Genomic DNA, 57,671 nt, shown 5'->3' with positions numbered 1-57,671 from the left:
TCCTGATTCGACTGACCACTCGCACGATGTCACGAAAGCCGTAATATTGTTCCTCGGGATTTACGCCCTCGGGTTTCACGACCTCACCAAGTTTGGCTCCGGAGCAGAATACACGACCGGCGCCTGTCAGGACAACAGAAGACACTGACTTGTCGTCCTCTAATGCATCGAGTGCATGCAACAATTCGGTTCCTAGGCTCCAACTTATCGGGTTGCTTTCACTGCTTCGGTTTAAAGTAATCGTGGCGATCCCATCGCTGCGCGTGATCAGCACCTTTGGATCGGAAGCGTTGTCTAGAAGTTTAGTCATCATCATTTCTCAGAATTCAAAATTCGATCTCATCCCATCGCTTGGCGACTTCCTCAAGCATCACTTCAGTAGCTCCGCCGCCGATTGAATAAAGGCGAGCATCCCGGAACATTCTCTCGATGGCTGTGCCTTTCAGAAATCCGGCTCCACCGTGAAATTGGAGGCATGTGTACATGGTTTCGTTAACAAGTTCGCCACAATAGGCCTTCGCCATCGAGACTTCAAGAATTGCCTTTTCTCCCTTTGCTAACAGGATTGCAGCGTGCTGAACCATCCGACGTCCGGCTTCGGCTCGAGCTAAGAGCATCGAAATCTTCTGGCGCAGGACCTGGTGCTTTACCAAGGCCACTCCGAATGCCTTGCGATCCCGCACGTACTGAATAGTGAAACCAAGCGCAGTCATGCACTCGGCAATGTTAAGTGTGCAGAGAATCAGCCGCTCGGTCTGGAAATTCTCCATCACGGCATAAAAGCCACGATGTTCCTCGCCGAGCAAGTTGGAGGTCGGTACTAAGCAATCGTCGAAAATCAGCTCGGCAGTGTCGCTAGCTCGGAACCCCAATTTATCCAGCTTGCGACTCACCTTGAAGCCAGGCGTATTCTTTTCAACGATAAACATGCTGATACCCTTGGCTCCTTTGCCCGCAGCATCGGTTCGCGCGGCAACAAAATACAAGTCCGCGTTAACTCCGTTTGAGATCCAATACTTTGTGCCGTTGAGGAGCCAGCCACCCTCAGTCCGGATTGCTTTGGTCCGCATCGCGCCGACATCAGATCCAGCATCCGCCTCGCTGATTGCAACCGCAGTAAGAAGTTCGCCGCTTACGATGCCAGGCATGTAACGCTCTAGCTGTTCAGCATTGCCCGCATGCATAAGGTGGGGGGCTGCCATCAGCGTGTGAACAGTCGCGACGCCAACCACGCCGGCATACGTGCTTCGACCCAATTCCTCGGCTAAGACCATCCAGCCGATGAAGTCCATGCCACTTCCGCCGTAGGCCTCGGGAAAGCCGATGCCTAGAAAACCAAGGTCTCCCATTCGTTTAATGAACTCACGAGGGACGTTGCCTTCGCGCTCCCACTTTTCTCCGTTAGGAATGATCTCGGTTTCGACAAAACGCCTCACCTGGCGTCTGAGTTGTTCATGCTCTTCGGAATAAATTGTCATTACTTACCTTTCTATTAGAAGACCGACGCGTCGGTTAAAATGAAGTGTAAGCAGCTTTACGCGTTTTTGTCAACAGCTGTTTTTCATGGCTTTGTGTACTAAGGGCGTAAGTGAGCGGAGAAAAAATTCGTCGAGTCAACAATTCATGAGGGAGACTGAAAGAAAACTAGGGATAACCCTATTGATTAAAAATGTTAAAGAAGTTAGCATAACCAACGCGTCGGTTTATTATTCTTCTCGTCTGAATTGATGGTGTTCTCTCAGCCAGATCGAGAATCGCACAGGAGCATGTTGGAAATACAATGGTTTCAAGCAATTCATCATCCGCCCTTCAGGGTCTGGTCGTCACTGGGGTCTCGAAACGTTTTGGGGGCGTACAAGCGACCTCGGATGTTTCGGTATCGTTTGGCGGTGGGGAGATCGTCTCGATCATTGGCCCAAACGGCGCGGGTAAGACATCCTTATTGAATATCATCAGTGGCTTCTATGTGCCCGACTCTGGTCAGATATCGATCGATGGGGTGGACATCACTGCCATTGGGCCTTCGCGCATCGCCTCGTTGGGCATAGCGCGCACCTTTCAGAATATTGCCTTGTTCACCGGATTGACGGTGCTTGAAAACGTGATGCTGGGACGCCACGTCCATATGTCCTGTGGACTGTTGGCGAACGCGATTTTTTGGGGGGCGGCTCGGAAGGAGGAGGAGGTTCACCGGGCGCGTGCCGAGGAGATCATGCATTTTCTTGGCTTAACCCATCTGCGGGAAAAAATGACTGGTGAGCTAGCTTATGGCCTGCGCAAGCGTGTGGAGTTGGCGCGTGCAATGGCGCTAGAGCCCCGCGTGCTGCTGCTCGATGAACCGATGGGCGGCATGAATCAGGATGAAAAAGAAGAAATGGCCAGATTTATCTGCGATGTCAATGACAAGCGCGGAACCACAATCGTGCTGATTGAGCACGACATGGGGATCGTGATGGATATTTCGCAGCGTGTTGTCGTTATAGAACGGGGTAAGAAGATCGCCGAAGGGAGTCCAGCTGAGGTCCAAGGTAATCCTGCGGTGATCCAGGCCTATCTGGGCACCCGCAGGGAGCGCCGCAAATGAATCAGATAGCTGTGTTGAGAAAACCCCGCCCTTTAACGATAGTGAGGTAAAAAATGTCTTCTGATCTAAGTTTTTTTGTGTTGCTCTTGACTGACGGCGTGTTGGTCGGCCTGATGTATTCCTTAATCGCGATGGGGTTTGTGCTTGTGTACAAGGCGACCGATGCGCTCAATTTTGCGCAGGGAGAGTTCGTGATGCTCGCTGGGATCGTCGCCGGCGCTGTATCCGCCTGGGCTGCTAATTTCTGGGTGGCAGCTGGCGTAACGATATTGACAATGGTCGTGTTTAGTTTCGCCCTTGAGCGAGTAGTTCTTCGTCCTTTGGTCGGACGTCCGGTCATTGCCGTAGTTATGGCTACGATCGGTTTGGCGGCCATGATCCGTGGCGTTGCCCCCTTGGTTTTTGGTTCCGGAATGGGGACCATTCCATTACCTTTTGACGACAAACCGATATTTTTGGGTCCCCTGATGATTCCGCCTGTGCAGTTGGCAGGTGCTGTTGTCAGCGTTATTTTCATGGTGGCGTTTAGTTGGCTGTTCGCCCGCACTAGGGTTGGCATCGCGTTGCGTGCGGTCGCGGACTCGCAGATGGTTGCCATGGGTATGGGCATCAATGTACCGCTCTACTTTGCGTATGCTTGGGCGCTTGCCGGCATAGTCTCCGCGGTCGGGGGTGTGTTCTGGGGTAGCTTGCTAGGAGTGGATAACCAGTTAGCTTCGGTAGGCTTGAAGGTATTTCCTGTCGTGATCCTTGGTGGCTTGGACTCGGTGGCCGGAGCGGTGATTGCCGGCGTACTGGTTGGCGTGATTGAAAACTTAACAGCTGGATATCTGGATACGTATCTGGGTGGCGGAACGAAGGATCTGATCCCCTACGTAATGATGATAGCCGTGCTCATGTTCAGGCCTCATGGCCTGTTCGGCAAAAAGACCATTGACCGAATTTGATCTCAAAAATGAAGAACATTTCAGTTTCCGAATTGTTTTTATTGCCGATGGAGGCCTTCTTCGTATGGTCAATGCTCTGGGGACTCATAGAGACTAAGTACACAACGGCCAAAGATCGGGTGAAGTGCGTGCTAAGTATCGCCGCGAATCACGAGCCCACTCACGAGCAAAGCAAGTCTTTGGCGTGGTCAAGGGACTATCGGGGTTTGGAAAGGAGTGCGAGACATGTATACCAAAAGATCCTCACAAGAGCATTTTCCGTGTTGTCTCTGGCCTTCTTTACCTCAGTCGTCAAAGGCTCAGGCATAGGTCGGTCCGTGAAGCGCGAAATCAGACGAATTAGCCACTGACCTTGGGAGCAATTTTCCGCCACGAACCCGTGCCAGAAAATTGACACTATTTTTTACCAAAGATTGCTAGGCTGATGCAGCCATCTCTTGACAGAACTTGTAAACAGTCCTATAAACTACAAAACCGACACGTCGGTCTAATTAATAAGATTTAGCGGAATACACCTCATGCTTCTCAACACCTCTGACACAAAAAAAATCCTACTCCCTGTAGATATGTCTTTGTGTCCCACTACAACGTCACGCGTCACCGTGGCCGCGTTGGCCGTCGTGTTCATCGGTATCGTGCCATTGATTGGACACGAATACTACCTTTCGATCTTTAATCTGATCTTCATTGCAATCATTGGCGCAATAGGATTGAATATTCTTGTGGGTAATACCGGTCAGGTTTCAATCGGCCACGGTGCCTTCATGTCAGTTGGTGCCTACATGGGTGCCAACCTGATCGTTCGTCTGGATGCTCCGTTCTGGCTCGCTATACCAGCCGCGGGCTTGATGGCGGCGCTTATTGGAGTGGTGGTGGGTCTTCCTTCACTCAGGATTCGTGGCATCTACCTCGTGGTCTCAACCCTAGCGGCGCAGTTGATCATCGAGTGGCTCATCAACCATGTTCCGGCGATCTCGGGTGGTGTCGCGACTTCAATCAACGTACCTCGACCAAGTGTGTTTGGGATGACCTTAAAAACGCAGCAAAATTTCTATTACTTCTTAGTTCCCTTCGTGATAATTGCCATCATTGCGGCTTTGAACATCAAGCGGACCCGCATCGGACGCGCTTTTATTGCGATCCGAGATCAGGACATAGCTGCCGAGATCATGGGTATCAACATTAGCCGCTACAAACTTATCGCGTTCCTCATTTCATCGTTTTACGCTGGTGTGGCGGGGATTCTCTACACATACTATCTTGGAGTCGCGAACTACGAGCAATTCCAGATCAATGTCTCAATAGACTACCTGGCCATGATCATCATTGGTGGTCTGGGCTCGGTCAGGGGCTCAATTCTGGGTGCCGTCTTTGTTACCTTGTTGCCGATCGCTAGTCGTTGGGCGCTAGAGGCTGTTGCGAATGTATTCTCTGGCGCTGGAGACTTGGCCTCCTATATTCCTCACTTGAGAATGATCGTTTTCGGTTTTTTAATCATCGTGTTTATCGTGCAGGAACCCGATGGTCTCAACAAGATCTGGCTAAAGGCACGGAGTCGTTTCCGTGGCTCAGATCAGGCTGCTTGACGATAAAAACGCTAATTTCCCCCACCCTCAGAGCTTAAAAACTCTATAAACCTCTAAAAGGAGACAATGATGAAAAGGATTTGGATCAAGAGCGTAATGGCACTCAGTGCCGGGCTCGGAATGAGCATGTACGCGACGCAAGGAGTCGCGCAGGTAAATGAAGTGGTCTTGGGCGTGCTGTGTGACAGAACCGGTCCCACGCAATCTTCCGGGGTCATCATGTGTTCAGCAATTCAGGACTACGTCAAGTTGGTGAACCTCAAAGGCGGTGTTGAAGGTCGGAAGGTCCGGGCACTCGAGATCGATACTGAGTACAAAGTACCGCAAGGTATTGAGGCCTATGAGCGCTTCAAGAAAGATGGTGCAGTGTCAATCATGCTTTACGGCACCCCTCATGTTCAATCGTTACAGCAACGCATGGCGGAGGACCACATTCCGGGTACTTCACCGGGTTTTGGCACTGCCAATGCTGCTGATGGCGTCAAATACCCATATCTGTTCCCAATCGCGGCAACCTTTTATTCGCAAGGCGCTGCAGCGGTCAAGTTCGTAGGCAACAAGCTTGGTGGCTTGAAGGGCAAGAAGATAGGATTTCTGTTCGTCGACAATCCGACCGGACGTGAGCCGATCCCGGTGCTCGAAGCGCTGGCGAAACGTGAAGGGTTCGAATTAAAGTCATTCGCCGTACCGCCTCCAGGGCTTGAAATGGCTGCTCAGGTCATCGACATCAGCCAACGCTTTAAGCCCGACTTCCTTATCGCTAATCTGTTTGGCCGTGCGCCATCGGTAGGCATCAAGGCTCTGAAGCGCGTCGGCTTTCCGCTGGACAAGGTGATTTCGCTGGCTTGGGGCGCCGCAGAGTCGGACCTCGAGGCAGCTGGCGGCGGTGAAATCGCCGACGGCTACTATGGTCTGCAGTTTGCCGGTGTGGGCGACAACTACCAGGTGGTCAAGGATATCAAGGCCATGTACACGGCGGAGGGTAAGCCCATACCCAAGGTCATGGAATCGACCGTCTATTACAACCGATGGTTGTTTCATACGGCCATACAGATCGAGGCCTTGAGGCTGGCACTCAAGAAGAATAAGGGCAGTAAAGTCACCGGCGACGAAATGAAAGTGGCTTTTGAGAGCATTTCGAAAGAGAACCTAGTCAGTCTGGGTGACCTGGTACCTCCGCTGCACATCACAGCCAACGACCACGAGGGAGGTGGCTGGCTTCAGGTGTTCCAAGTGCAAAAGGGTAAGTTCACCAAGGTCACGGAATGGTTCAATGCCTATCCAGAAGTCAAGGCCGAAATCATCAAGCAGGGCAACTGAGCCCCGGTTCGGTAATCGCTAACCAGGCGGATGGGACAGGATATATCCCTTTCCATTCGCCTCATCTACAGGTACACGGATGCTGGTTCTAAACAATGTTGAAGTGGTTTATGACGGGGTTATTCTCGTCCTCAAGGGAATCTCTCTCACAGCAAAACAAGGGATGATAACGACCTTGTTGGGCGCCAACGGCGCCGGAAAAACTACTACTCTTAAGGCTATATCTGGCCTGCTATCGGCCGAGCGCGGTGAATTGACGCGCGGTTCGGTCAGTTTCGATGGTTTGGATATCTCAAAACAAAAGCCCTTTGACATTGTCAAAATGGGCCTTGTTCAGGTGTTCGAGGGGCGGCGCGTGTTCCAAAGTCTGACTGTTGAGGAAAACCTGATCGTTGGCGCCCATGTGGTTAAAAGCAAGGCAAAGCTACGAGAAAGCTTAGACGAAATTTACGAATTTTTTCCCCGCCTACAGGAGCGCCGGATGCAGTTGTCGGGTTATCTGTCTGGTGGTGAGCAGCAGATGCTGGCGATTGGGCGCGCGTTGATGAGCGATCCCCGCGTCATTCTGCTGGATGAGCCGTCTCTGGGACTGGCTCCCATGATTGTTGAGGATATTTTCGAGAAGGTGCGCAAACTCACCGAGGCACGTCAACTCACGGTCCTGCTGGTCGAGCAAAACGCCGAGCTTGCTTTGGAATATTCCAGCTACGGATATTGTTTAGAGAATGGTCGCATCGCCTTGGAGGGCGAGGCATCATCCTTGCGTGATAACGATCAGGTCCAGCAGCTCTATTTGGGTATCCATTAGAGAAACGGCGCCGAGACCATTTTCATCGATTCCTCGCACCTAAGACACATATCCTTTCCCGTAAAAACGAAACTGGATAACCTGTTAAATATTTGGAGATAAACCATGACTCAATCGATCCCGACCAGACCCGCTCATGTTGGCATCTTGGACAACCCCGGGCTTTTCAACACCGATTTTATTGCGCGCAACGCCAAGTATTTTGCAACAAAAGATGCTGTAGTCTGTAATGATCAACGGCGGTCGTGGGCTGAATTCCACCTTCGCACCAACCAGGTAGCTAATGCATTGTTGATGCTGGGACTGAACAAGGGAGACAAGATCTGTATCCTTGGCAAAAATTCGATCGCGATGTTCGAGATGTGCTGGGGCACGATCAAGGCGGGGGGCGTGATAGTGCCCTTGAACGTAATGATGTCCGCTGACACCCTGCCCATGATGATCAATAACAGCGACGCCAGGTTCCTGTTTGTTGATTCGGAGACTCGCCAGCAAGTGGAGGCGGTCCGGCACCAACTGCAGCATATCGAGCCTGGCGGAGCTTTTGCCTTCGATGGGCTCGCCGAAGGTTGGTCCTCGGCTGAACAATTAATCGAAAACGCGCCCAACCACGATCCAGATGTCACACATCAGATGAGTGAACCGATGAATATCATCTACAGCTCGGGGACGACTGGTATTCCAAAAGGCATTGAACATACGCATTTCAGTCGTTTGGCGTTTTCCATTGGATATGGCCAGGAACTTCTGGTAGACAAGTACACCCGGACGCTTTGCTCGACGCCGCTCTACACCAACGGCACCTGGTTGACAATGCTCCCCACAATCTATTCAGGCGGAACCTGTGTGCTGATGTCGGGATTCGACGCCGAAAAGTTCCTTGAAACGGTTGCGCGCGAGCGGTGTACCCACACCTTCATGGTGCCAACCCAGGCGATCAAACTCATAGCTGCCAGTCGGCAGGAAAAATCGCTCGATCTTTCGAGCATGCAGGTAATTCTGTCTGGCGGGCAAGCCTTGCCCGGTCAGACCTTCGATGACCTGTTGGAAACCTTCCCCAATGCCGGCATCTACGAGTGCTATGGAATGACCGAGGGATTCTACTTTTGCATTGGTCCCAAGGATTACGAGAAAGGCAAGCGAGGTTCGGTCGGTGTACCGATCTTTGGTGCTGACATATGTATCATTGATGAAAATGGGAGCGAGGTGCCGCGCGGCGAGTTCGGAGAAATCGCTGGATATGGCGCTGGCCTCATGCGGGGGTATTACAACGACGCAGAACGGACCAAAGATATAGTTTGGATTGGTCCCAAGGGTCGCACCTACATCCGTAGCGGTGACCTCGGTCGGATGGATGAGGATGGTTTCCTGTATGTGACGGGGCGCATCAAGGACATGATCAAGTCGGGCGGGATCAATATCTTTGCGAGTGACATTGAAGATATTTTCATGCGCCATCCGCAGGTCAGGGAAGTCGCTGTTATTGGCGTACCGCATGAGAAGTGGATCGAAACCCCATTGTTGCTGGCGATCATGCACGAAGGCGCGACGATCAGCGAAGCGGAGTTGTGCGCATGGGGTAACGAGCGTCTCGGCAAATTCCAGCGCGTCTCAAGGGTGGAATTCCGGCAGGATTTCCCTCGCGCCAATTACGGCAAGGTATTGAAACGCGAGTTGCGCGATGAGTACCGCAATCAGCAAGCCAAGGCATCCGAGAGCTAACTGTGAAGTGTGGGCTTTGCCATGGCAACGTCCGGGCAAGCCCAACGGAGGGTGTCCCGGATTTTGTGTATACGACGGTTGAGTTAGAGGCGCTGAATGCGTTCGTTTACTTGAAAAGTAAAGCGATACAAGGCGGCCATCAAGTCTCGTATAAGCACCATCCATTTCTGGTGGATCTTTATCCGCCAGCTCCAGATCTTCGGCTCGAAGCTGGGCAACTTCGACGAGTTCCGCGATTTTCTGAGGTTGACAGAGCGTACCGCTCTGCGGCTCGTCATCGAAAGTGAGTGCCCGCTAGACCAGGCGATTCGGCTTTGAGTCGCTTGGAATCGTGTGAGCAATACGAAAAGATCGCCATCCACTTCACTAAAGCCTGACACCCCATGAAAGAAGAAATCATGTCCACCATACGAACCGAACAACTTGGCGATGTCTTGCTGATTGAAATCAACAACCCGCCCATCAATGCCGGATCACTCACGGTACGCCAGGGTCTGACGGAAGCGATACAGCAATTGCAGGCGCAGTCGGACCTGCGCGCCGGCGTCATCATCGGTGGCGGAACCACCTTTGTGGCCGGCTCCGATCTGCGGGAATTCGGCCAACCGCTGCAAGATCCGCAGTTGCCCACCGTCATCGCCCAGATTGAAGCCTGCAGCAAACCGATTGTTGCAGCGCTGCACGGCGCGGCGCTTGGAGGAGGCTTGGAATTGGCGTTGGCCTGTGATGCACGCATTGCCTTGGCCGACACGCTGATGGGACTGCCCGAGGTAACCCTTGGCATGATTCCTGGCGCGGGCGGCACCCAGCGCTTGCCGCGCCGGATCGGTGTGAGTCGCGCTATCCTGATGATCTGCAGCGGCGAACGCATCAAGGCCGATAAGGCGCTTGCGTTGCGGTTGGTCGATGAGGTCGTTCCAGCTGATTTGCAAGCTCATGCCATCGAGTTGGCGCAGCGCCTAGCGGGCCGCAAGTACCGTATTCGCGATGAACACGTTCCCACGGAAGACGCCGCGATCATTGAGCAGGCCGAACAAACCGCCCTCAGTGCTGGCAAGCGTCGGCCCGCCGTGCTTGCGGCCATCTTGGCAGTTAAGAATGCAGCCATTTTGCCAGTGGACGATGGCCTGGTGCAGGAGCGGGCGATGTTCCAGCAACTGCGATTATCTGCCGATGCGTTTGCCCTGCGCTACCAATTTTTTGCCGAGCGCGAAGCCACCAAACTGCCCGCCAGCCTGCAAGCAGCGCCGCGCCCATTGCAAACCGTGGCCATCATTGGCGCCGGCACCATGGGCGCCGGTATTGCCATTTGCGCGCTTGATGCCGGTCTGAACGTCATCCTGCTGGAGCAGGACAGCGCGGCACTGCAGCGCGGCCAACAGCGCGTCACCGACCATTACCAGGGCCGCGTGAGCGCAGGCAAGATGAAAGCCAGTCTGGCTGCCGCCAATGAAGCCCGCTTGAGCCCCACCACGGACTGGGCGCAACTGTCCCGTGCCGACCTGGTGATCGAGGCCGTGTTTGAAGAGTTGGCCGTCAAACAGGAGGTGTTCAAGAAGATCGATCAGTACGCCAGAGCAGGTGCCGTGCTGGCCACCAACACCTCGTACCTGGACGTGGACGCCATTGCCAAGGCCACGACCCGCCCACAAGACGTGCTGGGTCTGCACTTTTTCAGCCCGGCCCATGTCATGAAGCTGCTCGAGGTGGTGCGCGGCGCCCAGAGCAGCCCTGAGGTCCTGGCCACCGGCATGGCGCTGGGCCGGCAACTCAAAAAACTGCCGGTGCTCACCGGCAACGCCTTTGGCTTCATCGGCAACCGCATCTACAACGCCTACCGCCGGCAGTGTGAATTCATGCTCGAAGACGGCGCCTGGCCCGAAGACGTGGACGCCGCCTTGCAAGGTTTCGGTTTTGCCATGGGTCCGTTTGCCGTGGCCGACCTGACCGGGCTCGACATTGCCTGGCGCATGCGCAAATCGCAGGCGGCCAACCGCGACCCGCGCGAGCGTTATGTTGCCATCCTCGACCAGCTGTGTGAACAGGGGCGCCTGGGCCGCAAGACCGATGCAGGTTATTACACCTATGTGGACGGCAAAAAATCCAAGACCACGGATGCCGTGGTGCGCAACATCATCGAGCAGGCTTCGCTACAACGCGGCGTAAGCCGGCAAGCGCTCAGTGCGGCGCAAATTCAGCGCCGCGCCATGCTGGCCATGGTCAACGAAGCGGCGCTGTTGCTGCAGGAAGGCATTGCCAGCCGCGCCAGCGACATCGATGTGGTGCTGGTGCAAGGCTACGGCTTTCCGCGCTGGGAAGGCGGCCCGGTGTTCTGGGCGCGCCAGCAAGAACGTGTGGCGATGGAGCGCGATTTGCAAACCCTGGCGGCTGAGTCCGGTCACGGTTTTGTTGTCGCCGATCTGTCCGTGCTGCTGGCATGACACTGATTTATTGATATTGAAAGAGAGACCATGAACCAAGCCTACATCTGTGACGCCATCCGCACCCCCATTGGCCGCTACGGCGGTGCCTTGAGCAGCGTGCGCACTGACGACCTGGGTGCTATCCCGATCAAGGCGCTCATGGCGCGCAACCCAAACGTAGATTGGGCGGCAGTGACCGATGTGCTGTACGGCTGCGCCAACCAGGCCGGGGAAGACAACCGCAACGTCGCTCGCATGGTCAGTTTGCTGGCCGGTTTGCCGGTGGCAGTGCCCGGTGCCACCATCAACCGCCTGTGCGGCTCCGGTCTGGACGCGGTGGGCACGGCCGCCCGCGCCATCAAGAGCGGCGAAGCCACGCTGATGATCGCCGGTGGCGTCGAGAGCATGAGCCGCGCCCCCTTTGTCATGCCCAAGATGGAAAGCGCCTTTGGCCGCAACAACGCGGTGTATGACAGCACCATTGGCTGGCGCTTCGTCAACAAGCTCATGAAAGCCCAGTACGGCATCGATTCCATGCCCGAAACCGCCGAGAACGTGGCCACCGAATACCGAATTGAGCGCGAGGCGCAGGACCTCATGGCGCTGGCCAGCCAGCAGCGGGCCGTGGCGGCGCAGCAAGCCGGCCACCTGGCGCGTGAAATCACCGGGGTCAGCATTGCGCAGAAAAAGGGCGAAGCGCTGGTGGTTGACCAGGACGAGCATCCGCGTGACACGTCTTTGGAGGTGCTGGCCAAGCTCAAACCCATCGTGCGCCCGGACGGCACGGTCACGGCAGGCAATGCCAGCGGTGTCAACGACGGGTCCTGCGCCTTGCTGCTGGCCGATGAGGCCACGGCCGCCAAGAACGGTTTGACACCGAGGGCGCGCGTGGTCGGCATGGCCTCGGTCGGCGTGGCCCCGCGCATCATGGGTATTGGCCCGGCGCCCGCCACCCAACTGGTGCTGGCCCAGACCGGCTTGAGTCTGGCGCAACTCGATGTGATCGAACTCAACGAGGCCTTTGCCGCCCAGGGTCTGGCGGTGTTGCGCCTGCTGGGCTTGCCGGACGATGACGCGCGCGTCAACGCCTGGGGCGGTGCGATTGCGCTGGGCCATCCGCTGGGCGCCTCGGGTGCGCGCCTGGCCACCACGGCGGTCAATCGCCTGCACGCCACGGGCGGTCGCTACGCGCTGTGCACCATGTGTATTGGCGTCGGCCAGGGCATCGCCCTGATTCTGGAACGTGTTTGAAAGAGCAAACTATGACCCCCCAGGACATCCTGACCCAATACGGCCCCCGTGAAGCCATGGACTACGACGTGGTCGTGGTCGGTGGCGGCCCCGCCGGCCTGTCCACCGCCATCCGGCTCAAACAACTCGCCACCGAGAAAGGCCAGGAGCTGTCGGTCGTCGTGCTGGAAAAAGGCTCCGAGCCCGGTGCCCACATCTTGTCCGGTGCCGTGCTCGACCCGCAGTCGCTGACCGAGCTGTTCCCCGACTGGAAAGCCATGGGCGCCCCCTTGAACCAGCCCGTCACTGACGAGGCCATGATGTTTCTGTCTGAGACCACTGGCTACCGCACGCCCAACATGTTCCTGCCCGAATGCAGCCAGAACCACGGCAACTACATCATCAGCCTGGGCGCCTTGACACGCTGGCTGGCCGAACAGGCTGAAAGTTTGGGCGTGGAAATCTTCCCCGGCTTTGCCGCTGCTGAGGTGCTGTATGACGACGCGGGTTCTGTCCGGGGTGTGGCCACCGGCAACATGGGCATCGAGAAGAATGGCGAGCCCGGCCCCAATTTCCAGGTTGGCATGGAGCTGCTGGGCAAATACACCGTGTTTGCCGAAGGCGCGCGCGGCCACCTTGGCAAACAAGTGATCGCCAAGTTCAATCTGGACGAGGGCTGCGATCCGCAAAGTTATGCCATTGGCATCAAGGAACTGTGGGAGGCCGAGCCCAGCCGCCATGAACCCGGCCTGGTGGTGCACACCGCCGGCTGGCCGATGGAGAACAACACCTATGGCGGCTCCTTCCTGTACCACATGGAGGACAACAAGATCGCCCTGGGTTTTATCACCGGTTTGAACTATTCCAACCCGTATTTGAGCCCCTTCGAGGAATTCCAGCGCTGGAAGACCCATCCGAACATCCGCTGGTACCTGGAGAATGACAAGGGTGAAGTCACCGGCAAACGCCTGGCCTATGGTGCGCGCGCCATCACTGCCGGGGGTTTGTTGTCTTTACCGAAGACCGTGTTCCCGGGCGGTGCGCTGGTGGGTTGTGATGCGGGCTTTTTGAATGTGAGTCGCATCAAGGGCACACACGCGGCCATCAAGTCCGGCATGCTGGCGGCCGAGGCCGCCTTTGAGGCGGTGACAGCGGGACGCCAACATGACGAGTTGACCGCCTACCCGGAAGCGTTTGAGGCCAGCTGGTTGTACACCGAGCTCAACAAGTCGCGCAACTTCAAGGCCTGGTTCAAGTATGGTCTCACCGTGGGTACCTTGATGAACGGTTTTGAGCAGTTTGGTCTGAATGGCAAGATGCCCTGGACCATCCGGCGTGACAAGCCTGACCATGCCTACCTGAAGCCGGCCTCGGAATGCAAACCGATTGATTACCCCAAGCCCGATGGCAAGCTGAGCTTTGACCGCTTGAGCAGTGTCTTCATCAGCAATGTCAACCATGAAGAGAATCAGCCCGCACACCTGACCCTGAAAGACGCCAGCGTGCCGGTGAGCATCAATCTGGCGAAATTCGCCGGCCCGGAGGCGCGTTACTGCCCGGCCGGTGTGTATGAGTTTGTCAAAGGAGACGACAACACCGACCGGCTGCAGATCAACGCGGCCAACTGCGTACACTGCAAGACCTGCGATATCAAGGACCCGACGCAGAACATTGTCTGGGTCACGCCCGAAGGCGGGGGTGGGCCGAATTACGCGGGGATGTGAGCGCTGTCATCTATTTGAAAAAATTTATATGCCACTACCCGCACCGCAACCAAGGGTTCAACGACACACCCGAAACGTCGTTTTCCGGGGTTACCAGCGCGAAGATCGACTTTGGGACATTGAAGGTCAGCTTCTCGACACAAAAACCAAAGTTTTCGACATCCCGGGCGAAGGAGCCTGGTTGCCCGGACAACCCATCCACGACATGACGATCAGGGTGACGATTGACGATGCTTTTGTGGTGCACGAGATTGCAGTGGCGATGGACGGTTCGCCGCACGCTGTATGTCCACAGGCCCAAGCTCCTATGCAGTCGATGATCGGCTGCACTATGGGAAGGGGATGGCGTCAGGCAATTGAGCGAAACCTGGTGGGAATTCAAGGTTGCGCGCATTTGAGAGAGCTATTATTCAACATGGCAACTGTGGCTTTTCAGACCCTCTCGCAAGACTTGGCAAAGAGCGTTTTCAATCATCCGCCAGCGCATTTGGGTAAATGTATTGCTTGGGATTTCAATGGCGATCTGGTTAAACGTGACTACCCAATTTTTTATAGTTTAAATAAAGGAAATAACCCATGACAATCCTTGTCGCCTATGTGCCGCGCCCCGAGGGAGAAGCGGCTTTGGAAAAAGGCATCGAAATTGCGAAGCGCCGGAATGAACATCTGGTCGTGGTCAACGCCTCGCCAGGCGGTGGCAAGACCGATCCGTCGGCGGTTGACGCTGTGGACGCTGAACGTGTCGAAGCCATCCTAAAGAATTCTGGTCTAAGTGCGGATTTTAAACAGCTGGTTCGGGGGAAAAACGCTGTTGAAGAAATCGAATCGTTGATAGATTCGCTGAAGGTGTCCGTGCTCATCATTGGCTTGAGAAAACGCTCTCCAGTTGGCAAACTGATCATGGGCAGTGTTGCCCAGGATCTCCTTCTTTCCGTTTCCTGCCCTGTGCTGGCGGTCAAGGCCGGTGAATAACAAATCGGTACAGTGCTAACGGGTATTATTAAATAACCATCCTCCGGAAAAGCCGGAGGCATTCGAATTGTGAGCTGCTCAAAGTGGCATAAAGGGGTCGCTAACGTGGCACAACCTTTGCCATCGAAACAGTAGCTGTTTATCTCCACAGCCAAGAGTTTTTAATCATTCGTCTTATTTCTCTTGGTGACGGATGTACGTAAGTGTGCGGCAAACATAGCTTCTAATCGACCCAGATCAGCCGTTGCGTGCAAAAGGTCGAAGTGGTCCTTGCCGCTTGGCGTAATCGTTCGCTGGAGGATACACCCTACTTCCTGCTGGATGTGCGCTGCGAGCGTGCGCGCGAAGCCGGCCAAGCGGTGGACTGCGCGGTGTTGGTCACCGTGGACGTCACCGCCAGCGGTCACCGGGTACATGGCGTGTCGGTCGCGTTGTCCGAGGCCGATCTGCACTGACGAGCGTTTCTGGACGGCGTGATTCAGCGCGGCCTGCGCGCGGTCAAGTTCATTGCCAGCGACGATCAAACCGGATTCAAGTTTACGCGCAACGTCATTTATTCTGGCGTGCCCAGCAGCACTGCCAGTTCCATATGCAGCACAAAGCACAGAGTTATGTCACCAAGCTGCCACAGCCGAGTGCCGGTGTCGCGCACGATCCTATCGATTTTCAATGCACCGGATACGAACTAAGCAACCCAGCTACTGGACTTGGTCATCTAGGGCTGGCCTAGGTCGTATCCCAAGCTGGCGGCCTTGGCCGAGACGAATCTGGCCGAGGGTTTTACGGTGTTTAGATTGCCGCCAGAACACCGTGTGCGCATGCGTACAAGCAACGGTTTGCAGCGGTTGAACAAAGAGATCAAGCGAAGAATGCGCGTGGCCCCTTTGTTTCAAAACCGCCAGTTGCCTACGACTGGTCACGGCCAACTTGGACTAACAAGACGAAGAGGGGATGACCGCAAAAAATCTACCTGTCCAAGAAGCCTTGAGGCCGTGTATTCACAATAGACCAAAACCATATTCAGGAAATTCACAGAAAACAAGTTGCTTTTTCACGATGACAGTGCTTGAGCGCGTTTCTGGGCGCAAATTGCGGCCATTTGATCGAATACAGTTGGATCTTCAACGGCACTAAGATCACCCGGCGGCTGTCCAAGCCAGGCTTGTCTGGCAAGTCTACGAACCAGTTTTCCATTCCGGGTCTTTATCAGTGCCTGCAGAGTAACAACCGCTTGAGGGCGGTAGGAAGTCCCCATCTTTTTTCGGATCACGTCGCTGACGTATTGCTCGATCCGGTCCTCCGGGTCTTGACCGGCCTCTGGTCCTGGGACTGCGAATACGATCATCGCTTCGCCGGATTGGGAATTGGGCACCCCAAAGCTGACCGCATCAGAAACGATGCGGCCATCGATTACTATGCCCTCGATTTCGGACGGCCCCACTCTACGCCCGGATATCTTCATGACATCGTCGGAGCGACCAAGTAGCAGAAATTGACCGTCTTCTTCCTGGAGCGCCAAGTCACCATGGACCCATGTATCCGGGATACTGGACCAATAAGTTTCAACATATCGTGTGGGATCTCCCCAGAAGCCTGCTGTCATTCCGTTAAACGGTTTGCGAATTGCCAATTCCCCTGGTTGACCGATAAGTGCATGCCCCCCTTCATCGATCACTTGTGCATCGACACCTGGGGCAGTGCTGTTAAATCGGCAAGGGTAAATCGGGCGCAAAACAACATTTGTGAGTATGGCGCCGGAACATTCGGTTCCCCCGGTGTAATTGATAATCGGAAGCTTTCCCTCACCAAAGCGGTGGAACAACCAAGCGTGTGCGTCCTCGTCCATCACCTCCCCACCGGTCATTAGTACGCGAATACTGGGTGCCGGCCCGGTGAGCACTACTTGTTCAGCAACGGCCATACTGCGAATGGCCGTTGGCGTCGTCCCAAAGTGGGTAACACCCTGGCGAATCGCTGTTGCCCGCAATCGACCGATGTTGGGTACGTCTGGAGCGCCACTGTAAAGGACTAGCGCGCCCTTCAGAATCAGTGAGGCAAACGTCGAGTAGGGACCCACCATCCACCCCATATCACTCGGCCAAAAATACCGCTCACCTTGCTTGAAATCAAAGATGAACGCTGTGTCTTGAGCAACCCTGAGGGGAAATCCTCCATGACGGTGAATGGCGCCCTTAGGCTTGCCAGATGTGCCCGACGTGTAAAGAATCATGCAAGGATCTTCGGCTAAGGTCGCTGCGGGCTCGTGCGTGACTGTCGAATTGGCCAAGTCCTGCCAGCGGTGGTGACTGGCAACTGGCCGTTGATCGTCACTATCGTATGCGACCACAAGTTGGCATGAAGGTAGCTGGGTGACTGCTTCAACCGCAATTTTTTCTAGGGGTACATATCGTCCCTTGCGTTCGAAACCATGGGCCACGATGAGTACCTTGGCCTCACAGTCTGAAAGCCGCCGAGCGACGGCGTCTGCGCCGAAGCCGCTGTATAGGGGCACCGCTACAGCACCAAGATAGCAGACGGCTAACAAGGTGACCACGGCCTCGGAGGTGCTGGGAAAGAGCAAACCAACACGATCACCTTTTTCGACGCCGATGGAAGCTAGTCCGGACGCAAGCGCACGGGTGCGCGCGGAGAGCTCTCCATAGCTGAGCGATTCGCAGTGGCCTTGCTCATCTTCAGCAAGAATGGCAGGTTGACTGTGCCCGTCTTTTCCTGTGGGTGGGCGTAGGCATGACACCGCAATGTTGAAGCCAGCACCTGGGAAGAAGCGCGCCCACATCGGGCCGTTCTGTGTATCGACAAAGGCACGAGCGGGGGGAGAAAACGTAATGTCAAAGTGGCGAAGCGTTTCTTGCCAGTATCGCTCGGGGTGTTCTATGGTTTCACGGAGAAAGGCGTCGTAGTCGTCCAACCCCATCCGATTTATCAATGCCGTCAGGTTGCAACTTTGGCTGAGTTCTTTGGTGGGAAACCAAACGTCTTCGTTCCGAAATTTTGTCATGAATTTGTCCTCGATTTGAAAATTCGCAGGGTGACGGCGTAAGTCTGGATAGCCCAGGTCGAATGTCTAGTTAGGGGAAGCGTGGACACACTTAACACCGGCGGGCCTCTGCGAAGTGCCCGCCGGGTAGTGCACGCAAGTTAGATTACGGTTTGTGCGGAGAATTGCGTCGGTCGCTTTTCCAAGAACGCATTCATTCCTTCGAGCCCCTCGGGACCGGCGAATCCAATAAACTCATAAGCCACGCTCGCGTCGAAGATGGGGCCAGCGTTCTTGATCCAACTGTTTAGCGAGTATTTGGTCCATCGGATTGCGGCCGGCGCACCGTTGGCCAAGGACGTAGCGATGGCCAACGCCTTGGTCTCCACTTCTTCGTCAGGAACAGCCATCGAAACCAGGCCGATGCGCTCGGCTTCTTCACCGGTCAGTCGCTCGCAACACATAAGATAGTATTTAGCCTTGGCCATGCTGACTAACAGAGGCCAGATGATCATGGCGCAGTCGCCTGCCGTGACGCCAATCTTAGTATGTCCATCCATGAAATTGGCATCCTTGGCTGCGACCGATATATCAGCCAGAAGACCAGCCGCCAGCCCGGCGCCTACCGCCCAACCCCGTATGCCGCTCACAATCGGTTTTGAGCAGTGAAGTATGTTGTAGACGAGATCGCGCGTCTCCTTCATTGCTTGCATGCGAAGCTCGTAGTCGACTGCCACCTTGAGTTCATGTTTGAGGTCGCCGCCGGCCGAAAACGTTTTACCCTGCCCAGTAATGATGATCGCCGATACCGTATCGTCGGCATCAACGTCGCGCCAAACCTCGGACAATTCGCGGTGCATTGTGGGGTCCATTACGCCAAGCTTGAGCTGTGAGGTCAATGTGATGCGAATCACTCGAGGGGCAGGACGATCGAAAGTCAGGCTCTTGTAGCGTTCGTAGTTGGGTTGCATGTTTACCTCGTAAAAAAATGGAGTGATATAGGATCAAATTTAAAGAACCAAACGCCTTGACATTGGCAATGCTTAGACTAGGCTTGCGATGCTATCCCTCCAACTTAAGAGAGGTGCAACAATGCTTTTCCGTGCACAATTTCATTAGCCGACGTTTGAGTCGGTTAATAGATTAACGGCATTAGTTTTTCTTGTCAAGCAAAAAACATCGAAAAAACATCGAATTTTCGAGACCTGAAAGCACCTGCTACTACCCAATTGGCTTTCGATGCCGAGATTGCTGCATTGGACTAGCCTAGACGGCATCTGCTACTCAATTTCTCTCCGACAGGTTGCCAAGTTGTTGCTTCGGCCCCATGAATTCTTAAGCTGCGACATATTCGACCTCGAGGTCCTGGAAGTCGCTCATAAAGCGCTCGGAGACTTCTCCGGTAGGGCTATGTGTTCATTGGCTGAGTCACTCAGTGTGGTCTTGGTTCTAACAGGCAGCCATTGCATTTGCTGAAATGAAGGTACATCGCTAAAGACGGGCGGCTTCTATTTGGTGATTGAAATCATTGCTGTAGCGAGCGTTACTGTGGCCACCCACGGGCAATTGAACTTCTGCGATTTATGAGTTAGGAGTTGCATGTGTCGATCTTCTTTACAGTGGACACGATAGTCTAAAAATTCCACTTCACTCTGACATCTTCAAGACCAAAACATCAGAAGGCTAAATTTTTGGAGTGGTTAAAAAAATAAATAGACCGACGTGTTGGTTGTGATATTATTGTGTCAAATTCAGACTGATTCGTTGAAATTTTCACGAGGTTTTCAGGTTCAATTTGTCTGAGAAAGGGACATGCAGTATGGGAACTATTCACTCGATGGTGTCGAGCTCGTCAGAGGTCTTTCGGCAAAACGATAATCACTATCGCGAGCTACTCGAAGAGTTACGGTTGCGTCGACGCGAGGCTGTCGAAAGTGGTACGCCGATGTCGCGCGATCGGCATGTCAGCTCCGGCAAGCTGCTGCCGCGGGACCGCGTGCGAGCTTTACTCGATCTGGGCTCACCTTTTCTTGAGCTTTCGATGCTGGCCGGAGGCGGTGCTTCCGGCGCTGCGCCACTCGGAGCTGGCATCATTACGGGTATTGGGGTTATAAACGGCAAACCGTGCATGATCATTGCCAATGACTCGGTTGTGAAGGGTGGAACCTACCATGGCATGACGTCGAAAAAGCACGTGCGAGCTCAGCAGGTTGCGCTTCAGTACCGGCTGCCGACGATAACGCTGGTGGATTCCGGTGGTGCCTTTCTGCCGGAAATGCACGAGGTCTTTCCGGTTGAAGGGCGTTATGGAACGGTGTTCCATCAGATCGTCCGTCAGTCGGCCCAAGGTCTGGCTCAGATCGCGGTTGTTCATGGCGCGTGCACCGCGGGTGGCGCTTATGTGCCGTCTTTGTGCGACCAGTCGATCATTGTAAGAAATCAGGGCTACATGTTCCTGGGTGGGCCAGAGATAACATTTGCCGCCACTGGTGAAACCGTCGATCGGGAGACGCTTGGGGGAGCCGTCATGCATTCCCGGCAAAGCGGCGTAACGGACTACCTTGCCGAAAACGACAACCATGCGCTCGCGATCGCCCGAAATCTAGTGTCAACCTTGCCTGATTACCCGACCTACCTTCGCCCACCGAGCGCTGTGGTGCCTCCGCGCTACGACCCGCAAGAACTGTACGGAATCGTGAGTGCAGATCCGCGAGTGCCAACGGACAACCGCGAGGTCATCGCGCGTTTGGTCGACGACAGTTGGTTTGATGAATTCAAGCGAGATTATGGGGATACCCTTCTGTGTGGCTTCGCGCGCATTCATGGGTTTGAGGTTGGAATCATTGCCAACAACGGCGTGCTGTTTACCGAAAGTGCGCTGAAGGCGACGCACTTCATTGACCTGTGTTGTAAGAGGCAAATTCCGCTGGTATTTTTGGCCGACATCTCCGGTTTCATGGTGGGAACTGCGGCCGAGCGAAGTGGAATCGCGAAGGCGGGTGCCAAGATGATCACTGCTATGTCTTCGGCCGAAGTGCCCAAGTTCAATGTGGTGATAGGTGGGTCCTACGGTGCGGGGCACCTGGCCATGTGCAGTCGGCACTTCGAGCCCGATCTGGCCCTGGGTTGGCCCAACGGTAAGGCCGCGCTGATGGGGCCGGAACAGGCGGCCATCACACTAGCAATGGTGCAGCGGCAGAAGCGGGAGCGCGAAGGCGCTACCTGGTCCGCGGAAGAGGAGGAGGCGTTCAAAGAACCAATCCGGGCTCAGTTCGAATCTTTTCAGAGCATCTATAACTTTGCAAGCAATCTCTGGATAGATGATGTTGTCGATCCGGTCGAGACCAGGGCCGTACTTGGATTGGCCTTGGATCTTGCCGCCCGCCAAGCTGCGCGTGAAACACGCTTCGGCGTATTCAGAATGTGAGGAAGACGTGATCAAGAAACTGTTAATTGCCAATCGCGGCGAGATCGTTTGTCGCATCGAGCGCACCTGCCGCCGAATGGGTATCGTGACCGCCACTGTGCATTCGGTCGCCGACCGCAATAGCGTCCATGTGCGGACGGTGGGAGAGTCCATCGAGATCGGCCCGGCACCGTCTACCCAGAGCTACTTGAATATCGATGCGGTGTTGGCGGCTGCCCACGCTGTGGGGGCGGATGCTATTCATCCAGGGATCGGCTTCTTGTCAGAGGATCCGGCCTTTGCCGAGGCAGTGTCCCGGGCAGGGTTGCTTTTTATCGGGCCGTCGGCCGATATCTTGCGTCGTTTTGGTGACAAATGGGCCGCCAAGAAAGAAGCACGTGTGGCCGGCGTGCCGGTCATCGGTGGTAGCGAGGGTAGTTCGGACGACCCGGCAGAGATCGAGCGGCTGATACGGACAGAACTCAAGCTCCCCGTGGTGTTAAAAGCTGCTGCAGGTGGCGGTGGACGTGGCGTGCGCATTATCCGGGAACTCGATGGGTTGGCAGAAAACATCCAATCGGCGATGCGTGAAGCTCGCACTTCATTTGGCCGTGCTGATTTGATCGTCGAGGAGTTCATCGCCTCGGCGCGCCATATAGAGGTGCAGGTCGCCGGTGACGGACGCGGCAATGCGATCCATCTATTCGAGCGCGAGTGTTCGCTGCAGCGCCGCTTTCAAAAGGTGGTCGAAGAAGCTCCGGCCGTCGGTATCGACGAAATGCTAAAGCAGCGAATCATCCGAGACGCTGTCCGCCTGGCGGAGTCCGTCCACTATGCCAACCTCGGTACGGTGGAGTTTCTGGTCGCGGACGGTGTTCATCATTTCCTGGAGTGCAACCCCAGGTTGCAGGTTGAGCATACGGTGACTGAGGAGATTACAGGCCTCGACTTGGTGGAACTCCAATTGCGTATCGCTATGGACGGACAACTCCCCGTCAAACAGGAGGATGTGGTCGCTAGGGGGCATGCCGTACAGCTACGGGTGTACGCGGAGGATCCTGGTGCAGGCTTTGCTCCGTCAACCGGTACATTGACTTGCGTCAAATTTCCCGAGGGGCCACGGGTGGAAACCGCGGTCGAGAGCGGTTCGGTCATCAGCCCATATTACGATGCGATGATCGCCAAGCTGATTTCCCGCGGTGCCGATCGGGATGAGGCTATCGAGCGCAGCCTGATGGCCCTCCGACAGACCGTGATCGCAGGCGTGGAAACAAACATTTCCTTTCTATTGCGTTTGCTCGAAACCGGGCCTGTGCGGGCGGGAACGGCAGACAACCGCTACATTGATCGCGAGATCGATTCTCTGATCACGCCCACGAGCCCGACTCATGAAGAGGTGGGCTTGGCTGCTGCCTTGCTCTGGGCGGATGGGAGCGGCGACAACGGCCTCGGGCTTTGGTCGTCCAGAGGGCCTCTGGCTTGGTGGGCTTACGACGATGGGGCTGCGCCGGAGGGGCCACCGGTACTGTCACTAAAGACCTCAGGTAACCTGGTCCTACCGGTGCGGTTTGGGCACGGCCAGCGTAACCTACTGGACCTGTCGGTCGATGGGACACCAGTCAAGGTTCAAATCCTGCAGGCTGAAGGGGGGGGGCGCTACGTGGCGGCCGTCGGACAGCGGGTGATCGTGGCCCAGATAGACCGACGCGCTGATGTCATCACCATGCATGTTCCCTCCGGTCGACATTTGTTGCAACTTGTCCCTTTCCTCAAACTCGAAGCCGGTTCTCAGTCAATCGAAGGGAAGTTGCTCGCGCCGATGATGGGCACGATCCTCAAAGTAAGTGTTCAGGTCGGTGACAGAGTTAGAAAATCAGACGTACTTGTTATCGAGGAATCCATGAAGATGGAGATGGCCTTAGTCGCTTCCATGGATGGCGTGGTGACAACTGTCGGCTGTCGGGTTGGCGATGTGGTCGAGCGCAATCAAACCCTGATCGAAATTCAACCCGTAACCGGAGAGGTGCCATGAGTGACTTACCAAAATTTGTGCATTTTCATGAGGAAGGCCCGCGCGAGGGCTTCCAGATTGAAAAACAGTTGTACTCTGTACAGGATCGCGTGGATCTGATTAATGCCCTGTCGGCATCCGGATTGAGCCAGGTTCAAGTCGGATCGTTCGTCAGCGCCAAGGCGGTGCCGACTATGGCCGACATAGATGAGGTTTTCAAGGGAATAAAGAAGCGCGACGGTGTACGCTACACCGCGCTCTGGCTCAACGAAACCGGCTTCCGCAAGGCCCAGTCCACGCCACAGGTAGACATTAGTGCCTACTTGATGTTCTATACCACCGATGCCCTTAGTCTGCGCAACAACAACTGCACTGCTCGGGAAATGCAGGAGCGCCAAGAAAAGTGGATCGGCCTTTACCAGGACGCCAATGCGCCGATCGAATCGGCCTATATTGTCACGGCATTTGGCTGCAACCTGCAGGGGGAAGTTCCCATTTCGGACACTGTCGCGGCAGCGAAACACATCATTGCCCTTGCCCTTGAACATAAGATTCCGACCCCGAGGATATTTCTTGCTGACACCGTCGGTTGGGCCGATCCCGAGGAGGTCAAGCGGCGCATCGGCGCGGTGCGTGACCTCGACAGCGAGGTGCAGATCGGTTTGCACCTCCACGATACCCGCGGGATGGGTGCAGCGAACGTCTACGCTGCGCTGCAGATGGGGGTCGACATGTTCGACAGTTCCATTGCCGGGCTGGGCGGTTGTCCGTTCGCCGCACATGCGAACGTCCAAGGCGCCGGGAATGTGTGTACCGAGGACATGGTCCACATGTGCCACGAGATGGGCATCGAAACCGGGATCGACCTGAATGCCCTGCTCGAAGCCGCGACAGTGGCCGAGCGTGTGTTCAGGCGCCCACTCGCCGGCAAGCTGATGCATGCCGGGCTTCCGAACCGGAAGGGCAGTGCCACTGCCGCAGGTTGTGGATGAGAGGCACGGCGTCAAAATTGTCACCGCAAGGACCTCGATTCGAGCTGATTCATCGATTACTTTTTAGGAATATACCGTGAACTTTCTGTTGACAGAGGAACAGCAGGCGTTTCGACTCCGCCTGCGTGAATGGCTGAAATATAATCTTCCAGTCAATTGGAAGAATGGGCACTTCAGTCCGTCAATTGACGATGGCCGTCGGGGCGCGCTTTTGCGGGAGTGGGAGAACAGCGTCTACACAGCCGGCTTTGCAGGCTTGCATTGGCCGACAGCCTACGGTGGTCACGGACTCACATTGGTGGAGCATTTCATCTTTGGAGAGGAGTGTGGTCGTGTTGGTGCCCCCGAGGGGATTAATGCGATCGGCCGCGAACTGGTTGCGGGTGTCCTATTGCATGCCGGCACTGAGTCGCAAAAGAAACACTATTTGCCACGGATCGCGGCCTGCACGGATATCTGGTGTCAGGGGTTTTCCGAGCCGCAGGCGGGGTCGGATCTCACGGCGCTCAAGACTCGTGCCGTGGAGAGCAACGGCAATTGGGTGATCAACGGGCAGAAAATTTGGACAAGCTACGCCCAGCATGCTGACATGTGCCTCATGCTGGTGCGCACCTCATCCGAGGAAAAGAAGCACCAAGGCATCACGATGATTGCGGTTCCGATGAGTACGCCTGGGATCACTCGGCGCGGGATTCAGCAACTCGATGGCGTCTGGGACTTCAACGAACTTTTCTTCGACGACGTGGTCGTTCCTGTGGCAAACACGATCGGACCGGTTGGGGAGGGTTGGCGTGTATCGGGTGCCGTGTTGGCGATTGAGCGGGCGACCACCCGCCTGTATCGGCAGACTAGGTATGTCCATGAGCTGCAACACGCCTACCGTTCTGCATTGGCTCGTCGGCCCGAATTGGACGAGTCAGATGCGCTGAGGCAGTCGATCGCACGGGCGTATAGCCAGTTGCTCGTACTTCGCGCTCTGAATGTTCGATTCGTTAGCCGCATCGTAGCGGGCGAGCAAGTGGGTCCAGAGGCAAGTATCCTCAAGCAGTGCTGGAGTCATTTCCACCAGGACTCGACCAGTATCATCGCCGAGATCCTGGGAGAAGAACATTGGTTTCCACCGACCGACGATCTAGATTGTGAGCGATTCTTGCCTGTATACCTCCATTCCAGGGCGGAAACCATCTTTGCCGGAACCTCCGAAATCCAGAAAGACATCATCTCCGAGCGCTTGCTCGGAATGCCTCGGGGACGTTGATCCGCCGCTGTTCACCCAAAAAAATAGGAATTGACATGTTTAATGTGGTTTCCCAAGAGCACCGTATGGTTAGCGAAACGGTGCAGCGATTGTTTAAAGACCTCAAAGCCGCCGATACTGAAAAGCGCCAGCGGAACGGTAGCAGGATTGACAGCGCCGTCGTGGGGCAGGCACTGCAAGATCTCGGGTTATTCGGCACCAGCGCTGATGAGGCTTTCATGGTCTCGCCTCAGGTGCAGGCGATTGTGGCACTAGAAGCTGGCGCTAGCGCATTGCCCTTTCCTGTGCTCGAAGCCCTGGCCACCCACGCAACAATGCTCAGCGTGGGTTATACCGCAGATGCGGATTCAGGGGGCATCATTACGCTATCGACGGCCTCCCCTAAGCTATCGGAGTTACCCGTGTTCGAGGGGGGAAGGTTGAGCGGATCATGCCCCTTGGTGTCTTTTCCACAGGTCGCAGGTAGGGCGTTGATCGAGGCGCGACAGGAAATGGGCAGCGTCCTATTGGTGGTTGATCTGGGCAACCCAGGTGTTACTAGGCGCAGACGTGAATCCGTCGAGACCGATTATTGCCTGGATGATCTGACATTCGACCAAGTCGCTGCTCTTCCCTTGACCGGCGCGGTCGCATCAACATCGGATAGTTCAGCCTTCTTGCGGCAGCGGGTCGCCTTGCTGGCAGCCGCAGAGATTGCCGGTGCTTGTCGGTCTCTGGTGAAAATGACGCAGGAGTATCTCCTAACTCGATCTCAGTTTGGCCAGGTTCTGGGCGCGAACCAGGTGCTGAAGCATGCTATCGCTGACAACCTGGTGAGTGTGGAGGCCATGACGGCTTCGATCGAGTTCGCCGCTGCGGCGTTGGACGCGGGCGAGTGCGATGCGGATGCGGCCGTCTGCGCCGCCAAGCTATATGCCGGGCGTGCCGGCAAGGCGGTTGCCGACAGTTCTTTGCAGCTGCATGGCGCAATCGGGTACACGAATGAGTACCACTTGCATATTTTGATGCGCCGTGTCTACCGGTTAGCGGCCTCCTGTGGGTCTGGCCGAATCCAGAGTGAGAGGTTGTTCGAGATGTTCAAACAAGGAGTGCTAAATGACTGAGCCAATCCAAGTGGAAGAAGAAGCGGTCCTGTTCGCCGTCAAAGATGGTATCGCGACGGTGACGCTGAACCGACCCAAGCAACGAAACGCGTTGTCGATTGCGGCCATGAATGGTCTGTACCAGGCCTGGGAACGCATTGATGCGGACAAAGACGTTCGCGTGGCGATATTGACATCTAGTGATTGCGGCACTTTCTGTGCAGGAATGGACTTGAAGGAAACCAGCCGAGTCAAACAGGAGACTGGAAAGGATATCCTGACCTTTTTCAAGGATCCGTTTCACTTTCGCATGCGACGGGTCAGAGTTCCGATCGTTGCGGCAATGACCGGTCATTTGATAGCGGGGGGCATGCTGATGAGCCTCAACTGTGATTTACGTGTGGGCCTATCCGGTACCAAGATCGGAATTACCGAGTCGAAAATCGGACGAGGTTCACCATGGGGGATGCCCCTGCTGTGGATGTTGCCTCAGCCCGTTGTTATGGAGATGGTGCTTACTGCGGAGTTGATGGAGATCGAGAGATTTCGCCAGTTAGGCTTCATCAATTACCTCGAAGAGACTCCGGACGCCGTTCGGGATCGAGCGATGAAACTGGCGGTTGCGATTCGAGACAACGCTCCTTTGTCGGTTCAGGCAGGCAAACGTGCATTGTTGACGGCGATGAGCGTGGGATGTGACACGGGATTGGAAATGGCTTGGCACATCTACCGAGAGGCTTACGAAAGCGACGATGCCCAAGAAGGCGCAAGAGCCTTTGCGGAAAAACGTGCACCGATCTGGAGGGGTGTTTAAAACCCCTCGTACTGTGTCCCGGTGTTGTGAAGACGGGATTCTTTGTATCACTGACGTTTGCAGGCCCTGGCGAAAGCCCTGGTTTAAGGGGGTCGCCTCAGCCTGAAGAGGTTCGATAACTGTTTTCACAATAAGAACCTGATTAGCAATGATCTTCAACTATCACCCGAATCGAGTGCTTGGAATGCGGAACGCACTGTACATTCGCTGCCAGCAGGCGTCGGGCCAATCTATCGAGATCGAATCTGCGGTTGAGTCGGTAGACAAAGGCGCCAAGGTACTGCTCTACGTATTTTCTAAAACTAAAACTAAAACTAAAACTAAAACTAAAGCTGTGGTAAATGCCGCTCAAACTGGTTTTGAGGTATCCCAGCACGGTGGTAACGCACTGCAACTGCGGCCCATTCTTAAGTTTATGCTAGGCCACGAAGGTGCTTTCATGGGAACAACCCGCCTGCGTCACAGCTCCAAGGCAAGCCAAGCCATCAAAGTAGACGGTGCTACTGGCGACAAGATTTTCACAGGCCCACTTCGCTATGGTTTTGAGCTTGATGCCCGACACCGTGATGAGCTTGATGTGCAATGCGTGGTCTTTATCGCTGCAAGAGATGGCCGCTACAAAGGCAATCTTGTCTTCAGAGTTGCGCCCAACCTTGCCGTCACTGCGCTCGCCACCCAAATAAGTATCATCAACTTGGACTTTGCCACTGAGCGCATAACGGGATTCACGCTCGGTCATGGCTTGAATCAGTGTGTGTTGTACCAGCCAGGCCGTTGGGTCGGCCACTCCCAATTGACGTTTGAGCAAGAGAGACGACAAGCCCGTCTTGGTCTGGGTGATGAGGTAAATTGCCAGACACCATGTTGTCAGAGGCAGTTTGGTAGAATGAAAAACGTCACCTGCGATCAGCGAAGTTTTATGCCGATAGGCATTGCACGGAAAGACTTTGTGGCTACCGGTACACAAGACGCAGTGTTCTGTACCACTGCAGTCAGTACAGCGAAAACCATCGGGTCATTGAGCACTCACCAGCGCAACAGAGTAAAACGTTTCGGCAAAAAATGCTTGAAGAACTCCTGCATCGACTTGACTGGTTGAAACTGAATATGATTCATCGCCATGATGCTACCCATTGAAAATGAACGGTGCGTGCGTAATACGTCCTCACAAGTTTGCAAGGTAAGATTGGTAGAAAATTGTTGCTAATCGAGACTAAGAAAGAGACTATGCCAAGAATTCGTGCAGATGATTACCTAGAAAAAAGAGACAATATTCTCGATCTTGCGTCTGCCTTGTTCGCAGATCATGGCTACATGGGGACAAAGATGGAGCAGATCGCAGAGAGTTGCGGTGTTTCCAAGTCGATGTTGTATCACTATTTCAAGAAAAAGGAAGACATTCTTTTTGCCATCTTGCAGAGTCATGTGACTCGACTTATCAAGTTGGTGGAAGCCCAACTCCGCGACGAGGTCAACTTAAGCAATGAGGAGTTCTTCCGCCACTTTGTTCAGTTATGGCTGGAGCCATCGGATGAAGTTCGATCTAGGCATGTAGTTGGCATGGTCGAGGTGAGGCATTTGACACCCCGACAGAAAGCCAAGCAGGTCAAGCTTGAAAAAACCTTGTTGGATTTGGTTACTAATGTCCTTGTCAAGATCAACGGACGGGTGGGACCGGGCGAACGCCGAATCTACAGCCTCTTGCTGATCGGTATGATGAATTGGGTTGAGCTCTGGTACAAGCGGGCCGGATCGGTATCTCCGGCAGAGTTGTACACGATGGTGGGGCGGCTCTTTTTGGATGGCTTCTTGAATGTCGTTGGAGAGAAGGCAAAGCACTCTGCGACTTGACTGGAGGCAGAGCGCCGCACTCTATCGAGAGCGGCTATTTTGGTTTCTTGTAATAGACCGAATGGTCTGATTTTTGGCGCTTTTCGCAGGCGGCTACTCTACATTAGGCAGCGCGTCAGTTTATTTGCTCTTACAAGGAGACTCAGAATGGGTATTCGAACCCTTCCGGTGCTAACGCCGTTGAACACTTCGTTCTGGACGGCGGGTCGAGATCGGCACCTTTGCATTCTGCGTTGTTGCGCATGCAGCTCTTGGATTCATCCTCCCGCGCCGATTTGTCCGGATTGCTTGGGCCTGGATTTGAGACCTCAACCTGTTTCGGATCACGGAGTGGTTGAAGCATTCACGGTCAATCATCAAGCCTGGATCCCTGATGAGGTTGTGCCGTATATCGTGGCAATCGTTAGTCTTAATGATTGCCCCGGGGTTCGCCTAACAACCAATATTGTGGGTGCATCAGTCGAGGAGCTTCGGATTGGGATGCCTGTTCGTGTGCTCTTCGAGGAGTGCGAGGACGTTTGGTTGCCGCTTTTCACGCCGGCTTGAAAGAAGAAACCATGGAAATTCCCGAACGTTGTGCCATTATCTCTGGCATAGGACAGTCTGCTATCGGCCGAAGGCTTGGCCGAGGCGCGCTTGATCTGACAATTGAGGCAGCCCTTCAGGCAATTGGCGACGCCGGGCTTGATCGAAACGAAATTGATGGCGTCTCCACTGGATCTGGCTATGCGGTGGCGCCGGGTGCATCACCTGTGTTGACGATGGATCTGAAAGAGGCATTGCGTCTGAATTTGAACTGGTATGGCGCGTCATCTGATTCGACACAGATGTCGGCGCTGATCAATGCTTGCATGGCCGTGGCTTCTGGTCAGGCAAGGCATGTGCTTGTTTTTCGCACCGTCACCGAAGCGTCTGCCCGGGCTGATGTTTCGAGCAATGGCTCATTGTCTCGGGTGGAAGGGGGAATGCAATGGCGCGCTCCATTTGGTGCCCCGTCCGCAGCTAACTGGGTAGGACTAATTGCCTCACGTTACGCTCACGAGTACGGTATGACCCGCGAGCAGCTCGCCTGGATTGCTTTAAATGGTAGACGTAACGCGGTCCGGACACCCAATGCGGTCTATCGGACACCACTGACGATGGAAGAATATCTCGAGTCTCGGATGATTTCCACGCCGCTGTGCCTCTACGATTGTGATGTTCCCATAGATGGCTCAGTCGCAATGGTAGTTTCTCATGTCGACACAGCACGAGATGGAAATGCGACGCCCATACATATCGAGGCGATTAGCGGTCCTCTCTACCAGCGCGATACTTGGGATCAGCAGTCAGATTTGACGCGATTTGCGGCTGCTGATGCGGCGAAGCGCCTATGGAGTCGGACCGATCTGCGTCCTCGGGATGTGGATGTTGCGCAGCTCTATGACGGGTTCAGTTTCTTGGCGCTTCTCTGGCTCGAAGACATGGGCTTCTGCAGCCGTGGCGAGGCGGCGGCATTCGTGGAAGGGGGCCATCGTATCGCGCTTGACGGTGAGCTTCCCATTAATACTTCAGGCGGTCAGCTGTCGTTCGGGCGGTTGCACGGAATGGGCTTGTTGCACGAAGCGTGCGTCCAACTGCGGAATTTAGGTGGCGAACGACAAGTCCCGAACCAGCCACGGGTAGCGCTTGTGACCAATGGTGGTGGGCCAGTCGCGTCCGCCGCACTCCTAGTTCGCCAGTAAACCAATTGAGGCGCTACACAATACCATCACATTTTTGGGAAAACTTGGCGCGCTCATATTTGCGTATTTAACCGATGCCGTCTACTGCGAACCGATGCCTCGGGTCAATACTGAATTGGTCGAAGAGCTTCGGCGTTGCTATACAGGCTTGTGGGACACCAGCGTGCTGAGGACCTTACCGAGCATCGCTTAAGTCAGTGGCGGGCCAAGTTTGGAGTTTGGCAAGGGGTCAACTTTGCGTAGCAACATCCGCCACGTTACTTAAAAGTCTTGTTTGCAAACAAATCATCAAGAATGAGCCGGAGTTCCTTCCCGACTTCTCTTCCAGCATGTGACAGTGGTCGTTGTGTGGTCGTGGCCAAAACCACAGTTCGCCCCAACTTGGCATCAATAATTCGTGAAGCTTGCAAAATACCAGCATTGACCTCCCGACTAATCGCATGTCCGCCCAGTACCGCGTAAGCGCAGCCGCTTGCAGCGAATTCCTTCTGAAGCGGCAACGAGTCGGCTTCCATCACAATGCGAAGATTAATGTGAGCTCGTTTTGAGAACTGCTCTAGTGTCAAACGTAACCCATTTGGGGCACCGGGCAAAACAAGTGGCACATCAGAAAGCTTATCAAATTCAATTGTCGGTTTTGAAGTTAGCCGATCACCGGCTCTGCCCACGAGATAGGTGTCGACAACTCCGAGCACTTGTTCTTGGTTAGCGACCGATCCCCCATAACGAAAAAGAATTCCAATGTCGACTCGACCAGAGTTTAGCCATTCATCGATTTGTCCGTTTGAGCCTTCAAAAATATGCAGCAGGACACCAGGAAAACGTTCATGGGTACGCCTAAATAACGTTTGAATCGTCGGGGTGGAAAGTGACGGCAAAAGACCAATACGAACTTCACCAATTGGTATTCCAGCGCCGGCCTTCATTTCCTTTGATATTTGCTCCGCTTCCGCAAGTAGTGCCTTAATACGCGGGAGCATTGTTTCGGCAAAATCGGTCAGTGCTACACCACGACCTGTTCGATAAAATAGCTTCGCACCGCATTCACGTTCGAGTGCCGTGACACGGCGACTTATCACAGACTGAATACAGTCCTGCGCAAACGCCACCTTAGTCATGCTACCCAATTCGGCGAGTTGAACAAACAGTTTCAGCGATTCAAGGTTCAAAGGTGATCACTCTAGAAGTTGATCTAGATAAGTGTAACAAATGCCTTCACGTGCTGCGTTGTTCTCGACCACCACGCGGGGCAGAGCCGTCGGGTAATCCTTGCTCGATTAATGTGTCGCCAGCATGGCCAAGGGTTGGCGCAGTGGCAAGCTTGTCAGCCCCCGGTAGGCCGGATTAGTGCCCCATTGCGGCTCGGCGTTGCGCAGACGGAGGTCGGGCCAGCGTTGCAGCAATTGCCCAAACACCATTTCGGCCTCCATGCGGGTGATGGCAGCACCGATGCAGACATGCGGCCCCGAGCCAAAGGCGAGGGATGCCCCCTCATTGCGCGCAATGTCCAGCGCATCGGGCTTGGTGTAGCGGGCCGGATCCCGGTTGGCCGCGCCTATCAAGGGCAGCACCAGATCGCCCCGGCGCAGCAGTTGACCATGCAGCACCAGGTCGGTTACCACGCGCCGCCCGGTGTATTGCACCGGGCTGTCAAAACGCAAAAACTCGCGAACCGCGCTGGGCAGCAATGCCGGCTCCTGCTTCAAGCGTCGCCATTGTTCGGGGTGCGTCAGAAGTGCTTGCAAGCCATTGCCCAGCAGATGGCGCGTCGTCTCGTGCCCGGCAAACAGCAACATGGCGCACTGCGCCAGCAGCTCAGGTCCACCTTGAATCTGGCCCGCCGCTTCGGCTTGTAACAGGCGGGTGGTCAGATCGTCACCCGGCTTTTGGCGCTTGTGCTTCAGCAAGACATCAAAGAATTCTCCCATCGCCACCAGACTGGCCTGCGCGCGACGTGCCTGCGCTCGCGTGGGAAGCGGTGTGCCGATAAAAGCCGCCAGGTCATCCGACCAGAGCATAAAGTTGCTTCGCCGCGTGGGCTCGATACCCATCAGCCGGGTCATCACATGCACCGGCAAAGGCCGGGCTACCTGCTCGATAAAGTCAAAACTGTCAGCCGCCTCTGCCTGATCGAACAGGTGGGTGACGGTTTGCGCGATGAAGGGTTCCAGCTCTTGAATCACGCTGGGCTTGAATCCCACTTGCAGCACCTTGCGGATGCGAGGGTGATCCGGGGCGTCCAGAAACAGCAAGGCGCGGGCAAACAGGCGTTGAAACTCGCCCAGTTCGCCTGGGGACTCTTCGCGATCCTTGACCCAGGCACCGGTGCGTTGCGCTGAAAACCGGGGATCGCGCAACACCATCTCGACATCGGCATGGTCGGTCAGCAGCCAGGCCCCGCCAAAGAACTCGTCGCTCCAGTGGATTGGCCCAGCCTCCCGCAGCGCCTGATAGGTGGGATACGGGTTGGCCAGAAACGCCGCGTTCACCAGCGGGCAAGCCGTGGACTGCGGCTTGAGTACGGCATTCATCAGCAGGGCAGGGGCTGATTTGTCGGGCGTTCACCCTGCGCCTTCAGGCCCAGGCGCGTGAACAGCTTGCGGTCCAGATCAGCTTGAGGATTGCTGGTGGTCAGCAGTTTGTCGCCGTAAAAGATCGAGTTGGCACCGGCCAGGAAACACAAGGCCTGCAGGGCTTCATCCATCTGCTCGCGCCCAGCCGACAAGCGCACCATGGTGAGCGGCATGGTGATACGGGCTATGGCAATGGTGCGCACAAATTCAAAGGGATCCAGCGGGGGCGTGTCAGCCAAGGGTGTGCCAGCCACCGGCACCAGGTTGTTGATCGGGACTGACTCCGGGTAGGGCGTCAAGTTGGCCAACTGGGCGATCAGGCCGGCGCGCTCCAGACGGGCTTCACCCATGCCGACAATGCCGCCACAACACACGTTGATGCCCGCCGCGCGCACATGACCCAGGGTGTCGAGCCGGTCCTGGTAGGTGCGGGTGCTGATGATACTGCCGTAAAACTCCGGCGCACTGTCCAGATTGTGGTTGTAGTAGTCCAGTCCGGCATCTTTGAGTGCTCGCGCCTGCTCGGCTTCCAGCATGCCCAGCGTCATGCAGGTCTCCAGGCCCAGGGCGCGCACTTCGCGCACCATCTCGGTCACACGCGCCATGTCGCGTTCTTTGGGGCTGCGCCAGGCCGCACCCATGCAAAAGCGGGTGGCACCCTGGTCTTTGGCGGCTTGGGCGGCTTCAATGACCTCGGCCAGCGGCATCAGCTTGCTGGCTTCAATGCCACTCTCGGCAGTAGCCGCTTGCGGGCAGTAGCCGCAGTCCTCTGAGCAGCCGCCGGTCTTGATCGACAACAGCGTGGACAACTGCACCTGGTTGGCGTCAAAGTGCTCGCGGTGCACTTGCTGGGCTTGAAACAGCAAATCCATGAACGGCAGCTCGTACAAGGCGGCAATCTCCGCGACGCTCCAGCGCGCAGGGGTTGCCGGGGTGGTGGCCCGTGCCGGAGCGGGACGCAGGGAGGAGACGGGAATGGAGGTAATCGTAGTCATATTATGTTTTCAAAGAAGAAACCAACGAGGGAGAAACAGACGAGAAAAAGGCACGCAATGCGGCTTGATCAAGATGGGCTGCCACAGCAGCCGGCGTGGGCTCTGCCAACCACGGCACGCATCCCCAGCAGGGAATGTGTTGTTTTTGAAAGCGTTGCCGCAGGGTTGTCACATTTTTATCCAGCCACGCCATGCCGGGGCTCACGCTGTTGCCGACCCAGCCAGCCAAGCTAAGGCCACGGGCGCGAACAGCCTCGGCCGTGAGCAAGGCATGGTTGATGCAACCCAGGCGCAAGCCGACCACCAGCACCACCGGCAACTTGAGGTCGCACGCCAGATCGGCGCTGTCCCAGTCGTCACCCAGTGGCACGCAAAATCCGCCTACGCCTTCCACCACCAGCACGTCGGCACGGGCAGCCAGTGCATGGGCTGAGCGCAGAATAGCGTTGCGGTCAATGGTGCGGCGCTGGAGCGACGCGGCAATGTGCGGCGCGCATGCGGCCTCGAACTGGAACGGACCCACCTCGGCATCGCTAAGGGTCAGCGCGCTGGCCTCACGCAGGGCGCGCACATCTTCATTGACCCACTGGCCGTCGATCAAGCTGGTGCCAGCGGCTACCGGCTTGAATGCGGCGCTGAGAAAACCGTTGCGCGCGAGCCAATGCAGCAAGGCCGCGCTGATGCGGGTTTTGCCCACCTCGGTGTCGGTGCCGGTGACGAAGCAAGCATTGAGCGCGGTGTTCGGCCTCATGCCTTGGCCCCGATTAAATTTGCGGCGGCCTGCGTCAAGCCCTTGATCAGTCGCTGCACATCGTCTGCCGTGTGGGCTGCACTGAGCGTGATGCGCAGGCGGGCTGTGCCCACGGGCACGGTGGGCGGGCGAATGGCGGGCACCCACAAGTCTTGCGCATCAAGTGCTGCGGCCAGCGCCAGGGCTGCCGCGTTGTCGCCGACGAGGAGGGGTTGGATGGCGGTGCTGGACGCCATCAGCTGCCAGCCAAGCGTCGGGTTGGCTTCGATCAGGGTCGTCAGCCCGATGCGCAGTTGCGCGATCAGTTGCTGGAGCTGCGTGCGCCGTTGATTTCCCTCTTCACTGCCTATCAGGTGCAAACTCTCCCGCAGTGCATGGGCGATGGCAGGTGGTGCAGCCGTGGTGTAAATATAGGGCCGTGCGGTTTGGACCAGCCAGTCGATGATGGTCGAGTGTGCGGCGACAAAAGCGCCGCCCAAGCCCGCCGCCTTGCCCAGTGTGCCCATGTAAACCAGGCGCTTGCTGCGCAGATTGAAGTGTGACAGACTGCCCCGCCCCTGCGCGCCCAGCACGCCGAAACCATGGGCATCGTCCACGATCAGCCAGGCATCAAAACGTTCGGCCAGTGCCAGCAAGGCGGGAAGGTCGGCCAGATCGCCGTCCATGCTGAACACGGCATCGGTCACGATCAGTTTGATGGGTGTGGTGCAGTGTTCCAACTGACGCGCCAACACCGCCAGGTTGCCGTGCGGATAACGTTGCATCGGTGCCTTGGCCAACAGCGCGCCGTCAATCAGTGAGGCGTGGTTGAGCTTGTCCGCAAATATCGTCGCATTGCTGTCGCCCAAAGCGGTGAGCAGTGCCAGATTGGCCATGTAGCCGGTGCAAAAGCTCAATGCGCCAGCCTGTGGGATGCAGGGTGACAACCAAGCGGCAAGCTCGTCTTCCAGTGCGGCATGGGCGCGTGAGTGACCGTTGATCAGGTGTGAGGCGCCGCTGCCGGCACCAAATTGCCGGGCACCGTCGGCCAGCGCCTGAACCAAGACCGGGTGATTGGCCAGGCCCAGGTAGTCGTTGCTGCAAAAAGCCAGCAAGTCACGTGCGGGCTGGTTATCCCGGCTGACCCGTTGGTGCGGTCCGCTGGGAGACTCGGTGATGCGGCGCTGGCGTATGAGCCCCTGCGCCTCACGCTCATGCAGTTGGTGGTTCAGGTGCGCGATCAACATCAGGAGGAATTTGGTTCAAAACATAGTTCAGTGTCGCCAGCAGACGCTCGGCCAGCCATTGCGACAGGTCCTCAGTCAGGACGTAGGGTGGCATCAGATAGACGGTGCGCCCGATCGGGCGAATCAGCAGTTCGTAGGCCCGGCCGGCCAGGTGGAAACGTTCGGCAAAGCGCGGGCCGATGAGGGGCTCGCGCACGTCAAAGGCCCAGATCATGCCGAGCTGGCGAAAGTGTTCGATGCGTGGGTCAGCCGCCAGGGGGGCAAGCGCCGTGGTCAGGGTTGCCGCCTGCTCCCGGTTGTGACGCAAGACGTCTTCTTGGGCAAAGCGATCGAGCACCGCCAGCGCGGCGCGGCAGGCCAGCGCGTTGCCGGTGTAGGAGTGCGAATGCAAAAACCCCCGCGTCACGTCGTCGTCGAGAAAGGCTTCATAAATGCTGTCACGCGACAGCACCAGGGAAAGTGGCAGGTAGCCGCCACTGATGCCTTTGGACAAACAGATCAGGTCCGGCCAAATAGCCTGTTCACCCGGCAACGCCGCCTGCTCGAAGGCAAAGAAGGTGCCGGTGCGCCCGCAGCCCACCGCAATTTCATCGGCAATCAGCGTCACGTCAAACTGGTCACACAGCTTGCGTGCGGCGCGCAGGTAGGCTGGGTCGTAAAAGGCCATGCCGGTGGCACCCTGCACCAAAGGTTCCAGAATGAGGGCGGCGATGTGTGCGTGGCGCGCTTGCAGCAAAGCTTCCAGCTCAGCCGTTGCGCGCCGGGCCACATCGGCAGCAGATTCACCTGTCATGGCCTGGCGGGCATCGGGCGACATCACTTGGTGCGCGCGCATCAGCAGCGGGTCGTAGGCGTCGCGGAACACTGCCACATCGGTGACCGCCAGCGCGCCCAGGGTTTCGCCGTGGTAGCCCTTGCGCAGGCATACGAACTCGCGTTTGTCGCTGCGCCCCAGGTTGCGCCAGTGGTGAAAACTCATCTTGAGCGCAATCTCTACCGCCGAGGCACCATCACTGGCAAAGAAGCAGTGACCCAGCGTGCCGCCGGTCAGGGCCGAGAGGCGTTCCGCCAATTCGACCGCTGGCGCGTGGGTGCAACCGGCCAGCATCACATGAGGCAAGGTTTCAAGCTGGTCTTTGAGGGCGGCGTTGATGCGGGCATCGGCATGGCCGAACAGGTTGACCCACCAGGAGCTGCTGGTGTCAAAGTAACGCTGACCTGTGTCGTCGAATAGCCATGGCCCTTCACCGCGCACCACGGCCAGCGGCGGCACCTGGGCGGCGCGCTGCATTTGTGTGCAGGGATGCCAAACAGCAGCCAGGCTGCGCTGGGCTAGCGAGCCAGTGGCAAGGCCATGGGCGCTTATCTTCACAGGTGCTGGGTTGGCACCTTGTGGCGCAACTCGGTTTGCTTGTTTTTATCGTCGACAAACACCAGATTGGGCTGGTGGTTGGCCACTTCCTTGTCATCCACCTGTGCAAAGGCGGCGATGATGATCAGATCGCCCACCGAGGCGCGGCGTGCGGCCGATCCGTTCACAGAAATCATGCCGGAGCCCCGTTCACCCTTGATGGCATAAGTGATGAAGCGCTCGCCGTTGTTGATGTTCCAGATGTGAATCTGTTCATTCTCGACCAGATTGGCTGCATCCAGCAGGTCTTCGTCGATGGCGCATGAGCCTTCGTAATGCAGTTCGCACTGGGTTACGGCCACACGGTGGATTTTGGATTTGAGCAAGGTGCGAAACAAAATTACTCCAATGTTTGCGTAATGCAGTGTTCCATTCTTCTTAGAACTTAACTTTGAATTTGCAAGAATAACATTCTGCAAGATGTCACGATTCACCTACGATGTGTGGCTTGATGGCATGCATCTGCCAATGCCTTATCACGTTGCTGGGGCTACCCTTAATCATCAATGCCATATTTCGCGCGCTCCAGTGCGTGGCGGCGTCTGGCGTGGTTTGGGTGGCAAATGCCACCAGTTGGGCCACGTCAATCTTTACCGACGGGGCGCCGCACGACCGGTCGCTCTCTATGCCTTGCAAGCCGCAATCCAGTTAACGTTAGCGCCAACGCGTAACCTGCACGCGCCCGAAGCCAAGTTGCTCGCCGATGTCTTCGCTCTGCAGGCCCTGAGCGGCCAGCAATACGATCTGTGCGCGCAGAGCCATCCTGTTGCTGTCGAACTTGGAGCTGGCTAATCTCGTGAGCTCGAATTTCTGATTCATCAGCCAACTCTATTGCCAGGGCAAATCACAATTATTTGCTCCAATGAAAACAGAAGTAGAACACTGGAGACGGGTAATTCTGCTCAGTTCAATCAAGAAACAAACACCACACTAGGCTTTTAGAATAGTTACTGCGCAATTCCCTCCCGCCCCCAAAACATGTGCAAGTCCGACCTGCGCATTTGGTACTTGGCGCTTTTCTGCCTCGTGTCTGAGTTGCCACACGAGTTCAACTACTTGGCCAAGATGCGAGGCACCGACCGGTTCTCCTTTGCACACTAGACCTCCACTGACGTTGACCGGGTACCTACCGTCGATCTCGGTAATCCCTTCATCTATAAGCTTTCCAGCGTCACCTTCCGGGCAGAGCCCCAATTGCTCGTAGATCTCAATCTCGCAGAAAGCATCTGTGTCTTGGACTTCGAATAGGCTAATATCTTTCGGACCGATACCCGCCTTCTCGTAAGCTAGAGCACTAGTCCGTTCAGTCGGTCCAGGATTGGTCTTGGTCGCACTTACACTGTCTAACGGTACCCTAAAGTCCGCCGAGTAGAGCGTCAATGTGTGCGTGCAGGCCGCAACCGTCACTGGCTTCCTACTGGCCAATTTCTTCGCCTTCTCACGGGTAGCCAGAATCACAGCCGCTGCCCCTTCGTTCGGTGCACAAATTTCCAACAACCGAATTGGATCGCAGACTAGTTGTGAATTCTGGATTTCCTCCAGAGAGAATTCCTTGCGGTACATTGCATATGGGTTGTTGACGCTGTTGCGGTGACTCTTGTGCGCAACCTTGGCGATGTGCAAATCGGTCGTCCCGAATTCATGCATGTGGCGCCTAGCCCTCATAGCCCAGTAACTCGGGTTAGTCGACATGCCCATCTCAACCTGCCAGCGTTCGTACAGCATCAATGGGTCCATGAAGCCGCGGGGCATCTTTTCGACACCGAGAACAAGAGCGGTCTCATATTCGCCGGCTTTCAATCCCTGGATGGCTTGCTTCATCGCAACTCCGCCGCTGGCGCATGCCGCCTCCACGTCGCAGATTGGAATGCCGGTGGCACCTAATGGGCGCATGATCCGGGCGCCGGCCGTCGCTGGTAAGTACATGGTCGAACAGTAAGCGGCCTCAATGCTGCTCCAGCCGAGACCCGCATCTTTCAGTGCTTCCCGCACCGCGTGCCGTCCGATCTCTCCATAGGTTTCATCGGGGAATCTTCCGAAGCGATGCATGCCAGCCCCAATAATCACGATTTCCGTATCACTCATTTGCAGTCCCATCTAGTGGATTTATGAATATAGATGTCGGCATGTCAAATCAGACAGGATCGAATCTGAAAGCGATGACTTCTTGCCCGTTTTCATTTACGTAGAGCGGATAGGCGACAAACTTGAGTTCCATACCGATCTGATATCTTTCGACGTCACCGCCGAGTGGCGACTTGACGCGAATGCCGTCGGGCAATTCAACCAGTCCTTCACCCATTGGAACCTGTCCCTTGAAATCGCCGGGTGGCTTGTTGCGAATTACAGTGAATGTCCAAAGTGTTCCCCGCACGCTCAGAGGGACGGTTGTAAGTGATTCGCCAGCGCAGTTTTGACAGCTCGATACCTCACCAAGACTCACCTCTCCGCAGCTGGAACATTTGCTGCCCAATAACCTGACCTCACTCAAAGGCGTCAGAGGCGCACTCAGAAGCTTTTCCCTAACTGGGATCTGGTTGACTAGATCGTTTATAGCCATAGCTCATCACCTCGCTTTTCTAAAAAAACAGGCACTAGACCCCTAGGAGACCGTGTCTGACCTGATTCGTTGAAATTCTAAAGAGGGCACTAACGCCGAGGTACTACTCCAGCTGCATATCAGGTAGTACATATCAAGACGGTTGTTCGAGAATCTTTGGTCTAGAGTAACTGTTGAAGACCTATCAATTGGTCCTGACAGAATGGATCGATGTTGCTGGCGTCGAACTCTTAGACCGCCGCATTGAGCTTCAGTCCGAACGGCTCCGTAGCGAACAAGAGATGAGCCAATCCAATCAGGTGCTAGGCGAAGTCCGCATAGATTTGCTATGGACGTGAGGCTTTCACATTTGCCAGCTTATTGCGCGAAATCGTCTGATAGCGAAAGCCCATGTGGTACAGCCGTCGGGATTTGGCACGTAAATTGAGCTTGATGTCGCGCAACGATTCTTGGTAGGTCAATTGGGCGAATGCCATGGTGAAGAAGTGGTCTAGACACGAGAAGTCTTTGACATTGTGTTTTCCATTGTGATCGGTAACAAAGCGGAGAAAAGTGCTCAATGGTAGATGGCGCATGATTTGCGCAAAAACTAGCTTGCCTTGATGCATGGTGTTTGGGGCGAAAACCCGCAAAAAAACACAAGTCTGACTCTCGGCGAAGTTCAAATCGAGACCAGACTCAAACACTGGATTCAACATGGAGATCATTAACTTACGACGTCCTGAAGTACAAACGTTGGGACACATACTGATATGTGTCCTATGCATAAGTGCCCTAAGTCGTCATAAAATTCATTGATATGGACGTTTGAAACCAGGTATCGGCCAAAAGCTATGGTTCTAAACTTCTCATCGGGGTGGACTTGTTGTTGTCGCTAAATTTATTGAGTGGAAATTCTATGGAAGATCCTAATCAATGGTCTCATGTCTATGAAAAATTAGACGAGTCAGGAAATCAAATCGACGTTGCTGAAAATGTTTTGCTCATTGCATTAACAGTGCTCTTTTCTTGGCTTTTTGCGATTTCGACGAGTGTCGTGTGAATCGAGATAATTCGTCGATTTCTTAGGCACGGAGTGTGCGTTTCGCATGTTTTCTCATCGATACCCTGGTGATCAGGGCAATCTTCCCTTCGATCCGAAAGCGGTCGATTACTTGTAGTGCATTCATTCTTGGGCCCAGTCAGGTGTCAGTCGGTGGCGCAATTCATTACCCCAGAATCTTGCGAGCCATGCTCCAGCGATGCACCTCGCTCGGACCGTCATAGACGCGAAAGGCCCGTATGTCTTGGTAAATGCGCATGACGATGGTCTCGCCCGTCACACCTTGACCCCCAAGGATCTGCACGGCACGGTCGACCACCCGGCATTCTGCCTCGGAACAAATGGTTTTGGCACGACTGGACTCAAAGTTAGCCTTACCACCCTGATCCAGCACCCAAGCGGTGTGCCAGATGTGCAGACGTGCAGTCATCATGTCCATGTCGTTGTCGGCTAACATGAACCCCACGCCTTCGTGCTCGCCCAAGCGCACGCCGAAAGCTTGGCGCTTGCGCGCATAGTCAAGCGCGACATCATGGGCACGCCGGGCTTGTCCAAGCCAGCGCATGCAGTGTGTCAGCCGTGCCGGGGCCAACCGGATCTGGGCATAGCGAAAGCCCATGCCAATCTCGCCCAACACATCCGCAGAGGGTACGCGCAGATTGTTAAATCGGAGGACGCCATGGCCGCCAGTAAAACACGAATCCATTGCGTCCATGTTGCGTACCAGCTCAATGCCGGGACGGTTCATGTCGGACAGAAACATTGTCACTGTGCCGTCTTCCATTTTCGCCATGATGATGACGTAACTGGCGCCATCAGCGCCGGTAATGAACCACTTTACACCATTGATCACATAGTCGTCGCCATCGCGCACAGCGGTAGTGTTGAGCATCGAAGGGTCTGCACCGGCGCCCGGCGGCGGCTCGGTCATGGCGAAGCACGACCGCGTGTGGCCCTGGACCTGAGGGCGAAGCCAGCGCTCTTTCTGTACATCGGAGGCAACCGCATCCATCAGGTGAATGTTGCCCTCGTCAGGGGCATGAATATTGAGCGCAGATGGACCTAGGGTAGAGTAACCCGCCTCCTCGAAAACGATGGCTTTCTCGAGGTGTGACAGCCCGAGTCCACCAAATTCGCGCGAGGCGTGGGGCGTCAACAGGCCGACCACGCGGGCCTTGGCGACAAGCTCGGCGCGCAGCGATTCACTTGGTCCATGAGAGGTCTGGCGGGGATCGTTTTCCATCGGAATAATTTCTTCAGAAATGAATCGTCGTGTGCGACTTTGAAGTTCGACAAGCGCCGGGCTAAGTGAAAAATCCATTGAATTCCTCGTTGGTTTTTGATGTGTTCATCAAGTCGAACTTGCGCAGACGTTCAAAAAGAATGTCATTTTGGCGCGTTTTCCATTTTTTAGAACACCAGCCCGTTCCAGTAAAGTTTGGACGAGATCTGCATGGACTGGGTATGATCGTCGCAGCGACTGCTGAAGTTGAAGTGCGGGCGAAAAAAATAGATTTCCCAATTCATTTTGAATGACAGCTTGGATATTCTGGAACCAGTATTTCCTCATAGGCGCATTAGACCTGATTGAACGTTCCAGAATTGTTGGCCTGCAAGAACCCTGCAGCCACCAAGCGTATGAACGCCGTCGTTATTGAGCTCATTGGAATGCCGGTTGCCTTGGCAACAGCGGTCTGGTTGATGGGTGCAAAGTCTTTGGTTTTTAAAACGTACCTCAGGTGCTTGAACAATCTGGCTGCATTCTTGGGTAATTGCGTCGCCAAGACCGATCCCGGCGTGGCGCCAGAAAATATTTTCCTTTTATCTTGACGTCGGTGGCGGCCAGAATGCTCTGCGCCACAGGAGGATCGTCCGTTGTAGCAGGCGCACCAGGGGAGAGGTCTGACAGTTCTGTCATCATGTCGGGGTGTGGCGGCTCCGAATCGATCAAATTGCCAATCATTTGGTACACCTGTCTCAGGTTTTTCTCCATGGCGGCGACTGTTTTCGACAGGCGGGCGATCATCCTTCAGTTCTCAAACAGCGTGTCATTGCCCAAGTGAAATGGATTGGATCTGACCACTGTCTGCATGGGTTCGCCATAACTTTGAACCACCAGAGCGAACTGGGTGGCCGCGCCGGTCATGCCGTGTGCCGGTGCCGATTGGACACCCCCGCCAACACACTGAGCGTCTGTACCCACGTGTTGGTCTGCCTGACTGGGTGCGCGCCCGCGGCATGTCCATGTCCTAGATGGGCATCATGGGTGCCTAGCTCCACGGTCTAGGGTCAGGTGGTCACGCTCAGCAGCGTGTCCGTGAGCGTCGCGCTGGCAGCGTTGGCCGCCCGCAGCGTCATGGAGTCGACGTTCTGAACAAGACGGGAACGTGTCTACGGTGTCGAAAACAAGGTGTGACCTTTTTTGTATTGACGCACTGACTTCAACTGACATTTATTATTCGTAGAATCCCATCCATCCAATCAATGGCGACGAATGCTTTTACCATGATTCAATAATGTCATCGATTCCGTCCAACTTGCCTGAGAATACACTTTTCCCTCCTGACGGCTTCGTGCCCATTCCTACGACGGATAATGTTTACGGCCTGACGGGACCGTTCTACGTTGCTAGGGATGACGGGAAGTTTGTCATTGGTATTCACGTTGATATTAAGTACAAAGGAAGAATCAACGGTCTATACGGAAGCATGTTGTCCGTGATTGCCACCTCCGCATTAATGTATGCTACGACGCAATCGGTCCATCCCGCGCTCAAAGTATTTCCGACGAGCGTCTCGGTGAAGGTTGAGCCATTTGCCAACATTGGGGAATGGGTTGAGGCACGCGTCGAGTCGATTCAGTTCGACAGCCGCGAGAGTTTTTCGACTAGCACTTTCGGTCACACCGATAAAGAAATTGGCGGAGTCTCTACATCAACCTGCACATTTTGGAGTAGCGGCGAGCTCATCGGCCATGCCAGTGCAACCTTTCATATTTTGGATGCGAATGGAGCATGATCAGCGCAATCGCCGCGTTCAGATGTGAACTTATTATTCGTTACTAGGCGAATCAATTCGGCCTTGTAATACAGGTCCCGACATGAGCAGCGGTAATTGCAGCCGCTAAAACCGTCCCTGAATTTATCGCGCGCCACGTCTGGAATTACGCGATTCGGCACTCCAATGCAATGCACTAACTGTAATCCAACGTGGTTAGCCGAGGGCAGCGCTACGGCCAAATGAGGTGGGATTTAAGCCCAAGTGGAACGTAGCAGTATTACCCCCATTGTTTATCGGTGTCAGATGTAGTCGGTTATTCAGCCTTGAGTAAGCGCAGCTTTTGGTTATCTCGCCCTTGGCCATGTGAGAGCGATCATGATCGTAGGACCAGGCCAATTGGGTGGCGTGATCCTGAACCTCATCAATACTTGACTAGGAGTCTGGGCGGCAGAAGAAAAGACATTCAATAAACTGTGTTTTTAGGGGTACTTGACCCCTTAGCTACATCGAAATAATGCAGCCTGAGCCGTTCTGAGTGGTCGAAATTTTCAGTCCGATTTTCAAATCCTTCTGCCGCCCAGACTCCTAGCGATTTTGCGAAAGCAACCCGTAGTGAACTGTCCAGTTGAATCTCTCGACATAGGCGTTTTTCTGGAGGTTGTAAGGCTGAATGTGGTCAAACCGGGCAAACAGGTACACGAGAGCAAGTGCATGCCGACGAGCAACAGCGGGTGCCGTCAAACCTACCGCGTCGGCCAGTCGCATGTTGAAAAACTCATTCTTGGCTGGATTGACAAGTTTCAACTCTTCAAAAATTGATCGAGTGCAGCAGCTACCTGCTCAGGCTGATCGTGCTGAATGTTGTGACCCGCATCAGAAATGGTCACAACAGAGCGGTTTTTAAAGCAGTCCAGGCGTCGTTGCAATTCATCAGGTCGGCTTGCAAAACGCTGATGAACATAACCTTGATCAGCCATGAGCATCAATACCGTGGCCGTGATGCGCTGCCAACTGGCCATGGAGTCCTCGACCCGGTAAAGCGTGGGTGATGGAATTTTGTGCCAGGGATCACAAGCCATGGCCACCAGGCCATCCGGTCTTACATAGCTCACCGACCGGGACAAGAATTCGGCACGATTCGCGGTCAGTCGATGGTTGACAGACAACAGTCGACGAGCCAATGCCTCATGACCCTGGTAACCCCTCATCTCAGGTGTGGCTTCCAATGCGGTAAGCCATTGATTGAGTTGCTTGGAACCATCGGTATTACCGGGCAATGCCAGCCCCAGAAAATCCATCATCACCAGTTGGGACACGCGCTCCGGTCTTAGCCCAGCGTAGTTACTGGCAATATTGGCCCCCATGCTGTGTCCGACCAGCCGCACCGGGCTTGGGGAGTAATGCGCCAGGATGCAGTGCAGGTCAGCGTAGTAGTCAGGAAACCAGTACGGACGCGATAGCCACTGAGATTGCCCATAACCACGCCAATCGGGGGCAATGACATGCCAGGACGTCTTCAGCGCATCCACGACAAACTGGAAGGTCGCCGACGAGTCCATCCAGCCGTGCAGAAAAAACACGATGGGCGCCTTGGGGTCGCCCCAGTGCCGGATGCCGTAGCGCAAGCCTCGCACGGTGATGTGTTCAGTGAATGAAGCGCAATGGGACATCGACGGTCTTCCTGTTGAAAATAACGCAGGATGGCCAGTGAGTCACGACCATCCTGCGCTCACTGGCATGGGCTCTGATCGGTGCGTCTTTGCCCTTTGGGCAATTTCACATCACCAACCATTGCCTGTCTTTACTTCTTCTTGACAACAGCCTTGCTTGCTTTTGCGGGAGGGGTGGCAGCAGCTTTCGCCGGAGCAGCAGCTTTGGCCGGTGCTTTCGGAGCCACCTTTGCCTTTGGGGTCGCAGGTGCCGCGGCAGCAGGAGCTGGAGTCGCCTTCAGAGCCAAACGCTGATCACGCAGGGCTTTGATTTCTGCCGCAATCTTGTCTTTGCGCTCGGTCAATTTGGCAATGCTTGCGGTGATCTTGGCAATCGCTTTAGCGGTCTTGGAGACGGCTGCCTTCTTTGCAGGTGCCTTTGCCGCTGGCTTGGAAACTTGCACTGGGGTCGCTGTTTTCTTGGGAGTTGCTGCAGCCTTGGGAGCCGCCTTTTTTGCTGTTGCCATGATCAATTCTTTCTTGGTTGTTAACTGGCTCTGAATTTTCGCCAGTTACATATTGTCATCAATATTTCTCATTTCCCCAATAAGCCTTGAAGTCACAGCCTTGAAGCCATTCGATCTGGTGGCCAGCGTCTCAAGATGCCTCTTGAGCACACCTACAATCCGGCCTCTTTTTCTGCTGCCTGGATCACGCGCCAATGAATATCACCGTTAACGAAGAACTCAAAGCTTACATCGATCCGTTGACGTCCGATGAACATGAAGCCCTGGAACGCAGCCTTCTGGCGGAGGGCTGTCGTGATGCCCTGGTCCTGTGGGGCGATGTGCTGGTGGACGGTCACAACCGATACGGAATCTGTCAAAAACACGGATTACCGTTCCAGACTGTGCAGAACACGTTTTTCAAATCAATGGGCGACGTTCACCTGTGGATGATCGACCAGCACCTGGGGCGGCGCAGCGTGTCAGATTTTCAGCGAGGTGTCCTGGCGCTTCGCAAACGCGAAATCCTCTCCGAGAGGCGTGCCAGTTCGAATACAGCTTCAAACCCGGACTCAGACCAGACTGACTCGCAAGTCCCGACATCGGCCATCACTCCCAGCATTGCGGACAGCCAGCCAGCACCCGAGCGCCTCAACAGCAGGGAGGACATCGCCAAGGCAGCGCGGCTGAGCAGCAACCAGGTCGTGATGATTGAAAAAATTCAAAAGCAGGCGACCCCCGAACTGGTCGCCGCCATCAAGTCGGGAACGATCTCACTCAATGCGGCAGCGGCCGTGGCCACTCTGCCCGAAGAAGAGCAAAAGGCCGCAGTCATTGCCGGCAAAGATGAATTGAAACAAGCGGCCAAGCGTGTGCGTGACGCCAAGCGCAAACCGCGTGACGAAGACAGTTCATCGCAAGCGGCGACTGATCCCGATGAACTCAATATGCTTCGGCAGCGTGTGGCAGAACTCACCGCTGAAAACGAGGACTTGCGCAGGCAGCTATCAGAATTGCAGAATCAACCAACTGAGAAACAAGTCCCCTGGTGATGGCTTCAGGAGGAGTCAGGAACTGCGCCCGCCGAGATCAGTATGGAGTACATGAGGCCGATGGAGACGGAGGTTTTGCAGGCAGTTACAGGGTGAGATTCAATGCTTTTTTATCCGCTCCAGCATGTCCCGGATAATGATTTTTCGAATAGACCGAAGCAGCATCACCTCGCCGCCCTGGAGCGCCCGTACTGCTTCAGGGTCCGGACTTTCTTGTATCAGTCCCTCGAACTTTTGCATGATGTTCTCAATGAGCACATCCGCTGCAGCCGGGAGTTTTTTCTCCATCGCTTCGAGTTCCCGCAGCGCTGTGCCGGTGTTCAAACCCAAACTCGCTCCAGTCATGAGTAGTCTGTCTCTGGTGATGTCATTGAAGTAGTTCGCGCCTTCGATCGACACCGCCAGCTCAACGCGTGGCCAAGTCGGTATTTGCTGCGCATAAAGCTGGGTGGCATAGACCGCCGTGCTCAACAAATCGTAAAAAGGGGCCAGGCTAACCCCTTCGCTGTTCACTCGAAAGGAGATGTTTTTCAGATGGTTGTCGCCGTTGCCTACCAGCACATTGAAAAGCAGCCAGCGGTAGAGTTGAATCCGCGCGGCCGTCTTGGCACGGCACATCTTGATGGCCTCAGCCAAGGTGTCCAAATTTGCTTGTTGGTACTTGAATGCGCGAGATTTATTCAGCAACTGGCAGGTGTCGATGATGTGAATGCGCTGAATCGATTGATCTGCAGCCCGGGTCCTGTCGAATCGGTCAACGAGGTACACGGGAGCGGGTGCATACAGACGATCAACAGCGGGCACAGTCAAACCGACCGCATCGGCCAGCCGCATGGTGAAAAACTCATTCATCACCGATGAGGGGTAATGCGGGGACAGGGAGTTGGGCTTGAGGATGTGAGTGGAGGGCGTGCCTGGCAAGGGTTCAAAGAGCTTTTTGCCCTCTCTCACCACGACCATCTTGTGCTGGGCGCCGGCGAGCGACATCCGCTTGGGGGCGGCCTGGGTCAAGGAGGCATGAGGCAGGTTCTTGATGCGCAGCTGCAGGTCGGCAAGCGTCAGCGACTTCAATCCTTGCTCCGCGATCGGCGCGGCAGGCTCGCGCAGCACGAGCGAGCCCGCAGACTCCGAGCCAAAGTGACTCAGCAGGCCGAACGCATCAGATTGGTCGATCTTGGCTTCCTTTGCCAGGACCTCACGCAAAAGTTCTTCAGGCAGGAGGTTATCGAAGTACCACTGTACTGGACGAACAGACGAGCCGTCTGTGTGCAATGGCGTGGTCATGGGTAAGCCATTTGACAGGCTGAACGCGTTGGCGTCTTCTAGCCAGCTCGCGTCGTATTCGAATGTCCAGATGTCGTTGAGTTCTCGCAACTGGCCGACTGGACGGTCATTGATGGAGACGTTGAGCATCCTAGGCGCGGAGATCACGATTTCGCTCCTTTTGAGGTGCGCCGAGGGGGTAATGGGCGAACGCCTTTTTCCTGCAGTTGCCGTAGCATTGGAAGGGCATTTTCGGGAAAGTCGACCTTGAGTTGCAAGCCAACTTCCTCCAGAAGTTTGAGGACCAGACCGAGTTGTACGGCTTCCTTGCCTCGTTCGACCTCACCGGCGAACACGGGGCCCACGCCTGCACTGCCAGCGGCATCGTCCAATCGAACCCCTTGCGACTTGCGTGTCGCACGCAGAAGCATGCCAAGTTCAGCGACGGTGGTGATGGGGATAAGCATGGTGAAATTTCTCTAACTATATGCGAACGAATACATTTTCGTCCACCCCAACCATCTTGTCAACTTAATATATGCATTTGCATACATTAAGTAAAGACAGACCAGAAATCCAAACAAAACCACGCGAACGCATGGATTTTAAGATCAGTGGACATCTTTGATCTAAATGTATTCGTTCGCATGGATTTTATTGATGCGATAGGCAGTGCGCCAACGCGCAGCGATGTCTTGATTCAGACTGAGAGAGCGAAGTTGCTTAGCGTGGCCAACGAACCTCACCTCTGTGCCCGTACCACTGGCGTGCATCGTGCCCGCGAAGACCACCGATTCCGGCTACTTGGTGAATCCGTGTTGGGCAGGGCAGAAAATCAAAAAATGTCACCTTCATCCCAACATTGACCCGCCAGTGACTCAATTTCCTCATCTGGTTACAGGTGTTGCTCAATATGTTTACATTTGCTTACAAATTAAATATAAAGGCAAAAACTTTCAAAATATCAAATCCGATGTCTGAATGCTACTCGAAATTGGCATTTGAAATTGTATATATTTAATAAAATCAATAACTTACGATAAAATCATTGGTCGTTGCCAAAAGAAATATATAGTGCGCACTTGACAATTTGTATATGTTGTGTTGACTAGAAATAAAAGTTCGTGTTGGATATATTGATGGTCAACAAACTGCACATCGCAAAGTTTGCCATTTTAAATATAGAGGGCGCGTATGGAAAATTTCAACTCTCAAAAATACGAACTTGCTGATGCTGATGCTGTTGCAGAGACGCTTCTAGATCCGGCAATTTTCGAATTGCAAGCTTCTCAAGATGTCGATGGATCAATTCTGGCTAGATATCCATCTAGCAGAAAGCTATTTGATATTATTCAGTTTCTGGAACTTGCCATCATTATTGAACCGACCGATTCAGGCGGTTTTAAAGTCTCTGGCGCCCTTGATATGCTTCAATGGAAAGAATTGCTTTTATTGGCAAATGTTATTCAAAGGGTGATCATGAGGGCAAATATATTTCCTGATAATGTGATCAAAAGCGTGGAATCAGTGGTCCCACACAAAGAAAATAAAACATGGAATCCAATTCTGACCTTGTTTGTGGATTCGACAGGTATGAATGAGAACGAATTTGAATCGAATTTGAACCGTGCAAAATCAATCGGCATCAATGTCTTGAACGCCTTGAAGAGAAAGGACGATGACAAGACGCTACCCCTCAATTTCGATGGACTCAGCATTGAAGAGGCGGAGGCCGTCCGGTCTGTGAAATTCGAGACCTTATGTCAAGTTGGTGGGCATCCATTAAAGAAGCCCGTCGTCATTGCCATTGATGACAGCATTGTATGCAAACTGCATGGAAAACTCGGCGGTAAGCCTGACCGTAGCGATTTCAGTGGCAATAAAGAAGAATTGGTTGGAAAGTGTCGCGGCTTCATGAATGACCACAAACAACGATCATTATTTTTTAGTTTGAGTGGCGGCGGTGATATTGAAATTGGTTTTCTGGAAAAGCATGTCAAAGAGAATTTAATAAAACTGGAAAAAATAGAATGTTGGAACAGACTTCAATGTGACTGCAAAATTGAGGTAAATCAAACAAAGGATGTGCGCGGACAAACTGTTTATGTTTTCAAATCAATCATGAGATTGCCAGATCCTGTGCCAGAACCTGTGCCAGATTCTGTGCCAGAACCGGATTTGCTTTCAATATGTGTTAGCCAGCCGATGGTTGCGGAAATCAAGAGTAGCATTTCGTACGAGTCTTGTATCAAGGAGTCATTTGACGAGATAGGCAATACCGCACATCGGTATTTTTGCAGTGCGGGTGGATCACCATCTTCAACCACATCGATTTGAAGTGTTTTCCTGTGTTGACTTGATGTGTACTCTTCTATGAAAAAGGCACTGCTTGTCGCCCATTCCTGCAATCTGTGATGTGGTTTATGTTGACTGATGATGGAAAAAGACGTGTCTGGTAATGACCAGATATCAACAAATTTCCTGAACATTTTGAAATTGAATTCACGATAGAGCAGTATTAGCCGTGAAGGCCCGATCATCTTCAGAATCGACTCGAGTGGCTCCGGCGCGGTGACGCTTGGATTTTCGGGGGTTTGGATTGATCCTGCCCTGGCAATAAACAGGTTCCAGCGCGCCGGGCGGATATGGCTCAACAAAGTTGAGGCACCCGCCTTATGCGCATTGATATGTGGACGGCGAGCCAAGATGGTGTCGACCAGTTGGACAACGTCAACCAGCGCCTGGGCGTAATCCGGGTCAATTGCCAAGTTAAAGCTTGCCCGCTGTAGCGGTGTGCCATTCTGGAAAAGGTACAGAAACCGCAGAGAAGCCTGAAGTGATGGTACTGGCGTTCGTGGCGGCGCCATATGAATGGTGGACGGGTCAAGGTAACCCGGCTCGGGGGAGAGACCATGAAGCTGCGATGCCACCGCAAATGGCGACGGCCAGTTCTTGGGAATGGGCGCAGACTGCTTCCACACATACTGGTCCGAGATTTCCGGCAAAAAGTGCAGGTAGCTGCGGACAGTTGTATGAGGATGGGCATGTCCCAGGAGCCGTGCCAATGCCCACAGCGAACGACGGCTGACCGCATCCGTGCAGAGCAACAATTGACGCACATGGCTGGACCAAATGGTTGTCACCGGTTCTGAAGACCGGTGCGGCCAAATATCGCCTGTACCCTGCAGCAACATCAGCGCGACATTGTTGGCGAACGTGTGTCTGGCATGATGCAGACTCAGGTCTGAGTTGTGCGTCGCTTGTTTGATGAATTGACTGCATTGGTAGCGCAAAAGCTTCTCGTCAAGCATGCTGTCGCTGTCGGTAGAGCTGACAAACAGCGGAATTGAAAGGTCATTTCCTGAAATGCCTTCCCAAAGCCCGAAAAATCGTTGAATGATTTGCTGCTCAAGATCGGTCAACTTAAAAAGCAACGGCACCTGGCGCCTGGCCGCCGGTGTCTTGAGATCGCGGTATTTATTCTTTTGAACCAATACAACAATGGCCCCCTTGTCTGCATCGAGCCAGTCAGTGCGCATGAGTCCGGTAATTTCTGCTCCCCGTAAGCCAAAGCGCATGCCAACGAGCAGGATAAAGGCACGCGCCAAGTCTTCGCGTGAGGCCGAATCCGGGTGCGGCGCCGCCAACGAAAGTGCATAGTGGTACTCTTTTTCAAGGAGCACGCCGGGGGAAATTGAAAGAATGTCATCACCGGCGTCAATTTCACTCCAGTCGGGATCTTCTAGGGCTATGAATCGACTCATGAGTCGATGAAAGTCCCTCAGGAGTTGCAGTGCGAGCCGGCGCGTCTTGTATGTCTCGGGTTGCTCCTCCGGTTCACGTTGTGGGTCATCGGTCAAGTGTTGCTGTCCCTTGTTCTGCGATGTATCCGATGTTTCCCCCGCGCCGGGACTATTGGGGCGAATGGCGAGCCTGGCTTCCATGACTTCCTGGTAGAACGCGGTGACTTGGTCGCCGTCACAGTCGAGTAAGTCATGTTCGCAAGCGACGGCTTCAAAACAGACCGAAAGTGCGTTCAGATACCGGCTAAGCGACGAAATGGCAAGTAGTTTGCCCTTGTGCTTGCGCCAAATGAGCGACCGGATCCATTCACCGAGCAAGCGGCAACTCCGGCTCACCTGTGGGTTGTGGCGGATCACGCGGCGAAGCGCCTTGTCAAGATCGCGGCGAGGGCTGCTTTTTTCCTTTTCAAAGGTGTTCAGTTCATCTCGCAGCGCCTGAAAGAAACAATGACTCTGCTCTTGGGCCTGTTCGGAAGTCCGTACCAATTTCGTCGTTGCGGCCGGCGCAGCCTCAGGGCTTTTGAGTTTTTTCTTGCGGCCCGTGATAGGCCCCGCCGCAGCTTGTGCCGGCCGAATGTCGACGGTTGTGACCAACTCGCGCGCCATGAATGCATAAGTTGAAGAATCGGCTTGCGGCAGGTCGCTGGCATCGATGTCCTCTTCAGATGTGGCGTTGCTTTCGTCGACCAATGCACGTACCTCATGCTTGGGCAATTCCACGGCATATCCTGTTTGCACCCGAATCCAGTCCAAATGCTTGAGGCCAACGGAGACGATTTGACCGTTCAGATAGGCTGAGACAAAGCCGGGAAATTGTTGGGCGTTGGCCTGATTCACCGTGATTGCCAGGTTCTGGACAAATCCGAGGGCGCTGATATCGCTGTTTGTGTCAAGCCCAAGGATGTCCACCAGCGGTCGCAGTGATGGCGGCAAACTTAGCTTTTCTATAGTGAGCTTGTAAGAACCAGAACGCGCTGTTACCAATAGGGCGGCCGTCATCTCGCTGATTTTGTAGCGGCGAACCGGTGACGACGGATGGCGATCAAGGGAGGGTGCATGTTCCAGGAAGTAAGCCGCATTGAAACTTTGAATCCGGAAATGTTGTCGCCTCAGTACATCATTGATCACTGTCATATCCGCGACGCGTGACTCTGCCATCAATAGCACAAGGCCCATCACCAAGGCTTCACGTCGTGAAGGTGCGCGCGCCAGTCGCGATTCAAACGAGGTTCGCAGGGTAGAAAGCACGATCTCCAGTCGCGCATGAGCGCCGATCGACGCAGCGGTAAAAAGCGACGCTTCCTCGAGCAAGGGCAGATAGCGCTTCTTGATGCGCGGCTTCCTTCCCTGCTCCTGCCAATTCGTTGTAATCCAATGCCGCAAGGTGTCGTAGCGCAGACTGCCGTCGTGGTGAGGTAGGGTTTTGGTCTGATCTTCCCGATTTTTTTCTTTAAGCAACATGGCTCGGCTCAACATCTCCCAATCGTCCGATGACAGACTATCCAGTGGCCTGCCATCAACAAACAGTGTGATTTCCAGGGTCGCTTGCTGGATCGTGTTGCTGCGGGACTGCTGGCGATGTTTGCGTCGCGCCTCGAGTCCAAAGATATCTTTTTCGGAGATCGCTGAAGCGGTGCTGGCTGGCAGAACGTTGCTGGCATGACTGATTGGCCAGTTGGGCTTGAGCGGGAATTTCAGATTCAATCGAGAGAGCAGGGCGCAGAGCAAATCCTTAACATTGGTGGCGTCATCCTGCCACACGCGCGCCGAATAATGTCCATAGGTGGAGGTTCCTTGCTCGGCGTGGCCGGTCAACCCATTGACGACTTCGTGATCTGCCCCCATTCGCTTGAGCTGGGTTGGAAATCTGTGGCGCATCAGATTCCAGGGCAGCGGCCATTTGAAAAGATTCAGCCCGGACAGTGATTTTTCCGAGACTTCGAGCCAGCTTAGCCTTGGCTTGGTTTCCAATAGAAAGAAAAGCGGCAGTTTGCGGCTGGGTTGTCCGCTTGCCAAAAGTGCAATTTCCTTGCTCATGGCAGGATCGCAGGCACCAATAAGCTGCGCCAGTCGCTCAAGATGTGGCAAGTAGTGTCGTTTGATCAACTCCGCGGTGAATTCTGGCAGTGGCAATAACCTGCCTTGGGTTAAACCGCTGGATACTTTATCCTCTATATAAATATGCAGAGATCTGAAGTCGAAATGTCGAATGGACTCATGGGGCGAGGTGATCGGGCGTCCGCCCACCGCGGCGAGCAGAACGAGCACGCAATATGCGGTCAGGGCGTTATGGTGACCTGGCCATTGTTGCGGATCTACCGCCAACGCGTTGACCGATTTCAAGGCATCAGCGCAAGCTTCTCGAATGAGGGATTCAATTGGACAGAGTTCACTGCCGGCGGCATTGAGGTTGTCATGCCCGCTGTCAATTAGGGTGGGCGCCGCTACGATGACCTCAATGGCAGATCGAACCTTGCCCAAGGTGTAACTAGAGTAAGCGCATGAACCAGGCAGCCCTGAAATTGACCGGCTGGCAAGCAATTGACTGAGGACCGGATCGGCCGTTTTTTCATAGGAACTTTGTTCAAGCCAATAGGCAAGCATGCCGGAGGTGACGCGTTGCAGCGAAGGGATACTGCTGCAGATTTGATGAAACTGCTGTTCAGGAGGACGCTCTGCGAGCCAAAGTTCCATCAGCGAGGTGGCCTTGGGCGACTTTTGATGAAGTCGGGCAAGGGCTGCGGCTGCGGCAGCTGGAAACGCAATTCGCAACTGTGCAACTCTTGGTTCGACCCAGGCATCGGTTATCGGGGTTGAGCGCCAACCGGCGTGGCGACGAGGAGGGCGCCGATGGAGATAGCCGCCCTCTATGTCAATGCACCAGTCTTCTGAGTTGGCATTTGTCAGAGGGATGGCCAAGGCGGTGCGCAGAGAATTTCCGGTCTGAATTGCTGCAAAAAGCAGCGTTGCCAACTTTGTCTTTGCTAAATCCTGATTACTCCATGCCTGGTCAAGCCAAGCACCAAGTGATTGCCGTTCGTACTGGCTAGGACGATTCCAACTGAATGGAAGAAACTGGTAGTCCTCAATGGAAGAGAGAAGGACTTGTCTGACCTTGATTTCCTGGCTTGCTGGCGTGTCGCCATCGTCCACCCCAACCACGTGGGCAACTTCTTCATCCAAGTCGTCCACATCGAAACACTCGATCCCCAGGTTTTCGGCCTCCAAATTGTCCTGAGCTTCATGTTTTGGAAATACAGAAAGACGCTGGTAAGTTGGGCGGCGATGTATGGCTGGAAGTTCGATGTAGCGTCTGAAAAGACTTCTGTCCAGCGAATGAACTGAATTGACGCCGGTGTTTGGTGCCTTGCCCTGACAAAAATTGCGCAACGTCTCCAGTAATTTGGTATGACTGGGTCGCTTCATCGGCTGGGTTGTATTGTTCTGAAGACAATTTGCTGTGGTCTCAAGATACCGGGTGAGTTCGTGAAAAGAAGAACTCGGTCCATTCAGAAGCGTAAATAAATGCAGCCAGTCCGGATCCTTGTCGACGCCAAGCCGCAGTTTGTTTGTCACGTCAATCAAATAGGGGTTGGGCTCGGTTTCGCTGTAAATGGCATTCAAAAAGTGGATGAAGCACCAATCCCTTAGGTTTTCTATCCATTCTTTATCGTTCGGTGGAAGATCCTGAATGGGCCGAGCTATCAGTGCAATGAGGGGCAGGTTAAGCAAATCCCTGCCTTTCATCTCAGCGATGACTGACCGTGCCACCGGCATGGCAGGATACTTTTCGAAAATGAATGGCGAACTTAAGCAGGAATCAATCAGAGATACAAGTTCCTCTAAAAATGGCAAATCGTGCTGCCAATTCTTAATATTCGTTTTTGTCGAAGCTTGTGTGAGATAGGCCAGAACAGTACCAATGTACTTGGGGTGACTCGTGCACCCACTCGCATCCAGGACAAGAAAAAGTGAGCTTTCTACACCGACATTTGTGGCCCAATTACAGAGCTCGTGAAGCTCCTCAGGCAGCCCATTGGTCGCTAATTCAGCTTGGATGAAGCCCAGTTCAGCGAGTGCCAATTCAGGTGGAGAGTGGTCGCGAGAGTTCAAGTGGGCTCATTGGTCAAACAAATAAGGTTCGAGCGTAGAGCAATTTGGCTTAAAAAACAAGATGTAGATGCACTAAAGCCATTTATAAACATTTTATATGTTTATAATCTGTTCCGGCTCATAACCAATAAACTAAAGCATTCTGCTTGAATAAAAGCCCACACCAAGTGGGCTTTTTTTTGCCTGTTGCGTAAACATGATGGAGCAAACCTCTCGGTGGACTTTTCGGCTGTCGCGGGACGCGGGTGTCGTTGTGTCAGTTGGCCTGAAAACAAG

47 protein-coding genes and 2 pseudogenes (1 of these 49 running past the window's edge) are annotated in these 57,671 nt (G+C 54.6%); 25 read left to right on the top strand and 24 right to left on the bottom strand.

The annotated features are described in order from the left end of the window. Positions 1-310, bottom strand: partial view of an enoyl-CoA hydratase/isomerase family protein gene (locus PHF15_RS11875; RefSeq protein ID WP_300121391.1) — the beginning only. Its footprint begins 503 nt before the window's first position; the window shows 310 of its 813 coding nt (coding positions 1-310); it begins with the start codon at positions 308-310; its stop codon lies off the left edge, out of view. 16 nt (positions 311-326) lie between these two features. Continuing rightward, complete coding sequence (locus PHF15_RS11870) at positions 327-1,478, bottom strand: acyl-CoA dehydrogenase family protein (RefSeq protein WP_300121390.1); 1,152 nt, start codon at positions 1,476-1,478, stop codon at positions 327-329. Between the two features lie 302 nt (positions 1,479-1,780). Here PHF15_RS11870 and PHF15_RS11865 point away from each other — a divergent pair, with 302 nt between their 5' ends. The 13 genes and pseudogenes from PHF15_RS11865 to PHF15_RS16980 all read left to right on the top strand — a co-directional run. Further along, on the top strand, positions 1,781-2,584 hold the full coding sequence (locus PHF15_RS11865) for an ABC transporter ATP-binding protein (protein ID WP_300121389.1): 804 nt from the start codon (positions 1,781-1,783) through the stop codon (positions 2,582-2,584). A 53-nt stretch (positions 2,585-2,637) separates the two neighbouring features. Next, the gene (locus PHF15_RS11860; RefSeq protein WP_300121388.1) at positions 2,638-3,531 is read left to right on the top strand and encodes a branched-chain amino acid ABC transporter permease; all 894 of its coding nucleotides are present in this window, start codon (positions 2,638-2,640) and stop codon (positions 3,529-3,531) included. A gap of 518 nt (positions 3,532-4,049) precedes the next feature. Then, positions 4,050-5,117 (top strand): branched-chain amino acid ABC transporter permease, encoded by a 1,068-nt coding sequence (locus PHF15_RS11855; protein WP_300121387.1) that lies wholly within the window; start codon positions 4,050-4,052, stop codon positions 5,115-5,117. 69 nt (positions 5,118-5,186) lie between these two features. Further along, positions 5,187-6,437, top strand: a complete 1,251-nt coding sequence (locus tag PHF15_RS11850; RefSeq protein ID WP_300121386.1) for an ABC transporter substrate-binding protein — start codon at positions 5,187-5,189, stop codon at positions 6,435-6,437. Positions 6,438-6,516: 79 nt separating this feature from the next. Further along, a complete protein-coding gene (locus PHF15_RS11845) occupies positions 6,517-7,245 on the top strand; it encodes an ABC transporter ATP-binding protein (protein ID WP_300121385.1) in 729 nt (242 codons plus the stop codon). Between the two features lie 105 nt (positions 7,246-7,350). Next, entirely contained in the window at positions 7,351-8,967 is a 1,617-nt protein-coding gene (locus PHF15_RS11840) for a class I adenylate-forming enzyme family protein (RefSeq protein WP_300121384.1), read from the top strand. 398 nt (positions 8,968-9,365) lie between these two features. After that, on the top strand, positions 9,366-11,408 hold the full coding sequence (locus tag PHF15_RS11835) for a 3-hydroxyacyl-CoA dehydrogenase NAD-binding domain-containing protein (RefSeq protein WP_300121383.1): 2,043 nt from the start codon (positions 9,366-9,368) through the stop codon (positions 11,406-11,408). Positions 11,409-11,438: 30 nt separating this feature from the next. Continuing rightward, the gene (pcaF, locus tag PHF15_RS11830) at positions 11,439-12,641 is read left to right on the top strand and encodes a 3-oxoadipyl-CoA thiolase (protein ID WP_300121381.1); all 1,203 of its coding nucleotides are present in this window, start codon (positions 11,439-11,441) and stop codon (positions 12,639-12,641) included. 11 nt (positions 12,642-12,652) lie between these two features. Beyond that, on the top strand, positions 12,653-14,344 hold the full coding sequence (locus PHF15_RS11825; protein WP_300121379.1) for an electron transfer flavoprotein-ubiquinone oxidoreductase: 1,692 nt from the start codon (positions 12,653-12,655) through the stop codon (positions 14,342-14,344). A gap of 28 nt (positions 14,345-14,372) precedes the next feature. Continuing rightward, on the top strand, positions 14,373-14,924 hold the full coding sequence (locus PHF15_RS11820; protein WP_300121377.1) for a DUF2889 domain-containing protein: 552 nt from the start codon (positions 14,373-14,375) through the stop codon (positions 14,922-14,924). Continuing rightward, entirely contained in the window at positions 14,921-15,316 is a 396-nt protein-coding gene (locus PHF15_RS11815) for a universal stress protein (protein ID WP_300121376.1), read from the top strand. The genes PHF15_RS11820 and PHF15_RS11815 overlap by 4 nt, the downstream gene beginning before the upstream one ends. 236 nt (positions 15,317-15,552) lie before the next feature. Beyond that, entirely contained in the window at positions 15,553-15,771 is a 219-nt protein-coding gene (locus PHF15_RS11810) for a transposase (protein ID WP_300121421.1), read from the top strand. 279 nt (positions 15,772-16,050) lie between these two features. Continuing rightward, positions 16,051-16,323 (top strand): annotated as a pseudogene (locus PHF15_RS16980) (transposase); the annotation flags it as partial. A 44-nt stretch (positions 16,324-16,367) separates the two neighbouring features. Here PHF15_RS16980 and PHF15_RS11805 read toward each other — a convergent pair. Together PHF15_RS11805 and PHF15_RS11800 are read right to left on the bottom strand one after the other, a co-directional pair. Then, positions 16,368-18,335 carry an AMP-binding protein gene (locus PHF15_RS11805; protein ID WP_300121374.1) on the bottom strand — a complete coding sequence of 656 codons (1,968 nt, stop codon included), beginning with the start codon at positions 18,333-18,335 and terminating at the stop codon, positions 16,368-16,370. A 140-nt stretch (positions 18,336-18,475) separates the two neighbouring features. Then, positions 18,476-19,285 carry an enoyl-CoA hydratase/isomerase family protein gene (locus PHF15_RS11800; protein WP_300121372.1) on the bottom strand — a complete coding sequence of 270 codons (810 nt, stop codon included), beginning with the start codon at positions 19,283-19,285 and terminating at the stop codon, positions 18,476-18,478. An 848-nt stretch (positions 19,286-20,133) separates the two neighbouring features. Here PHF15_RS11800 and PHF15_RS11795 point away from each other — a divergent pair. From PHF15_RS11795 to PHF15_RS11770, 6 genes are all read left to right on the top strand, one after another. Continuing rightward, complete coding sequence (locus PHF15_RS11795; RefSeq protein WP_300121371.1) at positions 20,134-21,741, top strand: carboxyl transferase domain-containing protein; 1,608 nt, start codon at positions 20,134-20,136, stop codon at positions 21,739-21,741. 7 nt (positions 21,742-21,748) lie between these two features. Beyond that, the gene (locus PHF15_RS11790; protein WP_300121370.1) at positions 21,749-23,752 is read left to right on the top strand and encodes a biotin carboxylase N-terminal domain-containing protein; all 2,004 of its coding nucleotides are present in this window, start codon (positions 21,749-21,751) and stop codon (positions 23,750-23,752) included. Then, on the top strand, positions 23,749-24,723 hold the full coding sequence (locus tag PHF15_RS11785) for a hydroxymethylglutaryl-CoA lyase (protein ID WP_300121369.1): 975 nt from the start codon (positions 23,749-23,751) through the stop codon (positions 24,721-24,723). Before PHF15_RS11790 ends, PHF15_RS11785 begins: the two co-directional genes overlap by 4 nt. A gap of 76 nt (positions 24,724-24,799) precedes the next feature. Next, on the top strand, positions 24,800-25,981 hold the full coding sequence (locus PHF15_RS11780) for an acyl-CoA dehydrogenase family protein (protein ID WP_300121368.1): 1,182 nt from the start codon (positions 24,800-24,802) through the stop codon (positions 25,979-25,981). Between the two features lie 35 nt (positions 25,982-26,016). Next, complete coding sequence (locus tag PHF15_RS11775) at positions 26,017-27,084, top strand: acyl-CoA dehydrogenase family protein (RefSeq protein ID WP_300121367.1); 1,068 nt, start codon at positions 26,017-26,019, stop codon at positions 27,082-27,084. Next, on the top strand, positions 27,077-27,877 hold the full coding sequence (locus PHF15_RS11770; protein WP_300121366.1) for an enoyl-CoA hydratase-related protein: 801 nt from the start codon (positions 27,077-27,079) through the stop codon (positions 27,875-27,877). The genes PHF15_RS11775 and PHF15_RS11770 overlap by 8 nt, the downstream gene beginning before the upstream one ends. Positions 27,878-28,019: 142 nt before the next feature. Here the strand turns inward: PHF15_RS11770 and PHF15_RS11765 are convergent. Beyond that, positions 28,020-28,999 (bottom strand): annotated as a pseudogene (locus PHF15_RS11765) (IS1595 family transposase). A 105-nt stretch (positions 29,000-29,104) separates the two neighbouring features. Between PHF15_RS11765 and PHF15_RS11760 the strand changes: the two are divergent. The 3 genes from PHF15_RS11760 (at position 29,105) to PHF15_RS11755 (ending at position 31,452) form a co-directional block, all read left to right on the top strand. Then, the gene (locus PHF15_RS11760) at positions 29,105-29,728 is read left to right on the top strand and encodes a TetR/AcrR family transcriptional regulator (protein ID WP_300121364.1); all 624 of its coding nucleotides are present in this window, start codon (positions 29,105-29,107) and stop codon (positions 29,726-29,728) included. A gap of 147 nt (positions 29,729-29,875) precedes the next feature. After that, positions 29,876-30,274, top strand: a complete 399-nt coding sequence (locus PHF15_RS16975; RefSeq protein WP_366520608.1) for an OB-fold domain-containing protein — start codon at positions 29,876-29,878, stop codon at positions 30,272-30,274. Beyond that, complete coding sequence (locus tag PHF15_RS11755; RefSeq protein ID WP_300121363.1) at positions 30,271-31,452, top strand: thiolase family protein; 1,182 nt, start codon at positions 30,271-30,273, stop codon at positions 31,450-31,452. The genes PHF15_RS16975 and PHF15_RS11755 overlap by 4 nt, the downstream gene beginning before the upstream one ends. A 257-nt stretch (positions 31,453-31,709) precedes the next feature. Here the strand turns inward: PHF15_RS11755 and PHF15_RS11750 are convergent, their stop codons facing one another. The 11 genes from PHF15_RS11750 to PHF15_RS11700 form a co-directional block, all read right to left on the bottom strand. After that, entirely contained in the window at positions 31,710-32,621 is a 912-nt protein-coding gene (locus PHF15_RS11750; protein ID WP_300121362.1) for a LysR family transcriptional regulator, read from the bottom strand. Positions 32,622-32,729: 108 nt separating this feature from the next. Beyond that, complete coding sequence (locus PHF15_RS11745; RefSeq protein WP_300121360.1) at positions 32,730-33,983, bottom strand: cytochrome P450; 1,254 nt, start codon at positions 33,981-33,983, stop codon at positions 32,730-32,732. Continuing rightward, complete coding sequence (bioB, locus tag PHF15_RS11740) at positions 33,983-35,020, bottom strand: biotin synthase BioB (RefSeq protein WP_300121359.1); 1,038 nt, start codon at positions 35,018-35,020, stop codon at positions 33,983-33,985. The genes PHF15_RS11745 and bioB overlap by 1 nt, the downstream gene beginning before the upstream one ends. 1 nt (position 35,021) lies before the next feature. After that, entirely contained in the window at positions 35,022-35,771 is a 750-nt protein-coding gene (gene bioD / locus PHF15_RS11735; protein WP_300121358.1) for a dethiobiotin synthase, read from the bottom strand. Further along, positions 35,768-36,997 (bottom strand): 8-amino-7-oxononanoate synthase, encoded by a 1,230-nt coding sequence (gene bioF / locus PHF15_RS11730; protein WP_300121356.1) that lies wholly within the window; start codon positions 36,995-36,997, stop codon positions 35,768-35,770. Before bioF ends, bioD begins: the two co-directional genes overlap by 4 nt. Further along, on the bottom strand, positions 36,963-38,369 hold the full coding sequence (gene bioA / locus PHF15_RS11725; protein WP_300121355.1) for an adenosylmethionine--8-amino-7-oxononanoate transaminase: 1,407 nt from the start codon (positions 38,367-38,369) through the stop codon (positions 36,963-36,965). The genes bioF and bioA overlap by 35 nt, the downstream gene beginning before the upstream one ends. Further along, positions 38,366-38,746 carry an aspartate 1-decarboxylase gene (gene panD / locus PHF15_RS11720; protein ID WP_300121353.1) on the bottom strand — a complete coding sequence of 127 codons (381 nt, stop codon included), beginning with the start codon at positions 38,744-38,746 and terminating at the stop codon, positions 38,366-38,368. Before panD ends, bioA begins: the two co-directional genes overlap by 4 nt. Before the next feature lie 316 nt (positions 38,747-39,062). Then, the gene (locus PHF15_RS11715) at positions 39,063-39,227 is read right to left on the bottom strand and encodes a helix-turn-helix domain-containing protein (protein WP_300121351.1); all 165 of its coding nucleotides are present in this window, start codon (positions 39,225-39,227) and stop codon (positions 39,063-39,065) included. 111 nt (positions 39,228-39,338) lie between these two features. Continuing rightward, the gene (locus PHF15_RS11710; RefSeq protein WP_300121349.1) at positions 39,339-40,505 is read right to left on the bottom strand and encodes a thiolase family protein; all 1,167 of its coding nucleotides are present in this window, start codon (positions 40,503-40,505) and stop codon (positions 39,339-39,341) included. Positions 40,506-40,542: 37 nt separating this feature from the next. Further along, positions 40,543-40,968 carry an OB-fold domain-containing protein gene (locus tag PHF15_RS11705; protein WP_300121348.1) on the bottom strand — a complete coding sequence of 142 codons (426 nt, stop codon included), beginning with the start codon at positions 40,966-40,968 and terminating at the stop codon, positions 40,543-40,545. A 326-nt stretch (positions 40,969-41,294) separates the two neighbouring features. Next, positions 41,295-41,666, bottom strand: a complete 372-nt coding sequence (locus tag PHF15_RS11700; protein WP_300121346.1) for a DUF4372 domain-containing protein — start codon at positions 41,664-41,666, stop codon at positions 41,295-41,297. A 200-nt stretch (positions 41,667-41,866) separates the two neighbouring features. On the opposite strand from PHF15_RS11700, the gene PHF15_RS11695 reads away from it, so the two are divergent. Then, positions 41,867-42,010 (top strand): hypothetical protein, encoded by a 144-nt coding sequence (locus PHF15_RS11695; RefSeq protein WP_300121344.1) that lies wholly within the window; start codon positions 41,867-41,869, stop codon positions 42,008-42,010. Positions 42,011-42,176: 166 nt separating this feature from the next. On the opposite strand, the gene PHF15_RS11690 is transcribed toward PHF15_RS11695, so the two are convergent. Together PHF15_RS11690 and PHF15_RS11685 are read right to left on the bottom strand one after the other, a co-directional pair. Then, positions 42,177-43,331 (bottom strand): acyl-CoA dehydrogenase family protein, encoded by a 1,155-nt coding sequence (locus PHF15_RS11690; RefSeq protein WP_300121343.1) that lies wholly within the window; start codon positions 43,329-43,331, stop codon positions 42,177-42,179. A gap of 414 nt (positions 43,332-43,745) precedes the next feature. Continuing rightward, on the bottom strand, positions 43,746-44,036 hold the full coding sequence (locus PHF15_RS11685; protein ID WP_300121341.1) for a hypothetical protein: 291 nt from the start codon (positions 44,034-44,036) through the stop codon (positions 43,746-43,748). 490 nt (positions 44,037-44,526) lie between these two features. On the opposite strand from PHF15_RS11685, the gene PHF15_RS11680 reads away from it, so the two are divergent. Beyond that, positions 44,527-45,027 (top strand): hypothetical protein, encoded by a 501-nt coding sequence (locus PHF15_RS11680; RefSeq protein ID WP_300121340.1) that lies wholly within the window; start codon positions 44,527-44,529, stop codon positions 45,025-45,027. A gap of 567 nt (positions 45,028-45,594) precedes the next feature. Here the strand turns inward: PHF15_RS11680 and PHF15_RS11675 are convergent. The 3 genes from PHF15_RS11675 to PHF15_RS11665 form a co-directional block, all read right to left on the bottom strand. Continuing rightward, positions 45,595-45,774: a hypothetical protein gene (locus tag PHF15_RS11675; protein WP_300121339.1), complete on the bottom strand. Its 180-nt coding sequence runs from the start codon at positions 45,772-45,774 to the stop codon at positions 45,595-45,597. Between the two features lie 35 nt (positions 45,775-45,809). Further along, positions 45,810-46,634 (bottom strand): alpha/beta hydrolase, encoded by an 825-nt coding sequence (locus PHF15_RS11670; protein WP_300121338.1) that lies wholly within the window; start codon positions 46,632-46,634, stop codon positions 45,810-45,812. Positions 46,635-46,810: 176 nt separating this feature from the next. Beyond that, a complete protein-coding gene (locus PHF15_RS11665; protein ID WP_300121336.1) occupies positions 46,811-47,185 on the bottom strand; it encodes a histone protein in 375 nt (124 codons plus the stop codon). Positions 47,186-47,379: 194 nt separating this feature from the next. On the opposite strand from PHF15_RS11665, the gene PHF15_RS11660 reads away from it, so the two are divergent. Continuing rightward, positions 47,380-48,216, top strand: a complete 837-nt coding sequence (locus PHF15_RS11660; RefSeq protein WP_300121334.1) for a plasmid replication/partition related protein — start codon at positions 47,380-47,382, stop codon at positions 48,214-48,216. Between the two features lie 99 nt (positions 48,217-48,315). Here PHF15_RS11660 and PHF15_RS11655 read toward each other — a convergent pair whose 3' ends face one another. From PHF15_RS11655 to PHF15_RS11645, 3 genes are all read right to left on the bottom strand, one after another. After that, positions 48,316-49,647 (bottom strand): HipA domain-containing protein, encoded by a 1,332-nt coding sequence (locus PHF15_RS11655; protein ID WP_300121332.1) that lies wholly within the window; start codon positions 49,645-49,647, stop codon positions 48,316-48,318. Next, positions 49,644-49,946 (bottom strand): transcriptional regulator, encoded by a 303-nt coding sequence (locus PHF15_RS11650; RefSeq protein WP_300121330.1) that lies wholly within the window; start codon positions 49,944-49,946, stop codon positions 49,644-49,646. The genes PHF15_RS11655 and PHF15_RS11650 overlap by 4 nt, the downstream gene beginning before the upstream one ends. Before the next feature lie 1,635 nt (positions 49,947-51,581). Beyond that, complete coding sequence (locus PHF15_RS11645; RefSeq protein WP_300121328.1) at positions 51,582-57,395, bottom strand: hypothetical protein; 5,814 nt, start codon at positions 57,393-57,395, stop codon at positions 51,582-51,584. Between the last annotated feature and the right edge of the window lie 276 nt (positions 57,396-57,671).

This window comes from Rhodoferax sp., from assembly GCF_028689295.1.
Classification (GTDB): domain Bacteria; phylum Pseudomonadota; class Gammaproteobacteria; order Burkholderiales; family Burkholderiaceae_C; genus Rhodoferax.
Note: the sequence above shows the minus strand (reverse complement) of the source record. Positions and strands in the feature narration are given on the sequence as shown.

Coding starts and splice junctions, on each gene's coding strand:
- PHF15_RS11870 (WP_300121390.1), bottom strand. CDS start 1,478: ATGACAATTTATTCCGAAGAGCATGAACAACTCAGACGCCAGGTGAGG.
- PHF15_RS11865 (WP_300121389.1), top strand. CDS start 1,781: ATGGTTTCAAGCAATTCATCATCCGCCCTTCAGGGTCTGGTCGTCACT.
- PHF15_RS11860 (WP_300121388.1), top strand. CDS start 2,638: ATGTCTTCTGATCTAAGTTTTTTTGTGTTGCTCTTGACTGACGGCGTG.
- PHF15_RS11855 (WP_300121387.1), top strand. CDS start 4,050: ATGCTTCTCAACACCTCTGACACAAAAAAAATCCTACTCCCTGTAGAT.
- PHF15_RS11850 (WP_300121386.1), top strand. CDS start 5,187: ATGAAAAGGATTTGGATCAAGAGCGTAATGGCACTCAGTGCCGGGCTC.
- PHF15_RS11845 (WP_300121385.1), top strand. CDS start 6,517: ATGCTGGTTCTAAACAATGTTGAAGTGGTTTATGACGGGGTTATTCTC.
- PHF15_RS11840 (WP_300121384.1), top strand. CDS start 7,351: ATGACTCAATCGATCCCGACCAGACCCGCTCATGTTGGCATCTTGGAC.
- PHF15_RS11835 (WP_300121383.1), top strand. CDS start 9,366: ATGTCCACCATACGAACCGAACAACTTGGCGATGTCTTGCTGATTGAA.
- pcaF (WP_300121381.1), top strand. CDS start 11,439: ATGAACCAAGCCTACATCTGTGACGCCATCCGCACCCCCATTGGCCGC.
- PHF15_RS11825 (WP_300121379.1), top strand. CDS start 12,653: ATGACCCCCCAGGACATCCTGACCCAATACGGCCCCCGTGAAGCCATG.
- PHF15_RS11820 (WP_300121377.1), top strand. CDS start 14,373: ATGCCACTACCCGCACCGCAACCAAGGGTTCAACGACACACCCGAAAC.
- PHF15_RS11815 (WP_300121376.1), top strand. CDS start 14,921: ATGACAATCCTTGTCGCCTATGTGCCGCGCCCCGAGGGAGAAGCGGCT.
- PHF15_RS11805 (WP_300121374.1), bottom strand. CDS start 18,335: ATGACAAAATTTCGGAACGAAGACGTTTGGTTTCCCACCAAAGAACTC.
- PHF15_RS11800 (WP_300121372.1), bottom strand. CDS start 19,285: ATGCAACCCAACTACGAACGCTACAAGAGCCTGACTTTCGATCGTCCT.
- PHF15_RS11795 (WP_300121371.1), top strand. CDS start 20,134: ATGGGAACTATTCACTCGATGGTGTCGAGCTCGTCAGAGGTCTTTCGG.
- PHF15_RS11785 (WP_300121369.1), top strand. CDS start 23,749: ATGAGTGACTTACCAAAATTTGTGCATTTTCATGAGGAAGGCCCGCGC.
- PHF15_RS11775 (WP_300121367.1), top strand. CDS start 26,017: ATGTTTAATGTGGTTTCCCAAGAGCACCGTATGGTTAGCGAAACGGTG.
- PHF15_RS11770 (WP_300121366.1), top strand. CDS start 27,077: ATGACTGAGCCAATCCAAGTGGAAGAAGAAGCGGTCCTGTTCGCCGTC.
- PHF15_RS11760 (WP_300121364.1), top strand. CDS start 29,105: ATGCCAAGAATTCGTGCAGATGATTACCTAGAAAAAAGAGACAATATT.
- PHF15_RS16975 (WP_366520608.1), top strand. CDS start 29,876: ATGGGTATTCGAACCCTTCCGGTGCTAACGCCGTTGAACACTTCGTTC.
- PHF15_RS11745 (WP_300121360.1), bottom strand. CDS start 33,983: ATGAATGCCGTACTCAAGCCGCAGTCCACGGCTTGCCCGCTGGTGAAC.
- bioB (WP_300121359.1), bottom strand. CDS start 35,020: ATGACTACGATTACCTCCATTCCCGTCTCCTCCCTGCGTCCCGCTCCG.
- bioD (WP_300121358.1), bottom strand. CDS start 35,771: ATGAGGCCGAACACCGCGCTCAATGCTTGCTTCGTCACCGGCACCGAC.
- bioF (WP_300121356.1), bottom strand. CDS start 36,997: ATGTTGATCGCGCACCTGAACCACCAACTGCATGAGCGTGAGGCGCAG.
- PHF15_RS11715 (WP_300121351.1), bottom strand. CDS start 39,227: ATGAATCAGAAATTCGAGCTCACGAGATTAGCCAGCTCCAAGTTCGAC.
- PHF15_RS11710 (WP_300121349.1), bottom strand. CDS start 40,505: ATGGGACTGCAAATGAGTGATACGGAAATCGTGATTATTGGGGCTGGC.
- PHF15_RS11705 (WP_300121348.1), bottom strand. CDS start 40,968: ATGGCTATAAACGATCTAGTCAACCAGATCCCAGTTAGGGAAAAGCTT.
- PHF15_RS11700 (WP_300121346.1), bottom strand. CDS start 41,666: ATGTTGAATCCAGTGTTTGAGTCTGGTCTCGATTTGAACTTCGCCGAG.
- PHF15_RS11695 (WP_300121344.1), top strand. CDS start 41,867: ATGGAAGATCCTAATCAATGGTCTCATGTCTATGAAAAATTAGACGAG.
- PHF15_RS11690 (WP_300121343.1), bottom strand. CDS start 43,331: ATGGATTTTTCACTTAGCCCGGCGCTTGTCGAACTTCAAAGTCGCACA.
- PHF15_RS11685 (WP_300121341.1), bottom strand. CDS start 44,036: ATGATCGCCCGCCTGTCGAAAACAGTCGCCGCCATGGAGAAAAACCTG.
- PHF15_RS11680 (WP_300121340.1), top strand. CDS start 44,527: ATGTCATCGATTCCGTCCAACTTGCCTGAGAATACACTTTTCCCTCCT.
- PHF15_RS11675 (WP_300121339.1), bottom strand. CDS start 45,774: ATGCGACTGGCCGACGCGGTAGGTTTGACGGCACCCGCTGTTGCTCGT.
- PHF15_RS11665 (WP_300121336.1), bottom strand. CDS start 47,185: ATGGCAACAGCAAAAAAGGCGGCTCCCAAGGCTGCAGCAACTCCCAAG.
- PHF15_RS11660 (WP_300121334.1), top strand. CDS start 47,380: ATGAATATCACCGTTAACGAAGAACTCAAAGCTTACATCGATCCGTTG.
- PHF15_RS11650 (WP_300121330.1), bottom strand. CDS start 49,946: ATGCTTATCCCCATCACCACCGTCGCTGAACTTGGCATGCTTCTGCGT.